Genomic DNA, 55,361 nt, shown 5'->3' on the forward strand with positions numbered 1-55,361 from the left:
TGGTGGTCGGGCGAGGAGCAGCTCTCGCTGATCTGCTTCCGCTCTTATGCGACCTATGTGATGGGCTTGCTGGAGGTCAGCGCCCGGCCGGGGGGCGAGCTGTTCTAATCTGCCCCGCCTGTAAGACACGAAAACGCGTCGGAAAATTTTCGGCGCGTTTTTGTGTCTTTGGGCTATCATGTTGTCAGGTAGGTGTAAGCGAACGGGAATAGAGCATTTTCAATCGGGTTTTACCCGCACTTCAACCTAAGGATAGAACGTCTATGTCAGAGAAATCGGGATATTCGTCATTACAGATTTTATTGCACTGGTCTGTCGCCATTCTGGTCGTGTTCAACTATTTCTATAGCGAAGGCATGGGGAAGGCGGCCCATCAGCATCTTGAGGGCACAACCGGCCCGCTGCCGCTGAACCCGCAGATCCATGTCTGGGTCGGGGTGGCGGTGCTGGTGCTGACCCTGCTGCGCGCTGTTTTGCGCAAGACCCGCGGGGCACCCGATGTGCCGGGCGAGGGGCTTTTCAAGATGGCGGGGCTTTGGGGACATCGCTTGCTCTATCTTCTGTTGTTTGTCGTGCCCTTGCTGGGAATGGCTGTGTGGTTTTTGGGCCTTGATGCGGCGGGGGATATCCATGCGCTGCTGGCCAATGCCTTGCTGATCCTTGCGGGAATTCATGCTGCAATGGGCATTTTCCACCAATATGTGCTGAAAGACGGCCTGCTTGTGCGGATGATGAAACCGGAGCGTTAGATCGCCCGATAGCCAAAGGGCACCCGAACGGGTGCCCTTTTCCTGTCTGCTATGATCTCGAACCGGCGCTTAGGCCAGCTTTTTGATCCATGCGTCGAAGGCTGCCATGATCTTGCCCATGAATTCGCGGGTGCCCTCATTGGACATCTTGCCGTTTTCGTCGAACAGGGTGTGGATGGCCCCGATATAGGCCTCGGGTTGCTGCACCACCGGCATATCAAGGAAGACAAGCGACTGGCGCAGATGGTGGTTGGCCCCAAAGCCCGCAATGCCGCCCATCGAGCCCGAAACGACAAGCGCCGGTTTGCCGGCCCAGACACTCTGGCCATAGGGGCGCGACCCGATATCGAGCGCGTTCTTGATCGAGGCGGGCACCGAGCGGTTATATTCGGGGGTGACAAACATCACGGCATCGGCGGATTTGATATCGGCGCGCAGGCGAGTCCACTGGCTGGGAACGTCGCCCTCGTCGAGATCGGGGTTGTAAAGCGGCAGATCGCCCAGTTCGACAAAGGCGAATTCGTAGCCCTCGGGGGCTTCGTCTACAAGCGTCTGTGCGATCATACGGTTGAAGGACCCTTTGCGCAGCGATCCCACAAGAATGGCAATTTTCTTAGACATTTTCATCTCCAATTCACGGGTCAACCACCCGTTTGACGGAAAGGTAGATCCGGCGGGCGGCTGTCGCAATGCCTCAAATAAGGACAGAACCTGTGCAGCCCTGCACCAGCTTTGTCAGGGGCTGTGGGTCTTGGGGCAAGGTGCTGAAATAGTTGAGGGAAATGCCATATTTTCTGTTGCGGGCACAGAACAGCCCCTTGACCTCGGCCGTTAGCGGGCTTCTATTGAGCGCGAAGACATTCACTATCCGTCAAGAAGGGGTTTACCCATGGCTTTCGAACTTCCCGATCTTCCTTATGCACATGACGCACTTGCCGATCTGGGCATGTCGAAGGAAACGCTGGAATATCACCACGACCTTCACCACAACGCCTATGTCACCACCGGCAACAAGCTGATTGCTGGCACCGAATGGGAAGGCAAATCGGTCGAAGAGATCATCAAAGGCACCTATAATGCTTCGGCAGTGGCGCAAAACGGCATCTTCAACAATGCCTCGCAGCACTGGAACCACACCCAGTTCTGGGAAATGATGGGTCCGGCGGGCAAAACCATGCCGACCGAGCTGGAAAAAGCGATCACCGAGTCCTTCGGTTCGGTCGATAAGTTCAAGGAAGATTTCGCCGCCGCAGGCGCGGGCCAGTTCGGTTCGGGCTGGGCGTGGCTGGTGAAAGACACCGATGGCGCGCTGAAAGTCACCAAAACCGAAAACGGCGTGAACCCGCTGTGCTTTGGTCAGACCGCTCTGCTGGGCTGCGACGTGTGGGAACACTCCTACTACATCGACTTCCGCAACAAGCGTCCGGCCTACCTGTCGAACTTCCTCGACAAGCTGGTCAACTGGGAAAATGTTGCCTCGCGTCTGTGATCCGAGCGACATACCTACGAAAGGCGCCCCGAGGGGCGCCTTTTTTGTTTACCCCACTGGGCTGTGAACGCGCGTGTCGGAACGGGCCTGCGGGGCGGGCGTTTTCTTTCCACTGTTCACGGAAAGAAGGAGGCAGCTATGGCCAAGCTCGATACCAAGAAACTGGATACCGGCACATGGGTGGTGATCGCGGATGGCGAGAAGGCGCTATTTCTGGAAAATATCACCGATGCGAAAGACCCCAATCTGACAGTGCGCCATGTCGCCATGCAGGAGAACCCGCCCGACCGCGCGCAGGGCACCGACCGTCCGGGCCGAATGGCCGATAACGGGCCGGGGCAGAAATCGGCCTTTGACGAGACCGACTGGCACCAGCTGGCCAAGGACCGTTTCGCCGAGGATCTGGCCGAACAGCTTTATAAGTTGGCCCATAGGGGCGCCTATAAGCGTCTCGTGATCGCGGCCAGCCCGAAGGTGCTGGGGGTGCTTCGGCCTGCGCTGCATAAGGAGGTCACCGATAAGCTGGTGGCGGAAATTCCGAAAACCTATACCAATGCGCCGCGCGACCAGATCGAACGCTGGCTCTGCGCCGATCTGGCCGCCTAGGCTTTGCGTTTGGTGCCAAGGCGCGGTGGCGGATAAGGCCCGTGCCTCGGCACCTCGGGCCGCTATCTCCGACGTTTTGTCGCTTTGCGGGGACGTCTCTGCCGATGCCGCACCTTCGGGGGCGGCATTGTGCATTGGGGCAGGGGGCACTGGCATCGGCAGAGGCTTGCTTTTCTGCCGGTCGAGGCGCACACCGCCTGTCTGGCCGCTTTCGGGTCAGGTGATCTGACAGGGCGGGAATGATATGACCGAAGCAGGCAAGGGTGTTGTTGCAATCATCAGTTGCTGCACGATCTGGGGATTGTCGGGGCTGTTCTTCGCGGTCTTGCGCCATGTGCCGGTGATCGAGGTGCTTGCCCACAGGACGCTCTGGTCGGCGGTGCTGTTCATGATCATTCTGGCACTAAAGGGCAAGCTGCCGGCGCTGCGTGTGGCGCTGCGGCCGAAGTCGCTCGGCATCATCACTCTGGCGTCGCTTTGCGTAACGGCGAACTGGTTCACCTATGTCTGGGCGATCCATAACGGGCATCCGGTGGAGGCGAGCTTCGGCTATTATATCTCGCCGCTTCTTTCGGTCATGCTGGGGGTGGTCGTCCTGCGTGAAAAGCTGGGCAGCCTGCAGGTGGTGGCCATTGGGCTGGTCGCTGTGGCGGTGATCTATATGGGCATCGCACAGGGCCATGCGCCGGTCATTCCGCTGATTCTGGCGGTGACGTTCGGGATGTACGGGCTGATCAAGAAACAGCTGAAAACCGAACCGCTGGTCACGGTGACTGTCGAGGTGCTGGTACTGGCTCCGATATCGGCGGTGTATCTGATCGGGCTGGAACTGGGCTGGTTCGGCCCTGCCCATGCCGGACATTTCGGGCGCGATACGACAGAGACGCTGTTTCTGGTGCTCTCGGCCTGCCTGACAGCGGTGCCGCTGATGCTGTTTTCCTACGCGGCCCAACGCCTGCGTCTGGCGACGCTGGGGTTGATACAATATCTCAACCCGACGCTACAGCTGACCGTGGCGGTGCTGCTGCTGGCCGACCCTTTGCAACCGGTGCAGATGATGGTCCTGCCGGTGATCTGGCTGGCCTTGGCGCTTTATTCGCTGTCGGGGTTTCGGGGCGCTGCGCGGAAGGCCCAGCCCTCCGCGTGATTTGGCAGGCAGGGGGTCAGGCGGTGAAGGCGGCGTCCAGTGCGGCTTCAAGCGCGGGCACCGTGTCGGCCCATGTCAGGAAAGTGCCAAGGCTGGGATCGGCAAAGCCCTCGATGATCACCTGCTCGATCAGGCGGCGCAGAGGCTCCCAGTATCCATCGGTATTCAGGATGAAAATCGGCTTTTTGTGCAGGCCGATCTGACGCCATGTGAGAACTTCGAAAATCTCGTCAAGCGAACCGGCCCCGCCCGGTAGCAGGACGATGGCATCCGAATTCATGAACATCACCTTTTTGCGCTCATGCATAGTTTCGGTGACGATATAGCTGGTCAGGTCACGCTTGCCGACCTCGCGCGAGAACAGGTGTTCGGGGATAACGCCGAAGGTCTCCCCCTGTGCCTGTTGTGTGGCGCGGGCAACCGCCCCCATCAGCCCCACATCGCCTGCGCCATAAACCAGCCGCCAGCCACGATGCGCCAGCATCCGGCCCGTCTCGGTCGCGGCCTGTTCGTAGCTTGGTTGCGCACCAAGACGGGAACCGCAGAAGACGCAGACGGAGGGGCGGGGCTGGGTCATGGGAATCTCTTTCTTTTTTGCTCGGAATATCAGCGGGTTTGCAGGGGCCTGCCTTGCATAAACTTGTTGTATGGTCATACGCCCGCCGCTAGGCTCCCGCAAGGGAAGAGCGCGGGGTGCGGGTCCCAAGGAGTTCGCACGCAATGAGCACGGTATCACGACAACACCTGATCCTCGGGGTCGCAATGGCAGCCCTTGTCGGGGGGGCGGGGCTTTGGTGGATGCGCCATCTGCCCGATCCGTCGCCCGCGCCAGACACGGCACCGGATGCCGCGCCGCCCGTGTCTGCGACGGTCCCTGATGCGACGGCCCCTAGTGCTGTAACGGCCACCGGGCGGGCCGGGGCCGGTCTTTCTGTCGCACAAGCGCCCGCGCCAGAGGTCGATCCCGACCACGGGCGCTTCGACAATCTGCATGTCACGCCTGACGGGGCCGTGACGCTGGCCGGTCGTGCCGCGCCCGACGCGCATGTGACGGTGCTGGTGGATGGCGCCGTTATGGCCGAAGTGGTGGCCGATGCCGCCGGCAGTTTCGCCACACAGTTCGAGGTCACGCCGTCGGATGTGCCGCAATCTGTCCGTTTGCGGGTGGCGCGGGCGGGGCAGGCGGCTGTCGAAAGCCCCGAGACATTGCAGATTGCGCCGCTTCTGGCGGTGCCGGTCGCCTCGGAAGCGGTGGCGGATGCGGCCCCCGCGCCCGATACCCCGCCCGCCGCTGCCCCGCGTCCGATCATCACCGATGCGCAGGGCGCGCGTGTGCTCGGGCCGGCGCTGGACCGTCTGGCGATAGACACCCTTTCCTATGACGCGAAAGGCGATGTGGTGATTGCCGGACGGGGCTTGGCCGATGGCGCTCGGCTGGTGGTCTATCTGGACAACCGTCAGGTGGCCCTATCCGCGCCTGCGCGCCGCAACGAGGCGGGGTGGCAGCTTGATCTGCCCGAGATCGCGCCGGGCACCTACCAGCTGCGGGTCGATGCGGTGGCGGCGGATGGTCAGGTGGTGTCGCGGGCCGAAACGCCCTTCCTGCGCGAGACGCCGCAGGTCCTTGCCGATGCGGTGGCCGAAAGCAATGGCGCTGCGACAGAGGCCAAGATCCTGACCGTGCAACCGGGTAATACGCTTTGGGCCATTGCGCATGCGGCCTATGGCGACGGGTTTCTCTATGTCCGCGTATTCGAGGCCAATCGCGACCAGATCCGCAATCCCGATCTGATCTATCCCGGACAGGTCTTCAATCTGCCGCAATAACCGCGGGTTGGCAGAGACGTCCTGTTTGATTAGGTTGCGGCGGGCAGCCCAGCCGAAAGATGCCAGATATGCCGCCCGATACCTCTTTGCCCTCCGATGTCGCCAAGGCCGACCGCAAGCGCGGCTGGACGCTGATCCGCTTTATCCTGCCCTATCTGTGGCCTGCCGAGGCCGCTTGGGTCCGGCGCAGGGTGGTGTGGGCGATGCTGCTGCTGGTGACGGCCAAGGTCATCACGCTGCTGACGCCCTATCTTTACAAGCTCGCCGTCGATACGCTGTCGGGCGATGCCCGCGATCCGGCGCTTCTGCTGCCGCTCGGGGCGGTCGCGCTGACCGTGGCCTATGGGGTGGCACGGTTTCTGTCTTCGGGCGTGAGCGAATTGCGCAATGCGATTTTCGCGCCGGTACAGATGCGCGCGACCAAGGATATCGCGCTCAAGACTTTCCGGCATATGCATATGTTGTCGCTGCGATACCACATCGGGCGCAAGACCGGCGCGATCACGCGGATTATCGAACGGGGGGTGAAGGCCAGCGAGGTCTTCCTGTCATTCCTGCTGTTCAACATTCTGCCGATGGTCATCGAGATGCTCTTCGTGCTGGTGATTTTCGCCGTCGCTTTCGACTGGCGCTATGCGCTGGTGCTGCTGGTGACGATCATGGCCTATGTGGTCTTCACGCTGAAAGTGACCGAATGGCGGGTGCGGGTGCGCCAGCGGATGAACAAGGCCGATCAGGAGGCCAACCAGAAGGCGATCGACAGTTTGCTCAATTACGAGACGGTCAAATATTTCAATGCCGATGCGTGGGAGATGTCGCGATACGATGCCTCTATGGCGGATTATGCGAAGGCCGCGATCCGCACCGATCGCTCGCTGGCCTTTCTGAATGCAGGGCAGGCGCTGATCATCTCGTCCGGACTGTGTGCGGTGATGGTGATGGCGGCAATGGAGACCATGCGCGGGGCGCTGAGCGTGGGCGATTTTGTCATGGTGCAGGCCTATATGATCCAGATCACCACGCCGCTGAATTTCCTTGGCTCGGTCTATCGCAATATCCGGCAGGGTCTGACCGATATGGGCGAGATGCATGACCTGCTGGAGCAGCGCCCCGAGGTGCAGGACAAGCCCGATGCGACGCCCTTGCAGGTGACGGGCGGGCATGTGACCTTCCGCGATGTGCGGTTCCACTATATGCCCGAACGCCCGATCCTGAAGGGCATCAGCCTTGATGTGGCGCCGGGCCAGACGGTGGCTTTGGTCGGGCCTTCGGGGTCGGGGAAATCGACCATCGGCCGGTTGATGTTCCGTTTTTATGATGTGACGGGCGGGGGGGTCGAGATTGACGGGCAGGATCTGCGCGATGTGACGCAATCCTCGCTGCATGCGGCGATCGGTGTCGTGCCGCAGGATACGGTGCTGTTTAACGACAGTGTGGGCTATAATATCGCCTATGCCCGCCCGCAGGCCACGCGCGACGAGGTGATCGCCGCCGCGAAAGCCGCCCGTATCCACGACTTCATCGAAAGCCTCCCCGAGGGCTATGACACGCAGGTGGGCGAGCGCGGGCTGAAGCTTTCGGGCGGCGAGAAGCAGCGCGTGGGGATTGCCCGCACCATTCTGAAGAACCCGCCAATCCTGCTGCTGGACGAGGCGACCTCGGCGCTGGATACCCAGACCGAGCGCGATATTCAGGCCTCGCTGGCCGAGGCGGGGCAGGGGCGCACGGTGATCACCATCGCGCACCGCCTCTCGACCATTGTCGATGCGGATCAGATTGTCGTGATGGAGGCGGGCCAGATCGTCGAACGGGGGCGCCACGAGGCGCTTTTGGCCAAGGGCGGGCGCTACGCCCGTATGTGGGCGCGCCAATCGGCAGAAATTGAACGTGAAGACGGGGCTCAAAGCTAGCCCTGTGCCCGCCTGCCCTTGCCGGAGGGGGAGGCTTGCGTATAAGAAAGGCCGGAACAGGTCGGGCAAGCTTCGCCCGACAGGCGGGATTCTTCTGCGACCCGCTGGCAAGACGAAGGAGTGCGGCCCGTGAGCGAGACCGACAGTTTCATCGACGAAGTCACCGAAGAGGTGCGTCGCGACCGTCTTTACCGCGTGTTCAAACGCTGGGGATGGGTGGGCGTTCTGGCGGTGCTTGCCATTGTGGGCGGGGCGGCATGGAACGAATACCAGACCCAGCAGCGTGATGCTGCGGCGCAAAGCTTTGGCGACGGGGTGATGGCGGCGATGAAAGCCGAAGATCCGCTGGCGGCGCTGAAAGATGTTCCGGCCGAAGGGGCGCGGGCCGGTGTGCTGGATCTGGTGGCAGGGGCCACCGCATTGGAGGACGGCAAGACCGATCAGGCCGTGACCCATTTTCAGGCCGCCGCCGATAATCAGGCCCTGCCGCCCAGCTTGCACGATCTGGCGCGTCTGAAACTGATCCTTGCGCAAGGGGCGCAGATGCCCGCGTCCGAACGCGATGCCATGCTGGCCGATCTGGCCAAGCCCGGAGCGCCCTATTCCGAACTGGCACAGGAACAGCAGATTCTGGTGCTGGTGGCAGATGGCAAAACCGATGAGGCCATCAGCCAGGCGCAATCCATGCTGCAGGAGGCTGATCTGACCTCTGGGGTGCAGCAACGCCTGACGCAGCTTATTGTGGCCCTTGGTGGCGAGATGAAACAGGGCTGAGCCCTTGCGCGGGCAGGCTGCCCGCGTATTTCCGAAGTAACATTGACGGCAGGAGTAGCGCGGTGAAGCTTGTTCACAAAATGGCGGCCCTTGGCATGATGCTGGCGGTTTCCGCCTGCGAAAAGGAAGTTGTCCTTCAGGGCGATCGGCTTGATCCGCGCGATGTGCTCTCCGATACCGCAACCGAGGTGGCTCCTGTCACCTCGACGGCGCTCAGCCTGCCCGCTGTGACCGCCAATGCCGACTGGCCCCAACGTGCCGGCGGTCCGACCCACCACGCGCCGAATGCGGCCATCGGGCAGGGAACGACGCTGGTCTGGCAGGCAGGGATCGGGCAGGGGGATGCCCGCAAATACCGCATTACCTCGGATCCGGTCGTGTTGGGAGGGCGGATCTTTACGCTCGACAGCCATACCGATGTCACCGCCACCTCGACCTCGGGGCAGACATTGTGGCGCGCCAATCTGGTGCCGGCCAATGAAACCCCCGGCTCGGCTTCGGGCGGTGGTCTGGCCGCTTCGGGCAATACGCTGTTTGTGACCACGGGCTATGGCGAGCTGGTGGCGGTGGATACAGCGTCCGGCAATGTGCGCTGGCGTCAGGATTTCGGCGTCTCGATCGGTGGCGCGCCGACCGTGGCGGATGGTCTGGTCTATGTCGTTGCGCGTGACGGTTCGGCATGGGCGATCCGTCCGGCAGATGGCAAAGTGGAATGGCAGATGCAGGGCGGGGCCTCGCCCTCGGCCATGACGGGGGTCTCGGCCCCTGCGGTGGGGGGCAATACGGCTGTCTTCCCCTTCCCCTCGGGGGATCTGATGGCCACGCTGCCCAAAGGCGGTTTCGACATGTGGCAGGCCCGCGTTCCGGGCCGCCGTCTGGGCCGTGCCTTCGGGAGCATCGTTGATCTGACGGGCGATCCCGTCATCGTGGGCGATGTCGTCTATGCAGGCACCTCGGCAGGCCGGTCTGCCGCCTTCGATCTGGCATCGGGCAAGCAGAAATGGGTGGCCAAAACAGGGGCGACCTCGCCGCTGGTCGTGGCGGGCGGTTCGGTCTTCCTGATTTCGGATGAAGCCAAGCTGACCCGTCTTGATGCCGCCACCGGTGCCGAGATCTATGCCGTGGATATGCCCTATTACGTCAAGGAAAAGCCGAAGAAACAACAGGCGATCTATGCGCATTACGGGCCGGTTCTGGCCGGCAACAAGCTGTTTGTCGCCTCGTCCGACAACCGTCTGCGGGTGTTTGATCCGGCCTCGGGCAAGCTTCTGGCGGCGGTCGATCTGCCCGGCGGTGCGGCTTCGGCCCCTGTGGTGGCAGGCGGCACGCTTTATGTCGTTTCGCGCGATGGCAAGCTTCTGGCCTATCGCTGAGGGGTTTGATCGAAGGAAGCCGGGCTTTTGCCCGGTTTTCTTTTAACAGTGTTTGACCCGCGCCCGCGTCCCGTGTAGGAGACGCGTTCGAATCCGCGCATCCCGTACGGGGCTGCGCCGCCCAAGGAGGGCCTTATGAGCTTTACCCTCGCGATCGTTGGTCGCCCTAATGTCGGCAAGTCGACCCTGTTCAACCGTCTGGTCGGCAAGCGTCTGGCGCTTGTCGATGATACGCCCGGTGTGACCCGCGACCTGCGCGAGGGCGACGCGCGCCTCGGCGATCTGCGCTTTATCGTGATCGATAGCGCCGGTCTGGAGCTGGCCGAGGATGACAGCCTTCAGGGCCGTATGCGCCGCCTGACCGAGCGCGCGGTGGAAGAGGCCGATATCTGCCTCTTCGTGGTAGATGCCCGTGTGGGTGTGACCCCCGCCGATGAGATTTTCGCCGATATCCTGCGCCGCAAGAATGCCAATGTGATCTTGGCCGCCAATAAGGCCGAAGGCAATGCCGGTGAGGCAGGCGCCCTGGAGGCCTGGAGCCTCGGTCTGGGCGAGCCGCTGCGGATTTCGGCAGAGCATGGCGAGGGTATGGATGACCTTTACCATGTGCTGCGCCCGCTGGCCGATGATTTCGCCGCCAAGAATGTGGCCGCGATCCCCGAGACCGATGTGGTGATCGAGGATGAGCTGTCCGAAGATGACATCCCCGCCTATATTCCGCCCTCGGCGGCCAAACCGCTGCAGCTTGCCGTGATCGGTCGTCCGAATGCGGGGAAATCGACGCTGATCAACAAGATCCTCAATGAGGACCGCCTGCTGACCGGCCCCGAGGCAGGCATCACCCGCGATGCGATCTCGGTCAAGACCGACTATATGGGCACGCCCATGCGCATCTGGGACACTGCCGGTATGCGCAAGAAGGCCCGTGTGAACGAAAAGCTGGAGAAGCTTTCCGTGGCCGATGGTTTGCGCGCCGTGCGCTTTGCCGAGGTCGTGGTGGTTCTCTTGGATGTGAATATCCCGTTTGAAACGCAGGATCTACGGATTGCCGATTTCGCGGAAACCGAGGGCCGTGCCGTTGTTGTGGCGGCCAATAAATGGGACCTCGAAGACGATAAGCCCGCGAAGCTTCTGGAACTGCGCGAGGCCTTCGAGCGCCTGTTGCCGCAGCTCAAAGGCGCGCCGCTGGTGACCGTTTCGGCGAAAACCGGCAAGGGGCTTGACCGCCTTCATGCCGCGATCCTGAAGGCGCATGAGGTCTGGAACCGCCGTGTGCCCACCGCGAAACTGAACAACTGGCTCTCGGCCATGACCGAGGCGCACCCGCCGCCCGCCCCCGGTGGGCGCCGGATCAAGCTGCGCTATATGACGCAGGCCAAGACGCGCCCGCCAGGATTTGTGGTGAAGGCCACCCATACCGACAAGATCCCCGAAGCCTATGGCCGCTATCTGGTGAACGGGCTGCGTGAGAGCTTTGATATGGGGGGCACGCCGATCCGGATCTATTTCCGCGATCAGGGCAAGGCCAACCCCTATAAGGACAAGAAGAAATCCATCCCTTCGCGTCTTAAAAAACACGTGGATGCCAAGAAACAGGCCGCGTTCAAATCCGCCGCTGCCGAACGTCGCAAGACCAAAGACAAAAGCAAAGACGACTAAGAAAAACCCCGGCCTGTATGCCGGGGTTTCTTTTTGACCTCTCGCCGATAGGGCGGTTAATGGGAATAGCCATGTCGCGGGCTGCGCGGCTGCCAGAAGGTCAGGACCAGCAGGGCCAGCGCGTAGATGCAGGCTGGCAGCATGATAACGTCATGGCCCCAGTTTGCCGCGATCACCCCGATCAAGGCCCAGATCACGCCAAGGGCATAACCACGTGGCGGGCGCAGCCATAAAATCAGTGTCAGGCTGAGCGCCGCCACCAGTGACAGCATCAGAAGGGTGACCACCGTTTCGGAGCCGATATTATAGCCGATCAGCACCACGCCCGTCCCTACGGCAGAGGCAGCGGTCAGCCAGCCTGCGTAAAGCGAGATCGGCCAGGACAGCAGCGCGGGCTCAAGCGTGCGGGGCGCGTGCGCCATTGCCCAGACAGCGGCTGCCCACATGATCCAGATTTGCAGCGTGGCAAGCCAAGGCTGCGATGTGGCAACCACAAGCCAGCTTGCGCCAAGGGCCAGCGACACAAAAAGCGGCCAGCGCGGTTGGTCCCAGCCAGAGACCTCGGCGCGTTTGAACAGCCCCCACGCCGCGTGGATCACCAGCCACAGATAGATCAGCGACCATATCGAGAATGCCCATCCCGCCGGTTGCACGGCGGGTTTGTCCACGGGGTTGGGGAACATGCTGGGATCATACCCTTTGAACGAGGGAGACCAGAGCGGCGAGAGAACGAAAGCCAGTGTCGCGACGAAAAGCAGAATGGCTTTCATGCGGAAGGTTTGGCGGAACATTGCGGACTGTCCTGCAGTTGTTTCCAGCAGGAACGCGCCAAAGTTCCGAAAGTTCCCTTCGGGGTCAAATAAATCCCAGATGATCCAGCGCCGCCTTGGCTGCGCCGGAGGGCGCGCTTTCGGCCTCGTTGAGGGCATGCACGATCTTGGTCAGCTTGCGCTCGTAGCAGAGCTGCGAGACATAGGCCGCAATCGAGACGTCATCCATGTCACAGATCTCGCGGGCGAGGTGTTCCGGATCTTGCAGAAGACGGGTCATGATCGGTTCTCCGTTCCATCGGGTGGCGTAACCTTAATATATAATGAAAAACGCTCCCATGACACAGGTCATAGGAGCGTCCTATAGCGGCCATCCTTAAAAGGCAGCCTTGGCGGAATGCCTCAGACGAGGGCGCCCTCTACCAGTTTGGTCTTGCCGCCCAGATAGGGGTGCAGAGCCTCGGGCAGAACCACCGAGCCATCTTCCTGCTGGCCGTTTTCCAGAACGGCGATCAGGCAGCGCCCCACGGCCAGACCCGAACCGTTCAGCGTGGCAAGGAATTCGGGCTTGCCACCATCGGCGGGCTTGAAGCGCCCGTTCATGCGGCGGGCCTGAAACTGGCCACAGGTGGAGACGGAAGAGATCTCGCGATAGGTGTTCTGCCCCGGTAGCCAGACTTCGAGATCATAGGTTTTCTGCGCGCCAAAGCCGATATCGCCGGTGCATAGGATGATCCGGCGATAGGGCAGGCCCAGACCTTCCAGCACGGCTTCGGCGCAGGTCAACATGCGCTCATGCTCTTCGATGGCTTTTTCGGGATGGCAGATGGTGACCATCTCGACCTTCTCGAACTGGTGCTGGCGTAGCATGCCCGAGGTGTCCTTACCCGCAGAGCCTGCCTCCGAACGGAAGCAGTTGGTATGGGCGACATAGCGGCGGGGTAGGGTGGCTTCGTCCCAGACTTCGCCGCTGGCGAAATTGGTAAGCGTCACCTCGGCGGTGGGGATCAGCCACCAGCCATTGGTCGTCTGATAGCTGTCTTCCGAGAATTTCGGCAGCTGGCCGGTGCCCAGCATCGCTTCGTCACGCACCAGAACGGGCGTGATATTCTCGACCAGCCCATGCGTATCGACATGCAGATCCAGCATGTATTGCGCCAATGCACGGTGGACACGGGCCACACCGCCACGCAGCGCCACAAAGCGCGAGCCGGACAGCTTGGCCGCCACTTCGAAATCCATATTCGCGCCCACGCCGGACAGCTCGTAATGTTCTTTCGGCGCAAAGCTATAGCTCGGAACGTCGCCCCATTTGCGGATTTCCACATTGTCGTCCTCGTCCGCGCCCTGCGGCACCTCGTCGAGCACGATATTGGGGATGGTCATCAGCAGATCGCGCAGCTCCGCATCCTTGGCGCCAGCCTCGGTCTGCATGGCCGCCACTTCGGCTTTCTTGTCCGCAACCAGCGCGCGCAGACGCTCGAATTCGGCGTCATTGCCTGCGGCCTTGGCCGCGCCGACCTGCTTGGAGGCGGCATTCTGTTCGGCCTTGGCTTCCTCGGCGGTCTGGATGGCCTTGCGGCGGGCCTCGTCGATCGAGAGGATCTGCGCCGACATCGGCTCCAGCCCGCGGCGTGCCAGAGCAGCATCGAAGGTTTCGGGATTTTCACGGATCGCGCGAATGTCGTGCATGACGGTCCTCTAACTCGCTGTGATTGCGCCTCTGGCTTTATCCCGATTTGAGTCTCGGGGAAAGGTCGGCAAAACAGCGAATTGCACAAACGTGGCGCGCAGGGCGCAACTTCAGGCGCAGAAGAGCTCGTACATCGTGGTCAGAAGGCGTTTCACACGTTCGTCACGGATCGAATAAAAGATGGTTTTCCCGTCCCGACGGGTTTCGACAAGGCCATCCTGACGCAGCCGCGCCAGTTGCTGGCTTACCGCAGCCTGACGCGCGCCCAGCAGGTTTTCCAGATCGCTCACCGAGCGTTCGCCCTCGGTCAGGTGGCACAGGATCATCAGCCGTCCCTCATGGGACAGGGCTTTCAGCAGCCCCGCTGCCTCTTGTGCCCTTCCGGTCATTTCCTCGGGGGACAGTTTGGCGCCATTCTCTACTTTTTCTGTATCTAAAACCGAGACCATAAGGCGCGATCCTTCTTTCATAGGTATTATAAACGCAATCGCATACCGCGTTCGTTACCAGAAACTTTTTAATTAGATAATACGATGCAAATTAACGTCAAATTCGTTTGATCGCAAATCCTTAGTTCAGCGCTCAAGAATAAGTTTGTCCGCACTCAGTTCGATACGGGCGAATTTGCTGAGATAGGTCATCCCCAGCAGCGAGCCGTCCATCTCGGCGGCGTTGACACTTGCGGGGACGTTGGTGTCGTGGATCGGGCCCAGATCCATTGTGGCAAGCCGGACGGGGGCGGTGCGAATCATGCCATTGGCCGTGCTCGCCCGCCCGATAAAGGCCATATCGCTGGTGTTGATGCCCGCCTTTCGGGCATCCTCGCGGCTGAGGGCGATGGTCGTGGCGCCGGTATCGACGATAAAGCGGATCGGTTTGCCATTGACCTTCGCGGTCAGGTAGAAATGCCCGTCCGGCGCTTTGGGGACCTCGATGCGGTTTTCGGCGACGACTTTCTGGCTGGGCAGGACGGTGCTGCGGATGTCGGCCCACAGCCCGACAGCGGCGAGGACGCCCAGAAAGATCAGCGCCCAGATCGCAAGCTGCTGCAGCCTGCGCGAGAGATTGCGCCTGAAATCGAACATGACATAGCCGCCAACCACTGTCAGCAGCAGAACAAGATAGACAAGCTGGCCAATATCATCTCCGGTCATCGGATATATATGGCGGGCACAGGGCGGAAATGCCAGTGCCTTCTTCTGTCTGGCGCCGGTCTTTTGGTCGGGGGCTTGTGCCTGTAATCGCTTAGAGAATGCCGCTGAGGCCAGCTTTGTGCAGCCCGTCCAGCATGAACTGGATCGCAAGCGCGGCCAGCAGCATCCCCAGCAGCCGTGTCACCACCATCACGCCGGTGCGCCCCAGCAGGCGCTCGACAGGGGCGGCGATGGCGAAAGAGGCCATCACGCACAGCAGCACCGCCAGCATGACGCCCAGAATGGCGATCGTATGCAGCGCCGTGCCATCGCCTTGCCCTGTCAGCAGGATCATCGAGGCCATCGCCCCCGGTCCGGCAATCAGCGGGGTTGCCAGCGGGAAGACCGACGGATCGTCGTGATCGGGGTCTTGCGCATGTTCCTCGCCCTGATCCTGCCGCCGCTTAGTACGCCGCTCGAAGAGCATGTCGAGCGCGGTCAGGAACAGCAGTACCCCACCCGCAATGCGGAAGGCGGGCATCGAGATGCCGATCCCGTCAAGGATATTCTGCCCGAATAACCCGAACAGCGTCAGCAGCACCGCCCCGATGGCCACGGCGCGAAAACCGATCCCGCGCCGCTTCTGGGTGGGCACGCCGCTGGTAAGGGCCATAAAGACCGGTGCAAGGCCGATAGGGTCAATAACCACAAACAGCGTGACAAAAGCGGTAAGATAGTCGGCGACAGCCATAAGACCCCCGGAAAAGATGGATGCCAGAATTCTGGCATGAAGACTGCCTTGCCGGTAGCATGCCGGCAAAGATATGTCACGGGCACTGCTTATAAATCGTGCGAATTTCCACATGTTGCTTAAAATTCACGTCAACGGGAACGATTGGGGCTTTGATTGAGGAACCGGAGGCCATAAACGTGGTGTCCGATTGGCCTGTCCCCGACCTGTGGTGGCTGGCCCTGCGTGTGGAGTAGACTATGCTGAACAATATCGGCCTTCCGGGCCTTCTTCTGATCGCTGTTGTGGTTCTTGTCCTGTTTGGACGCGGCAAGATCTCGTCTTTGATGGGCGAAGTCGGCAAGGGCATTACGGCCTTCAAAAAAGGGGTGAAGGACAGCTCGAACGAGATCGAGGATGCCAGCAACGACCCCTCACGCACCGAGGCGCGTGATGTGACCCCCGAGGACAAGAAAGACAAGGTCTGAGCTGCGAGACAGCGGCTGGAGGCCCTGAATGTTTGATATCGGTTGGAGCGAACTTCTGGTTATCGGCGTGGTCGCCTTGATCGTCGTCGGGCCGAAGGATCTTCCTGTCATGTTCCGGACCCTCGGGCGTCTGACAGGGAAGGCCAAGGCGATGGCCCGCGAGTTCTCGCGGGCGATGGAGGATGCGGCAGATCAGGCCGGTCTTGCCGAAACCTCCAAAGAGCTGAAAGGGCTGACGTCCAAGAAGGCTCTGGGCTTGGATGCGCTGGAACGCGCGACCGAGAAGTTCGAGAAATGGCAGCCCGGCCTGCCCAAAGCGGCCACCAGCCCGCAAGCGGCAGAGCAGGCCACGGCCCCCGTAGCCGAGCCTGATCCCAATCTGGCGGCGCAAATCGACCCGTCCGAGCTTGCGGACGAGCCCGAGATCGCACCGCCGAGCCACCCTGCCGAGGTACCGGCCACCGATGCGCCGGTTGCGGCGCAGGATCGGGGCGCGGAAAGAAAAGAGACGCCATGAGCGCCGAGAACGATATTGAAGACAGCGCAGCGCCGCTGATCGAACACCTTGCTGAATTGCGCACGCGTATCCTGTATTCGCTGGCCGCTTTCATTGTGGCGATGGTGGCCTGCTATGCCGTCTGGAACCCGATCTTCAACTTCCTGACCCATCCGATCTGCCATGCTCTGGCGGATCGCGGCCAGCATTGCGGGCTCTATCTGATCAAGCTGCAGGAAGGCTTCTTCGTCGCGGTGACGATCTCGTTCATGGGCGGGTTTGCCCTGTCTTTCCCGATTATCGCCTACCAGATGTGGCGTTTCGTGGCGCCGGGGCTCTATCGCTCGGAGAAAAACGCGTTTCTGCCGTTCCTGATCGCCTCGCCGATCATGTTCTTTGCCGGCGCGGCTTTTGCCTATTACGTGATCCTGCCGCTTGCGTTCAATTTCTTTCTCGGCTTCCAGCAGGGCGGATTTACTCCCGACGGGGCCGCGGCCAATGATATGGCCGCTATCGGTTTTCAGGGCTCGGTGCAGGAATACCTGTCGCTGACCGTGAAATTCGTGATGGCCTTCGGGATCTGTTTCCAGTTGCCGGTGTTGCTGTCGCTGATGGGCAAGGCGGGGCTGGTCTCTGCGGCTGGTCTGGGCAGCGTGCGCAAATATGCGGTTGTGGCCATCCTGATCGTGGCAGCTATCGCGACCCCGCCTGATGTCATCTCGCAGGTGATCCTGTTCACGGTCGTCTACGGTCTTTACGAGGTGTCGATCTTCCTTGTGCGCCGGATCGAGCGTAACCGCGAAGCGCGGATGCGGGCGGAGGGGACATGGGTCGAAGAGGATGACGAGGACGACGAGGACCCCGAGAACAAATCCTCCTGAACTTTGCACTGACAGATTTATCGCCCCGGAGATGCTTGCCATGTCCGGGGTTCATTTTCGAAGGACGATCCCATGCACCGCAATGACCTGAAATACGAATTGGCGCGCCGTAACCTGACCAACCAGGATCTGGGCACGGCGACGGGGCTGCGCGAGGATATTCTGGTCCAGTTTCTTGATGGCCAGCGCCCGCTGCAAGATGCCGAGGAGGGGCGCATTCTGGACTATCTGTCAAGCGTGACCCCGCAAGGCGGGCAAGACGCCCTGACCCGCATCGCGGAGGCGCTTGAACGCATGTCGCCTGCGCCGATGCCTGCCCCCGACTTTGCCGCCGCGACCGCTTTCGCGTGGCGCACGTCTCCTGACCGGCTGGATCCGGTGGCCGAGGTCAATGGGGTGGATTTCGATCTGCTGCAGGGCATCGACCGGTCCCGCGATATCCTGCTGACGAACACGTTGCAATTCGCGCGCGGGGCGGCGGCCAATAACGCCCTGCTTTGGGGCTCGCGCGGTATGGGCAAGTCGTCCCTGGTGAAGGCGGCCCATGCGCAGGCCGTCAAACAGGGCTTGCCGCTTAAACTGGTGGAGCTGTCGCGCGACGATCTGCCATCTGTCGGGCGTCTGCTGGCGCATCTGCGCGCGGCTCCCGAAATCCGCTTCATCCTGTTTTGTGATGATCTGTCCTTCGATCACGATGACCGGCATTACAAATCGCTGAAGGCCATTCTGGATGGCGGGATCGAAGGGCGCCCGTCAAATGTCATTCTTTACGCAACCTCGAACCGCCGCCATCTGATGCCGCGCGATATGATCGAGAACGAGCGCTCTACCGCGATCAATCCGGGCGAGGCGGTGGAGGAGAAAGTGTCCCTGTCCGACCGGTTCGGTCTGTGGCTGGGCTTCCATCCCTGTTCGCAGGACGATTATCTCAAGATGATCCGCGCCTATTGCGACCGTTACGGTCTTACGATTTCGGATGAGGCGCTTTGGGCGGAGGCAATCGAGTGGCAGGCCACACGCGGGTCACGTTCGGGGCGCGTGGCATGGCAGTTCGTCACCGATCTCGCAGGTCGTCAGGGCGTTGCCCTGTGATCAAAGGGGGTAGGAGCGGATTACTCGATCCGCTCCATCAGCCGCGCCACTCCGACGCAGCCCAGCAAAACCAATGCGACGGCGGGGGCGGGGATCCCTGCCGAAATGGCGAACCACAAGGTTGCTCCGGCTGCGACAAGCACGGCCAGGATGAGCAAGAGGAAGGTTGGTAACGGCATCGGTTTCTCCTTACCTTTCCAATATGGGACGGCAAAAGGTTAAGGAAAAGATGGGTCGCGCCATGATAAGCTCTAAAAATATCACAAAATTGCAATATGCAGTGATTTGGCCCGTGAAACGCCTAGTGCTTGTGCAGTCCGGCGGCGTTTCAAAAGTGTGACAGAATCGGCCTGACGGTGAGTTGGGGCTCTGGGGGCTTGGGGAGCCGTATGCTGCGGGCCTCTGCCGGAAGCGGTCAGCCTCAGGTCCGCAGATCGCGGCGCCGTTATGCGCCGTTCGAAAACCGGCCCAGAGCCTGTGCGATCTGATCCAGCGTTGGACGTGAGGATTTCGGCGTGCGGGCAAGGGCGTCGCGCATGGCTGCCAGATGTGCGCCCTGAGTGCCGCAGCAACCGCCGATGATCCGTGCGCCGCAATCCCGCGCCATCAAGGCATATTCGGCCATTAACTCTGGCGTGCCGGTATAGTGCAGCTCTCCATGATGGAAATGGGGGACGCCGGCATTCGACTTCGCAATCAGCGGGATATCCGTTCCGCTGGCGGCCATTTCCAGAATGCTGCGCAAAAGATCCGATGCCCCCATGCCGCAATTCGCTCCGGCGGCCACGGGTTTATATGCCAGCTTGTCCAGCTTGCGGGTGAACTCGGTGGGGCTGACCCCCATCATGCTGCGTCCGGCAGTGTCGAAATTCATGCTGATGCACCATTCCATCGCGCAGTCGCGTGCGACGATTTCTGCAACATGGACCTCCTCGAGGGAGGAAAGCGTTTCAAACCATAGCAGATCGACCCCACCTTCGCGCAAGGCGCGCGCCTGCTCCGTATAGATCTCGACGGCGCGTTGGCGGGTCATCGTCCCCATCGGGGCAAAAATCTCGCCCGTCGGTCCGATGGACCCTGCCACGATCACAGGGTCGGGGGCCTGATCGGCAATCTTGCGCGCCAGTCGGGCCGCTGCGGTGGCCAGCAGCGGGGCCTGTGCGCCACGTCCGAAACGTTCAAGCTGGCAGCGATTGCCGCCATAGCTGTTGGTGCACAGGATCTGCGCGCCATTTTCCAGCGCCTCCTGATGAAGGGCCGTGACATGCTCCGGATGTTCCACAGACCATAGCTCGGCGGGATGGCCGGCGGGCAGCCCCATATTGAACAGGGTCGTGCCGGTTGCGGCATCCGCGAGCAGAGTATCGTTCTCTGCAAGGAGCTGCTGTAATCGCTTGGTCATGGTACCACTCGTCCGTCGGATGCGCAGGGCAGCCGGAGGCCATCAGGGACCCGCGCTGCGTGCTCCACTTGCCACGCAAGGGCGCCGAGTTCAATTCACTCCCTGTGGATAGATGTCTGCGGCAGGGGCGGTGGCTTGCGGATGATCCGCGCGATATCGGCCGCCGCAAGGGCAAGGGCCGATCGCGAGGGGGCGGCAATATAAAGTGTGCTCAACTGGGGGGCAAACCCCATTTTGAACTGGCGCAACCCGACGGCTCCCCGTCCTTTTTCCGCGCGCCGCCAGATCATCGCCGCAGGTCCTTCGATCTGATCCGGGCGGGGAGGGAGCGCGGCGAGAGACAGGCGCGGGCAGTTTTCCGCCCGTGCCGCCTCTATCGCTGTGACGATCAGTTGGTGCATGGTGCCATCCGGCGCGTCATCGGTCGTGCGCATCAGGTCCAGAGCCCATTCGTGGCTGTTGCTATGGAAACTGGCAAACCCCACCAATCGCCCTGCATGCCAGGCCAGAATGACCTCATGGCCGCTGACATATCCGGCGTCAAAGCGCCCCATGGAAAACCCCCTTTCGCCGCCGCGGGCGAGGGCCCATTCTGCCGCGACCTCCGTCATCTGCGCGAGCGGCATCTCGTCAATACAGTGAAGGCATTCCACCCCCGCTTTTTTGGCTTTGCGCAACTTGCGCCTCAGGCCTGATAGGGCGGGACCATCAAGGGAAAACCGGTCTGGACGCAGCCAGCATTCCTGCGCGACAGGCGTCACCGCCCAGCCCGCCCTGCGGGCCTCTAGTGCCGTGCGCGCATTGATCTTGTAAAGGCAGGCCAATCGTCCCTGATCGCGGGCCTCGATCCTGAGGCTGCGCAACATTTCCGGCAGGGAGTGCGCCCCGACCGGATCGCGCAGCCCCACCAAGGCCTGCTGTGTCTGGCCGATCATCCAGCCCGAGCGCATGTTCTCGCCCAGCAGAACGAAATGTTCGCCCTGACGGAGAATGCCGAATTCGGCATGGGGGCTTTGCGCTGCCAGAGCGGCGATGCGGGGGGTGAATTCACGGGCGGCAGGCACCAGGCGCCCGCGCGGCGGCAGATGCCTTACCGGCGCGCCAAGTGCCAGCATGCCGAGGGCCAAGGCTGCGGGCGCACCGTAATACACAACGCGCCACGCCACGATCGCGGCCAGAAGCGGGGCCTGCTCGGCTCCGGGCAGCAGCATCAGAAGCGTCACCTCGAACGGCCCGACCCCGCCCGGCGTGCCGGAAATGAAGCCCGCACCCAATGCCAGCAGAAAGGCCGGATAGAGCGCCACCAGAGGGTGCACGGTTTCAGCGGGCAACAAAACCCAGAGCGCAAGCGCGGCAAAAGCGGTGTCGAGGACGGTCAGCCACAGAATCCGCCCCATGATCGGCAGGCTGGGCAGGCGCGGCTGCCATTTTCCGATCTTGACGACAGGGTTCCACAGCGCAAGTGCGGCCACACCGCCACCCAGAAACAGCCCCAGAAGGGCAAAACCCTGTAGGGCAAAAACGGGCAGGCCCGGCAGCTGCACGGGCGTGATGATGACCACGATCGCCGTGACGACCGCCCAGCCTGCCAGAAAGGTCGCAGCGACCATGGCCGTCATCTTAGAGGCTTCGATCATCGAGAAGCCGGGCAGCATCCGCCAGCGCACAAGCGCGCCGGAAATCAGACCGAAGCCCACGGTCTGCGAGATCGCGATCGATACCCAGCCCGCGCGTCTGGCCTGCTGGTCGTGCTGGCCGGTCTCCATGATCTTGTGGATCAGCGCGTCATAATTGGCCAGTGCCGCAAAGGAGAGACATGTCGCAAGCATCGCGCCCATCCATTGCAAGGCGGAGACCTGCGTGAGCGACGAGAGAATCGCCGTATAATCGAGCCCGGTTACACGGTCGCGCAGAACCCATGCAAAAGCCGCCAGCATCACAATCGCGGCCAGTTGCCGCCGCACCGCTTTGCCCCATGCCAGAGACTGCGTCTTGGCCGGAATCTCTGCCGGATCCGCCAGTGCCTCGGCGGGGCCATCCGCCTCTAGAAGACGTGCGGTTTCGGCCATGATCATCGCCTCCGGATGGCGTTCGGCATAGGACGGATCGGAGAGATCGGGGGCGGGCAGTGCGATGTCATGGCTTCGGGCATCCAGAACGGTCCTGTCCAGCCATGCTTTTGCTTCTGATGCCTGTTGTCCGGCAATTTTTCCGTAATGACGCATCACTCGTCCTCCGTTTCGCGAGAGCGAGACTAGGGCGAAGGCCCTTACACGAGCTTAACGTTCATAACACACTGCTACGGGTTGTGCTGTTTTTGCGCGTCGCGCGTCACAAAGCGCCGGAAATGCCAAGTGCGGAACCTTTGGTTTGCGTTGCAGGCTTGCGGCGAAAGAGGGCTTGGCCTATAGGGGCGAGAAAGGGCATAGGTTTGCCCGCATGTCCGATTGGCGCGCATGGGGCGCGTCCGGGTCATTATCCGAGTGGAGAGCACATGGCACCCCGGCGCAAAAAGATTTACGAAGGCAAAGCGAAGATCCTGTTCGAAGGCCCGGAACCGGGAACACTGGTCCAGTATTTCAAGGATGATGCGACGGCCTTTAACGCTCAGAAGAAGGACGTGATCGACGGGAAAGGGGTTCTGAACAACCGCCTGTCGGAGTTCTTCATGAACGGTCTGACCAATGTCGGCATCCCGAACCACTTCATCCGCCGCCTCAATATGCGCGAGCAACTGATCCGTCAGGTCGAGGTCGTGCCGCTGGAAGTGATCGTGCGCAATTTTGCCGCCGGTTCGATTGCCAAGCGTCTGGGTCTGGAAGAAGGCACGCCGCTGCCGCGCCCGATCGTGGAATATAGCTACAAGAACGACGCACTTGGCGACCCGCTGGTGCCGGAGGAATATATCGTGGCGTTCGGCTGGGCCAATCAGCAGGATCTCGACGATATCGTGGCGCTGGCGCTGCGGGTGAATGACTTCCTGTCGGGCATCTTCTTTGGGGTCGGCATCAAGCTGATCGACTTCAAGATCGAGATCGGTCGTATCTGGGAAGGCGATTTCATGCGTCTGATCGTGGCCGACGAGATCAGCCCCGACAGCTGCCGCCTGTGGGATGTCAAAACCGGCGCGCATCTTGATAAGGATGTGTTCCGCCGCGATCTGGGCAGCCTGACCGATGCCTATAGCGAAGTCGCCCGTCGTCTGGGCGTGCTGCCCGAGCAGGGCAATGGCTCCAAGCCCACGCTGATTAATTGACCACACCGCGGTCTGCATCTGATTGGTGGGACCGACACAGACTGAATGGGGACCGGCATGCCGGTCTCCGATGACCAAAGGCAGCACGCTGCCCTAAGACTTGCAGAGGATGACACCGATGAAAGCCCGCGTTCACGTGATGCTGAAGGATGGGGTTCTGGACCCGCAGGGTGAGGCCGTTCGCCACGCGCTTGGTGCGCTTGGTTTTGCCGGCGTGGAAGGCGTGCGCCAAGGCAAAGTGATCGAGCTTGACCTGAAGGCCGCCGACAAGGCTGCCGCAGAAGCCGAAGTGCAGTCCATGTGCGAGAAGCTTCTGGCCAATACCGTGATCGAGAAATACACGGTCGAAATCGTCTGAGAAGACAGTCGGGGAGGGCGCGGCGCGTCCCCCCTTTGCAACTCTAGCGCAGCTGTAAGACAGGAGCGTCGCCATGAAGGCAGCCGTCATCACCTTTCCCGGATCGAATTGTGACCGCGATCTGATCGTCGGTTTCGAGAAAGCCGGAGCCGAGGTTGTTCGTGTTTGGCACAAAGAAACCGAATTGCCGGCAGGGGTGGATGTCGTGGGCGTGCCCGGCGGCTTCTCCTATGGCGATTACCTGCGCTGTGGCGCGATTGCGGCCCAGTCGCCCATCGGGCGCGCGCTGGTCGAATTCGCGCATAAGGGCGGTTACGTGATCGGGGTCTGCAACGGCTTTCAGGTGCTGACCGAGATGCGCCTTCTGCCGGGGGCGCTGATGCGCAATGGCGGGCTGAAATATATCTCGAAGCCGGTGCCGCTGACCGTTGCCACCCAAGACAGCGTGTTCACCGCAGGCTATTCCAAAGGCCAAGAGATCCTGATCCCGATTGCCCACCACGATGGCAATTACCAGATTGATGCCGAAGGGTTGAAGGCGCTGCAGGGCGAGGACCGTGTGGCCTTCCGCTATGGCGACAACCCCAATGGTTCGGTGGATGATATCGCCGGTGTCCTTTCGGAAAACCGTCGGGTTCTGGGCATGATGCCCCACCCCGAGCGCGCGGTGGATGCAAATCATGGCGGTACGGACGGGGCGGCGCTTTTCCGCTCCTTGCTGGACGGGCTTGTCTCGGCCTGAAGCTTTGAGACTTGTTGCGCCTGAGGCCTTCGCCTAGATTTGGCGCATGTCGCATACCTTGACCATCGAGACAAAGACTGTGCCCCGCGATCGGACCCGACGCGGGCGCATTCTTGTGCGTCTGGCGGTTTTTGGCATCCTGTGCCTTGCCGCTGGCGCGATGTGGTTTACCAATGCGTGGCTGACCCAGCGATTTACCGAAACCACCCGTGTGCGCACGGAATTGCGTCTGGCGCTGTACACGGGCAACCTGATTTCGGAATTGCAGCGGATGTCGATCGTGCCGCTCCTGCTGGCCCGCGATCCGGCCCTGACGCGATCTCTGTCCAGCGGTGATTTCTCCGAGACATCGGCCGCGCTTATTTCGGCCCGCGATGATGTGTCCGCAGCGTCGATCCGTTTGCTGGACCTGTCGGGCCGCGTGGTCGCGGCGACCAATCGCAACCTGATCGGCACCAGCTATGCCTCCGCGCCGTTTTTCGTGGAGGCCCAGCGGTCGCGTGATACGGTCTTCACCACCGATGCGATGGAAGGGCCGGGCACAGAGTTCAACTATTCACGGCTGCTCAGCAGTGGCGGCACCCCCTTGGGGGTGATCGTGGTCGAGGCCGATCTGGCGAAATTCGAACGGGCCTGGGCGGGGATTTCCGATGCCGTGGCGGTGACCAATAGCGAAGGCAAGATCATCCTGACCACCGAGCCGCGCTGGCGCGGGCTGACAATGGCCGAGGCGCTGGCCGCACGGGATGCCCCGACCGCGATCCAGCGGGCCCTTCAGGCGACGGCCGATCTGGCCAACGAGCCGCCCGACGCCTATCTCGGTGGTGCCGGTGTGATGCAGACCGAAACCCGCATTCCTTTCCGTGGCTGGAAGATGACTGCCTTCACCTCCTATGATTCCGTGCGCGAGCGGGTGAATGCCGTCTTGGCACTGGAGATCATGGGCTTTGCGATTTTTCTTGCGCTGGCCTTCTACTGGCTGTCGCGCAGGGCGCGGATGCAATCGGTGGCATTGCGGCAGGAATCAAAAGAGCTGCGCGCATTGAACACCCGCCTGACCCGTGAGATTGCCGAGCGCGAGAAGGCCCAGAAAGAGCTGGCCGTGGCCGAGCAGACGCTGGCGCAAAGTTCGAAACTGGCGGCTTTGGGCGAGATGTCGGCCTCGGTCAGCCATGAATTGAACCAGCCTCTGGCCGCGATGAAGACCTATCTGGCTGGTGCGCGTCTGTTGCTGCAACGCAAGCGCGGCGACGAGGCGCTGACGAGCTTCCAGCGGATCGACGATCTGATCGACCGGATGGGCGCGATCACCCGCCAGCTTAAATCCTATGCGCGTAAGGGGGGCACCGCCTTCGAGCCTGTGGACCTGCGCGATGCGGTGTCTTCGGCGCTGTCGATGATGGAGCCGCAGTTGAAATCGCGCACGGTGCAGATCGTGCGGAGCCTGCCGCGTAATCCGGTCATGGTGATGGCCGATCGCATCCGGCTGGAACAGGTGATTATCAACCTTTTGCGCAATGCGCTTGATGCCACCAAAGCCACGACCGAGCCGCAGATCGACATCCTGCTCTCGGACGGGGCGCAGGCGGTGCTTTCGGTGCGTGATAACGGGCCGGGCATCGCGGATCTTGAAAAACTATTCGAACCCTTTTGGACAACAAAAAAGCCCGGAGAGGGAACCGGATTGGGTTTGGCGATTTCTTCCTCGATCGCCAGTGACCTCGGGGGCCGGTTGACGGCCCGAAATGCCGAAGCAGGCGGGGCGGTGTTCGAACTGCGTCTGCCCTTGCTGTCGGACGAAACAAAAACAGATGAAGAGCGTGCTTGACGTAACGCGCCACGGAGAACGAAATGTCGCGAATGATGAAGATTGCAATTGTCGATGATGAAGAAGACATGCGTCAATCCGTCAGCCAATGGCTTGCCCTGTCGGGCTTTGACACGGAAACTTACGATTGTGCCGAGGCGGCGCTGAAAGAGATCGGTGCCGATTGGCCCGGTGTCGTGATTTCCGATATCCGCATGCCCGGCATGGACGGGATGGAATTTCTTAAACGGCTGATGGGCATTGATAGTGGCTTGCCGGTTATCATGATCACCGGTCATGGCGATGTGCCGATGGCGGTGGAAGCGATGCGTCTGGGGGCGATGGATTTCCTTGAAAAGCCCTTCGATCCCGACCGGATGAACGAACTGGCCAAACGCGCGACCCAAGCCCGCCGTCAGACATTGGAAAACCGTGCGATCCGCAAGGATCTGGCCAATGGCGAACAGATGATGGGCAAGTTGATCGGCACGTCCGAACCGATGGAGCGGTTGCGCGAGGATATTCTCGACCTCAGTCAGGCTGATGGCCATGTGCTGATCGATGGCGAGACCGGCACCGGCAAGACGCTGGTGGCCCATGCGCTGCATGCGACGGGCTCGCGGGCGGGCAAGGCGATGGTGACCGTTTCTTGCGCGGCCTATTCCGAGGAGGATCTGGCGACCAAGCTCTTCGGCCCTGTCGAAAGCGGTCTGCCGCTGGTAGAGAAAGCGCGGGGCGGCACGCTCTGCCTTGAGGATATCGAGGCGCTCTCGCAATCCTTGCAGGCCCGTCTGCTGACCTTCATCTCCGAGCAGGGCGTGCCTGCGGAGACGCGGATCGTGGCGATCTGCAACCAGCATGGTGAGGGAACGACGCTGGAAGATGTGCTGCGCCCCGATCTCTATTTCCGGCTGGCGGCCCTGAAAATCACCCTGCCGCCCCTGCGCAACCGTGGGGAGGATGTGCTGACGATCTTCGCGCGGATGGCCGAGCAGTTTGCGGATGAATATGGCTGTGACACCCCCGAGCTGACCGCGCAAGAGGCTGCACAGCTGCTGCAGGCCCCTTGGCCGGGCAATGTGCGCCAGTTGATCAATGTTGCCGAGCGGGCCGTTTTGCAGGCGCGTCGCGGCTCGGGTTCGATTGCCTCGCTGTTGATGACGGATGACAATGACAGCACTATTCCGGCGATCACCACCGAGGGCAAGCCGCTCAAGGAATATGTCGAGAATTTCGAGAAGATGCTGATCGACAATACCATGCGCCGCCATAAAGGCTCGATTGCCAGCGTGATGGAAGAACTCTGTCTGCCGCGCCGGACCCTGAACGAGAAAATGGCCAAATACGGTCTGGCCCGTCAGGATTATCTCTGAGCGCAGGCCTTTGGCGGGGCAGCCAATCTGTGCCGTGCCCTGCCGCATTGTTTTTCCGCCTCCGCCTCCCCATCTTGACGGGGGGCGGTTTGCCCGCAAATCTCTGAAGGGGTTTATCGTGCGAGGAAAAATGACAGATATCAAAACGGCTTTGGACGATCTTCTGAACCGTCAGGACCTGCCGCTTGACGCAGTTCTGGACCGTCATTTCAGCCCGAACTATCGCCAGCGCACCAATGGGGTCTGGGACGACCGGGAGGGATTCCGTCTCCATGTCCAGAAGCTTCGCGAGCTTGTCGCCTCGGCGGAAATCGAGGTTCTGGACGAGGTGAGTGATGGCCTGAACTATGCCGACCGCCATATCGTCTCCGCCACCAAGCGCGACGGGCATCAGGTGGTGCAGGAGGTCTATCTGTTTGCAACGCGCGATCCCGAAGGACGGTTTGAGCGCGTGGAAGAGATGACGCATATGCTTGATGGGGCGGCAGAGGATCGCGGGCTCGGGGCCGTCAAATAGGTTTTTGCGACGGCGGTCTGCAATGCCGCCGAGGGGGCTGTCGCAGCCCCGCATTCTGGACCGTTGCTGGCCGGCATGGCGCACTTGGCTGCCATAGAAAAAGGGCCTGAAGCAGGGATGCTTCAGGCCCTTTGGCAGTCTTTGGGGGCTTAGTTGCCGACGTTCCACCAGCCCCGGCGTTTGGGCGCATTATCCGCTTCCGCCTGAGCGGCTTCGGGTTCGGCTGTGCTTTCCTTCGCGCGTTCTGCGACCGGTGCCTGTGCCGTGATGACCTCGCCAACCGCTGCCTCGGCAACCGGTGCCTCTGCGGCGGGGGCTTCGGCAACCGGTGCCGCAGGGGAGGCGATTTCTGCCAGACCTGCATCGGCTTCCGGAACAGAGGCTACCGCCTCCGCGGCGGGGGCCGTGTCTACAACAGTCCCGGAAGCCGGAGCTGCAACAGCCTCAACCTCAGCCTCGACAGCGAGCGTCTCGTCCTTTTTCGAACGACGCGCGCGGGACCGGCTGCGCTTGGGCTTGGGCGCATCCTCTGCTTCCGCGGTGGCCTCGGGCGCAGCTTCGGCTTCGGCAGTCGTGTCTGCCGCATTGTCACCCGCTTCGGCGTTGGTCTCAGCCTCAGCTTTGGGCTTGCGGCGCGACCGTGACCGGCTGCGTTTGGGCTTGGGGGCCTCTTCTGCAGCTTCCGGTGCCGTGGCCTCGCCTTCGGCGTCTTCTGCGGCGACGTCCGGCTCTGCCTCAGCCGCAGGGGCGCTGTCCTCTTCGTCAGATTCGGTCTCAGCCTCATCATTGAGCTGATCCGCACCCGATTTCCGACGGCGACGACGGCGGCGCTTCTTCTTCTTCGGGCCTTCATCGGTCGACGTTTCCGTGGCAGCCTCGGGCGCCTCGTCTTCGTCTTCCTCGACGATCTCCGCATCCAAGGCCGCATCCAGCTCTTCAAGCTCGCTCATGAACTCTGCACTGGCATGAACCACATTGGACACCGCTTCGGGCACCACACGGGTTGCGGTTTTGAATTTCTCGATCACGTAATCGGGCGAGACCAGCGTCGGATCGGCCTCGATACGGACAGAAAGCCCGTAGCGCGACTCGATCAGGGCGATATGTTCGCGCTTCTGGTTGATCAGGAAGTTGGCCACGGCAACAGGCACGCGCACCAGAACCTCGCGGGCGCGCTTGCGGGTGGCTTCTTCCTCGATCGCACGCAGGACCTGCAGCGCCATGCTGTCATCCGAGCGGATGAGGCCGGTGCCGTGGCAATGCGGGCAGGGCTGCGTGGTAGATTCGATCATCCCCGGACGCAGACGCTGGCGCGACATTTCCATCAGACCGAAGCCCGAGATGCGGCCGACCTGAATGCGGGCACGGTCGGTCTTGAGCTTGTCCTTCATCCGTTTCTCAACGGCGGTGTTGTTCTTGCGCTCGTCCATATCGATGAAGTCGATGACGATGAGGCCAGCAAGGTCGCGCAGGCGTACCTGACGGGCCACCTCGTCGGCGGCCTCGAGGTTGGTTTTCAGCGCGGTCTCCTCGATGGAGCCCTCTTTGGTCGCACGGCCGGAGTTCACGTCGATTGCCACCAGTGCCTCGGTCACGCCGATCACCAGATAGCCTCCGGATTTCAGCTGCACCACGGGGTTGAACATCGAGGCCAGATAGCCCTCGACCTGATAGCGCGCGAAAAGCGGCAGCGCCTCGGCATAATGCTGCACGTTCTTTGCATGGGACGGCATGATCATCCGCATGAAGTCTTTGGCCGCACGATAGCCGCGCTCGCCTTCAACCAGCACCTCGTCGATATCCTTCGAGTAGAGGTCACGGATCGAGCGCTTGATCAGATCGCCTTCCTCATAGATCGGGGCAGGGGCGACCGACTTCATCGTGAGTTCGCGGATCTGCTGCCACATACGGATAAGATATTCGTAATCGCGGCGGATCTCGGTCTTGGTGCGTTGCGAGCCTGCCGTGCGGATGATCAGACCCGCGCCCTGCGGAACGGAGAGTTCCGAGGCGATATCCTTCAGCTTCTTACGGTCGGCGGCATTGGTGATCTTGCGCGAGATGCCGCCACCGCGGGCGGTATTGGGCATCAGCACGCAGTAGCGGCCAGCAAGCGACAGATAGGTGGTCAGTGCCGCCCCCTTGTTGCCGCGCTCTTCCTTCACCACCTGCACCAGCATGATCTGGCGGACCTTGATGACCTCTTGGATCTTGAAGCGGCGCGCGCGGGGCTTGCGCGGGCGGCGGATCTCTTCGCTCACATCCTCTTCGGCGACGGATTCGATGTCGTCATCGTCATGATCGCTTTCCGAGCCGTGGTCGTCTTCCTGCTCGTCGGCCGCATCATGGGGGGCGTCGTCGGATTGGGGGGTGTCGTGATCCTCGATATGGAGGTTGTCCTCTGACGGATCGGCCACGCCCATGCCGGGAATATCTTCCGAACGCAGGGTCTCGTCTGCTGCGGTCGCCTCGGCCTGTGCAGGCTGCGTTTCCGCAGCATCGCTGCGCGACGAACGACGACGACGACGCGTGCGCGCCGGTTTTTCTTCTTCGTCCTCGTCGGATTGCGCAAGGGCGCGCTCTTCCGCCAGAAGCGCTTCGCGATCTGCCGTGGGGATCTGGTAATAATCAGGGTGGATCTCGGCGAAAGCCAAGAACCCGTGACGGTTTCCACCGTAATCCACAAAGGCGGCCTGTAGCGAAGGCTCGACCCGCGTCACTTTTGCCAGATAGATATTTCCGGCAAGCTGGCGCTTGTTTATCGTCTCAAAATCGAACTCTTCGACTTTATTCCCGTCCACAACCACCACGCGGGTTTCTTCCGCGTGTGTGGCATCGATGAGCATTTTCTTTGCCATTTATCCTGCTTTCCCGCAAAGAACGGCGCGCCGTGGCAAGGCCAGGCGACTGTGCTTTGTGGTCTGTTTCTGTGGCGAGAGCGCACGTCGCCAGAGGGAAGGCGGCGGCGTAGAGCCTGCCCGACATCTTCCTTGGTCCATCCGGTCGCGTCATCGCGTTTCATCCTAAAGGCGGGGTAGGACTTGTGGTCCGCGCCCAAACTGATGCCGTTCTTCCCTGAGGGGGTTGCCCGGCGTGGCGTGCGGCCTTGCGGCCAATCGGTTGATCCTGGACGGGGTCGCGCGAGTGACGCGCGGACCTTACCGGCCGGAATTCAGCGAAATCCGTGGGTGGGATCACGTGACGTGACAGAACACCAACATAAAAACAACAATAGACGGTGCCTTGTGGAAAACACAATCTGTTTTTCGTCAACGAATGGTTAACAAGGGCTTACCCGGTTGTGAGAAAGTATCGGCAATGCCGCTAAAGGCGATAAATCGGGCAGTTTCTCGCGGTGGGAGTGTCGCAATAGAAAAGGGCCCGCACGATGGCAGGCCCTTTCCGGAATTGGATATTCGCGAAGATTAGCGCTTCGAGAACTGGAACGAACGGCGTGCTTTGCGCTTACCGAATTTCTTACGTTCAACAACACGCGAGTCGCGGGTCAGGAAGCCGGCAGCTTTCAGAGCCGGACGCAGTGCCGGTTCGTAGACTTGCAGAGCTTTCGAGATACCGTGCTTCACGGCACCTGCTTGGCCCGACAGACCACCGCCAACAACGGTCGCGTAAACGTCGAATTCGCCTTCAACGCCAGCAACACCGAAGGGCTGGTTCACGATCAGCTGCAGAACGGGGCGAGCGAAGTAAGCCTTCATCTCTTTGCCGTTCACGGTGATCTTGCCGGTGCCCGGCTTGACCCACACGCGGGCAACTGCGTCTTTACGCTTACCGGTCGCGTAGGAGCGGCCTTGTGCGTCACGGACGGGCTCGCGGTTGATCGAAACGGTGGTTTCGCCAGCAGCTTCAACGCCCGATACGGCCGACTTCAGATCGTCGAGGGATTTGAGTTCTTCAGCCATGATTAGCTCCGGGTGTTCTTTTTGTTCAGCGACTTGACGTCGAGAACTTCGGGCGACTGTGCTTCATGCGGGTGCTCGGCACCGGCATAGACGCGCAGGTTCGACATCTGGGCGCGGCCCAGACGGTTACGCGAGATCATACGCTCTACGGCTTTGATCACGACGCGCTCGGGGTGGTTGCCCTCGAGGATCTGACGCGCGGTGCGCGATTTGATCCCGCCCGGGTGGTTCGTGTGCCAGTAGTAGGTTTTGTCATCGCGCTTCTTGCCAGTCATCTGCACCTTGTCGGCGTTGATGATGATGACATTGTCGCCCATGTCCATGTGCGGCGTGAAGGTGGCTTTGTGCTTGCCACGCAGACGCATTGCGACGATCGAAGCAAGACGGCCCAGAACGACGCCTTCAGCGTCGATCAGGATCCACTTCTTTTCGATCTCCGCCGGTTTTGCGGTATAGGTGTTCATAAGATCGTCCCTTGACGGGTTGTGAATTCAGATTGGGGGCTTTTCCACGATCTTCAAATCAAAATCAAGCCTCTTTATCTTGATAAAATTAATATATTACAATGACTTGCAATTTAGGTATTTAAATACCCCATAAATTCCAAGGCTTTTGGTGGTCTTGGGCAGAATCCGTGGCGCAGAAAAGGGCCGGGCCATCAAAAAAGGCGCGGGGGGGGGGGCGCGCCTTGTTCTTTCAGCCGATCGCCGCGAGGCCGGGGAAAGTGTCCAGAAGCCAGTAGCTGAAATCGGTGAACTGTCCGGTCAGCATCATCAGCCCGACCGTCCATAGCAACAGGCCCGAGATTTTTTCGATCCGGCCCATGTGGCGCTTCATCCAGCGCATGACGCCTTGCAGGCTCGGGAAAAAGGCGGCCACCAGCAGGAAGGGAATGCCAAGGCCTATGGCATAGGCTGCCAGAAGTCCGACGCCGCGCCCGATATCATTGCCCGAGGCGGCAACGCTGAGGATGGCTCCGAGGATCGGGCCGAGGCAGGGGGTCCAGCCGAAGGCGAAGGCCAGCCCCAGCACATAGGCCCCCAAAGCCGATCCGCCGGTATCGCCGGTATTGAAGCGCGCCTCGCGGTCCATGAAGCCGATCCGGAAGATACCGATGAAATGGGCGCCGAAGATCATGATGATCACCGCAGCCGCCTTTGTGAGCCAGTCCTGATAGGGGCCAAGCGCGCGTCCGAGCGCCGAGGCGGAAATCCCCATCAGCAAGAACACAGTAGACAGCCCGAGCACGAAGAAGACCGCCGCCAGCACCACCTTGCCACGTGCTTTCGAGGTGCCGCCCTGCATGTCCGACACCGAGACCCCGCCCATGAAGGCCAGATAGGGGGGGACGATCGGCAATACGCAGGGGCTGAGGAAAGACAATATTCCGGCGAGCACCGCAATCAGCAGGGCAGGGAGGAAGGCGGCATCGAGGACAAGCTGTGCATCTAACATGGTTTGGCCATACTATAGAAATCGGCGCGGGTCACTTCCCGTTTTCGCGCGGTATGCGGCGCGGATGATGTTTTGTCCTCGCCTGTTCTCTTCCGAGTGGACAAGGGGGCCAAGCTTGCGCATTGTGCCGCCCATGAAAGACGATACCACATGGATAGATGCCAAGGGCTTGTTGTGCCCCTTGCCGGTTCTGCGCTTGCGCAAGGTGCTTGAAGGGTTGCCTTCGGGGGCGGTGGCGCTGTTGGAGGCGACTGATCGTGCCTCTTGGGTCGATGTGCCGCATTTCTGCGCACAGACCGGTCACGAGATGATCTCGGCGGAAGAGCGCGACGGGGTTCTGACCTATCTGGTGCGGCGCAAATAACCGCTCTCGCGCGGATATGATCTGTGGTTTGCCGAACCATATTGACTTATATCCTGGCTGGCATAAAGCGCGATTGCGGAGCTGTGACTCCGTCTATAGAGCGATTTTTCCGACATGATACCGCTTGTAATGACGTCGGGCGATCTTCTGGCAGATCGCCGCGCAGATTATGCCGAATCCTACCTGCCGTCCGATCCTGCCGCCGCCGCAGAGCTTTACCAGCAGGCGCTGGAACGGGCGCCCCGCTGGGCTGCAGGCTGGTTCCGTCTGGGGGAAATCCGCGCCGATGCGGGCCTTGATCTGGCCGAGGCCGCTTTCGAGAAGGTGCTGGAGCTGGATCCGGAAGACCGTCTTGGGGCAAGCCTCAGGCTGGATCTGCTGCATCCGCGTTCGCTTTCCGATGCCATGCCGACAGCCTTTGTCGAGGCATTGTTCGATCAATATGCCTCCGGCTTCGAGGAGTCGCTGCTGAGCAAGCTCGACTATCGCGCGCCCGCCCTTTTGGCCCGCGACCTGCAAGGCCAGTACGAGCGGGTGCTGGATCTGGGATGTGGCACAGGGCTGATGGGGCGTGAACTGGCTGCGAAAAGCGGCTGGCTCGAAGGCTGGGATATCTCCTCCGAAATGCTGCGCGAGGCCGGGGCCAAGGCCTGTTACCACGCGCTCGAAAAGCGCGACCTTTCCGCCCTTATGCCCGAAGAGAGCCGCTGGGATCTGATCACCGCCGCCGATGTCTTTGCCTATATCGGGGCGCTGGAACAGATTATCGGCTGGGTGTCGGCCGCGATTCGTCCGGGCGGGCGGTTTGCCTTTACGGTTGAGCTGCATGACGGCCCCGAGGCCTATATCCTGCGCCCGTCGCGCCGCTACGCACATTCGCGCCATCATCTGGCGGAGTTGCTGGATCTGGCAGGTTTCGAGGCGGCGATCACCACGGACTGGTTGCGGATGGATCGGGGGGCACCTATCGAAGGCCTGATCGTGCAGGCGCAGCGTCGTGCCGATACATCTCCGCAGCAGGAAACGGATATGCGCGCCCTATGTCTGTAACTGTGTCTCCGGATGCCCCGTCGCCGCGACCGAAAGTGGTGTAGGGTGCGCAACGACGCGGTGGCGCTGTTCTTGGCCGTTCAGGGCTCTGCTCGTTCGCCGGATCGGAGACTGGGCGATCCGGCCCCCGTGTGATAGGTTGCATGATACGGTTTGCAAATTCGCCCGGATTTTCCTAGCTGTCGGAAAAACACAAGAAAGGGCCATCATGTCCGTCTCCATGCTTTCTACCTTTATCAAGCCGATGCACCGCGAGGGGCGCAAATTCGTTGCGATCTTCGCGGCTGTGACTGTGGTCCTTTTCCTGATCTGCGAGCCTCTGGGCTGGATCGGGGTCGGGCTGACGGTCTGGTGCTACTATTTCTTCCGCGACCCCGAGCGTGTGACGCCGGTGCGCGACGGGCTGATGGTATCGCCCGCCGACGGGATCGTTTCTCTGCTGGAGCCGGCTGTGCCGCCGGTCGAGCTGGGGCTTGGTGATCTGCCGCTCACGCGGATTTCCGTCTTCATGAGCGTCTTCAACTGCCATGTGAACCGCTTGCCGCACGAGGGCAAGATTACCCGTATCGCCTATCACCCGGGCAAGTTCCTGAATGCCTCGCTCGACAAGGCGAGTTCGGAGAACGAGCGCAACGGCCTTGCGGTGCAGATGCCCGACGGTCGGTCTTACGGTGTGGTGCAGATCGCGGGGCTCGTGGCACGCCGTATCCTGTGTGAAGTCAAGGAAGGGCAGGCGCTGCTGACCGGCGAGCGCTTCGGCCTGATCCGGTTCGGGTCGCGCCTCGATATCTACCTGCCCGAAGGTGTCTCGCCGCAGGTTGTGATCGGTCAGACGATGATTGCGGGCGAAACCGTGCTAGCTGATCTGGCATCCGCAGAAGAGCCGCGTCTGGGCGGCCAGCGTTAAGGAGAGACTGATGGCCGAACGTGAAGACAGGTTGCCCTTCCTGCAGCTCATCCCCAATCTGGTGACGATTTCGGGGATGTGCCTCGGGCTGACCTCGATCCGGTTTACCATGACGGGCAAGTTCGAGACGGCCGTGATCCTGATCGTGCTTTCGGCCGTAATCGACGGAATGGATGGTCTGCTGGCACGCCGGCTGCGCGCCACGTCCGAATTCGGGGCCGAGCTCGACAGCCTGTCCGATTTCCTGTGCTTTGGCGTGGCGCCTGCGCTGCTGGTCTATCAATTCGCTCTGGGCGAGACCAATTCGCTGGGCTGGGTCTTCGTGCTGGCCTTCGCGGGGGCAGGGTGTCTGCGCCTTGCACGGTTCAATGTCATGCGCTCGGAGCCGGATTCCATGCGCCATTTCACCGGCGTACCTGCGCCGGCGGGGGCGGGGCTCTGCCTTATGCCGGTCTTTATTACGCTTTCCGGTATCGCGGATGCGCGTCAGGCCCCGATCATGGTGGCAATCTGGGTCGGCATCGTTGGCTTGTTGATGATCTCGCGGATCAAGACGATTTCTCCGAAGGCGATGCGCATCCCTAAAGGGCTGACGATCTTCCTCTTCATGGCGATGGTTGTGATGATGGGGATGATTTTCACACGCTTCTGGCTGCTGATGGTCATTTGCGGCTGTATTTATGTGGCGCTTCTGGTGCCGCCGATCTTCCGCGAAAAGGGACGTCTGTTCTAGAAGCGCCCTCTCCGTGCCCCATGCAAAAGACAGGCCCGCCATATATTGGCGGGCCTGTCGTGTTTTGGAGGGGCAGAAAGGGAAGGGAGCACGCCTGACTCGGCCTGGATTCGGCGGATTTCAGGCCTGTTCTTCGGAAAATGGTAGGGCTGGCGATGTCGGGCTAAAAAACGGGCATAAAACTGTTCGAAATATATACTTTAATTTCAGTTGGTTAGTTGATTTTTTTGGTTTTTGGTATGTTTTTGTGAAAAAAGGGGTTGCGGGTTGTGGGTGTTCTCCGTAAATACCGCTTCACCGCAGCGGCAGACGACGCAGCGGGGCGCTTGAGCCGCGGCAGACAGGATCGAAAGAGACGGTTTGGAGTGGTTGAGGCGGAAGGAAATTCGGAAGATTAGGTTGGCGGTTAGCACCTGAGGATTGGGTGCTGCTGGTAATTTTTGTCTTCGGCTCTTTGACATTGATGGTTTTACTGAAGAGATATGCGGGCGGTTTGGTCGATGATCGACTAAATGATCGTTTGCATATCGGCTCACTAGGGCGTCTAGCCCGATGATGTGAGTGTCAGCTTCACTGTTTGTCGGTTTCACGCAAGTGAGAACGGTAAGCAGAAAGCGTTTATCCAATTGGATAGACGATGTGCGAAGGTTCATGCGTCAAGGTTAGCGATGTAAATCGCTTTCAACTTGAGAGTTTGATCCTGGCTCAGAACGAACGCTGGCGGCAGGCCTAACACATGCAAGTCGAGCGAGATCTTCGGATCTAGCGGCGGACGGGTTAGTAACGCGTGGGAACGTACCCTTTGCTACGGAATAGTCCCGGGAAACTGGGTTTAATACCGTATGTGCCCTTCGGGGGAAAGATTTATCGGCAAAGGATCGGCCCGCGTTGGATTAGGTAGTTGGTGGGGTAATGGCCTACCAAGCCTACGATCCATAGCTGGTTTGAGAGGATGATCAGCAACACTGGGACTGAGACACGGCCCAGACTCCTACGGGAGGCAGCAGTGGGGAATCTTAGACAATGGGCGCAAGCCTGATCTAGCCATGCCGCGTGAGCGATGAAGGCCTTAGGGTTGTAAAGCTCTTTCAGCTGGGAAGATAATGACGGTACCAGCAGAAGAAGCCCCGGCTAACTCCGTGCCAGCAGCCGCGGTAATACGGAGGGGGCTAGCGTTGTTCGGAATTACTGGGCGTAAAGCGCACGTAGGCGGATTAGTAAGTTAGAGGTGAAATCCCAGGGCTCAACCTTGGAACTGCCTTTAATACTGCTAGTCTTGAGTTCGAGAGAGGTGAGTGGAATTCCGAGTGTAGAGGTGAAATTCGTAGATATTCGGAGGAACACCAGTGGCGAAGGCGGCTCACTGGCTCGATACTGACGCTGAGGTGCGAAAGTGTGGGGAGCAAACAGGATTAGATACCCTGGTAGTCCACACCGTAAACGATGAATGCCAGTCGTCGGCAAGCATGCTTGTCGGTGACACACCTAACGGATTAAGCATTCCGCCTGGGGAGTACGGTCGCAAGATTAAAACTCAAAGGAATTGACGGGGGCCCGCACAAGCGGTGGAGCATGTGGTTTAATTCGAAGCAACGCGCAGAACCTTACCAACCCTTGACATCCTGATCGCGGTTAGTGGAGACACTTTCCTTCAGTTCGGCTGGATCAGTGACAGGTGCTGCATGGCTGTCGTCAGCTCGTGTCGTGAGATGTTCGGTTAAGTCCGGCAACGAGCGCAACCCACGTCCTTAGTTGCCAGCAGTTCGGCTGGGCACTCTAGGGAAACTGCCGATGATAAGTCGGAGGAAGGTGTGGATGACGTCAAGTCCTCATGGCCCTTACGGGTTGGGCTACACACGTGCTACAATGGCGATGACAATGGGCTAATCCCAAAAAGTCGTCTCAGTTCGGATTGGGGTCTGCAACTCGACCCCATGAAGTCGGAATCGCTAGTAATCGCGTAACAGCATGACGCGGTGAATACGTTCCCGGGCCTTGTACACACCGCCCGTCACACCATGGGAGTTGGGTCTACCCGACGGCCGTGCGCCAACCAGCAATGGAGGCAGCGGACCACGGTAGGCTCAGCGACTGGGGTGAAGTCGTAACAAGGTAGCCGTAGGGGAACCTGCGGCTGGATCACCTCCTTTCTAAGGATGTTTCTAGTAGCTTGGCTTGCCTTGCTCGTGAAACACTTAGCATGAGGCTCAGTCAGAGCCTCAAACATATACGGCCAGGCCGTCCTCATATCTCTTCAGTAGTCGGAAAAATGCCAAGGGCTTCGGTCCAGGAATGGGTCGGTAGCTCAGGTGGTTAGAGCGCACGCCTGATAAGCGTGAGGTCGGAGGTTCAAGTCCTCCTCGACCCACCACTTTCCACAGTTTATGGGGCCTTAGCTCAGCTGGGAGAGCGCCTGATTTGCATTCAGGAGGTCAGGAGTTCGATCCTCCTAGGCTCCACCATAACTTCTGACAGTAAAACCAAAGATGACTAGATCCAATCAGATCAGCAAGACGTTCAAGTGATGAACGGTTTGCTCGTCCGATTGGACGGTTTGATATCGTATATAGAGATGAAATTAAACATCAGCATCGCGGGTCGCCCAAGTACGGGTGACAGCAGTTCGATCTGCAAGCAGCGATGTTGTTCAAGTCAAGTACACTAACCAATGTTGATGATCTTAGATCATCAGCGGGAATAGTATGCATGCTTTTGATACAGGAAGAAGTCTATCTTCTTCTGGATCAAATCAAGCGCGAGAAGGGCGTTTGGTGGATGCCTTGGCAGTAAGAGGCGATGAAGGACGTGATACTCTGCGATAAGCCATGGGGAGCTGAGAATAAGCTTTGATCCATGGATCTCCGAATGGGGAAACCCACCTGAATGTTTGTTGTAATTACCTTGGTAATTTACAACGGGCATAACCAGGGACTTATTACCTGAATACATAGGGTTTTAAGAGCGAACCCGGGGAACTGAAACATCTAAGTACCCGGAGGAAAGGAAATCAATATGATACTCCGCTAGTAGTGGCGAGCGAACGCGGACCAGCCGAGCCTTGAGAGTGAGTAGAATGGTCTGGAATGTCCAGCAATATGGGTGATAGCCCCGTATACGAAGCTCAACGGGACGTATTAAGTAGGGCGGGACACGTGAAATCCTGTCTGAAGATCGGAGGACCACCTTCGAAGGCTAAGTACTCCTTACTGACCGATAGCGAACCAGTACCGTGAGGGAAAGGTGAAAAGCACCCCGACGAGGGGAGTGAAACAGTTTCTGAAACCGGACGCCTACAAGCAGTCGGAGGAGCCTCGAGCTCTGACGGCGTACCTTTTGTATAATGGGTCAACGACTTGGTCTTACGAGCAAGCTTAAGCCGATAGGTGTAGGCGCAGCGAAAGCGAGTCTTAAAAGGGCGACGAGTTCGTGGGATCAGACCCGAAACCGAGTGATCTAGCCATGTGCAGGATGAAGGTTGGGTAACACCAACTGGAGGTCCGAACCGACACCCGTTGAAAAGGGTCCGGATGACGTGTGGCTAGGGGTGAAAGGCCAATCAAACTCGGAGATAGCTGGTTCTCCGCGAAAGCTATTTAGGTAGCGCGTCGATTGTATTCTCCCGGGGGTAGAGCACTGCATGGATGATGGGGGCCCACAGCCTTACTGAGTCTAAGCAAACTCCGAATACCGGGAAGAACTGATCGGCAGACACACGGCGGGTGCTAACGTCCGTCGTGGAGAGGGAAACAACCCTGACCAACAGCTAAGGCCCCCAATTCGTGGCTAAGTGGGAAAGCATGTGGGACTTCCAAAACAACCAGGAGGTTGGCTTAGAAGCAGCCATCCTTTAAAGATAGCGTAACAGCTCACTGGTCTAGTCAAGAGGTCCTGCGGCGAAGATGTAACGGGGCTCAAGCCACGAGCCGAAGCTTTGGATGCACTGTGAAGTGCGTGGTAGCGGAGCGTTCTGTGATATAGAACGCTGCCTCCTTAGTATCCTCGGATACATTGGAGGCAATGTTCTGACTGTGAAGCCGGGCTGTAAGGCATCCGGTGGAGTGATCAGAAGTGAGAATGTTGACATGAGTAGCGACAAACAGGGTGAGAGACCCTGTCGCCGAAAGTCCAAGGGTTCCTGCTTAAAGCTAATCTGAGCAGGGTAAGCCGGCCCCTAAGGCGAGGCCGAAAGGCGTAGTCGATGGGAACCAGGTTAATATTCCTGGGCCGTGAGATGGTGACGGATCTGAACCGTTGTTCACACTTATCGGATTGTGTGGGCAGCCTACAGGTCCCTGGAAATAGCCTCTCTATAAGACCGTACCCGAAACCGACACAGGTGGACTGGTAGAGAATACCAAGGCGCTTGAGAGAACCACGTTTAAGGAACTCGGCAAAATGCCTCCGTAAGTTCGCGAGAAGGAGGCCCCATCGCTAGGCAACTGGTGGTGGGGGGCACAAACTAGGGGGTGGCGACTGTTTACTTAAAACACAGGGCTGTGCGAAGCCGTAAGGCGACGTATACAGTCTGACGCCTGCCCGGTGCCGGAAGGTTAAAAGGAGGGGTGCAAGCTCTGAATTGAAGCCCCGGTAAACGGCGGCCGTAACTATAACGGTCCTAAGGTAGCGAAATTCCTTGTCGGGTAAGTTCCGACCTGCACGAATGGCGTAACGATCTCCCCGCTGTCTCAAACGTGGACTCAGCGAAATTGAACTGTGTGTCAAGATGCACACTACCCGCGGTTAGACGGAAAGACCCCATGAACCTTTACTACAGCTTCACACTGGCATCAGGATTGTGATGTGCAGGATAGGTGGTAGCCTTTGAAACCAGAACGCCAGTTCCGGTGGAGGCATCCTTGAGATACCACCCTTCGCACTCTTGATGTCTAACCGCGGTCCGTTATCCGGATCCGGGACCCTGTGTGGCGGGTAGTTTGACTGGGGCGGTCGCCTCCCAAAGAGTAACGGAGGCGCGCGAAGGTGGGCTCAGACCGGTCGGAAATCGGTCGTTGAGTGCAATGGCAAAAGCCTGCCTGACTGCGAGACTGACAAGTCGAGCAGAGACGAAAGTCGGCCATAGTGATCCGGTGGTCCCAAGTGGGAGGGCCATCGCTCAACGGATAAAAGGTACTCTGGGGATAACAGGCTGATGGTGCCCAAGAGTCCATATCGACGGCACCGTTTGGCACCTCGATGTCGGCTCATCTCATCCTGGGGCTGGAGCAGGTCCCAAGGGTACGGCTGTTCGCCGTTTAAAGAGGTACGTGAGCTGGGTTTAGAACGTCGTGAGACAGTTCGGTCCCTATCTGCCGTGGGTGTAGGATACTTGAGAAGAGTTGCCCCTAGTACGAGAGGACCGGGGTGAACGGACCACTGGTGGACCAGTTATCGTGCCAACGGTAGTGCTGGGTAGCTATGTCCGGACAGGATAACCGCTGAAAGCATCTAAGCGGGAAGCCCCCTTCAAAACTAGGTATCCCTTGAGGGCCGTGGAAGACCACCACGTCGATAGGCTGGAGATGTAAGTGCAGCAATGCATTCAGTTGACCAGTACTAATTGCCCGATTGGCTTGATTTGATCCAGTAGTAGACAGACACTCCTACAGATCAAAATCATGCATACAACTTGACTTGCACGCTCTTTATTCGGTTTGGTGGTCATAGCGCTGGCTATACACCCGGTCCCATTCCGAACCCGGCCGTTAAGGGCCAACACGCCAATGGTACTGCGTCTCAAGACGTGGGAGAGTAGGTCACCGCCAAACCTAATAAAGAGCGTCATTCATCTCTATAACGATAACACCCCCCCAAATCAGACACAAAATAACGCGGGATGGAGCAGCCCGGTAGCTCGTCAGGCTCATAACCTGAAGGTCGTAGGTTCAAATCCTACTCCCGCAACCAGCTTTAGCGAACGAGAGTTCGATACATAGCCCGCCTCTTCGGCGGGCTTTGCTTTTTAAGCATCTCCAACAGCTTGCCCTCTATCTCGAGTGTGGCCCCAAGGGCCGCGTCGTGGCGGATCGTGATCCCCTCGATCAGTTCACCAAGGATCTCGGAGGCGCGGTGGCGGGCGTTCCGGCGGTCAGTCTCGGGATTTTTCTTGTAGCGCAACCGGTTCCAGACCCGTTGCCCGATGTAGAGTTCGTTGTTCAGGATGCCGGTGCCCTTGCCAGCGTTTCCGTAGATCGTGTTGACCTTCCAGCCGCCGCCGCGCGGCGCGGGAACACCTTCTTCGTTCAGTTGGTGCGCAATCGCCCGTGGGCTGGTACCGTCGGCGAATGCCTGGAAAATTCGGCGGATGATTAATGCCTGATCTTCGTCGATCACCAACTCTCCGACCTTGCGCAGGCCGGTAAGGGGATCGACGGGGATGACGTAGCCGAAGCTCAATCCGCCTGCGGATTTACCATCTTTAATGGCGCCGACTTGGCCGCGGTGCGTCAGATTCGGGTTGCTCAGGAGCGTGGCTCTCAGGCGCAGGAAGAGTTTGATCATTGGAAATGGCTTTCGGGAAAAGGGGTAGGGCGCGCCGGTAGGGACAAGCAGCAAGCGGAGCATGGTGGCTCTGGCCATATCGCGATCAGCCTGAATGCGGGCACGAACGTGCAGTAGGCGCTCCGCGGGTTGACCCGATAAGCGGCCGAGGACGGGGGAGCAGGTCTTGCGGAAGCTGTCGAAGGACGGATTGTCGAGAGCGACCATGATCGTTCTTTTGCCAATGAAGCGGGTCGGACGATCGAGCCCGAAGCGTGTGTAATCTTCGGGCTGGAGGGCATGCACTTCGTAGCCCGAATTTGCTTTGCGGGGCGAACTCGTGCCGTATGCGAGAAGGGCGAACTGTTTGCCTGCCCATTCTTCGACTTCGATGACCAGACATGGTCGCGGCTTCGGCTGTTCGCCATCGGTAGCTTTCCGGATCGGGAAGCGGAAAGTTACGATGTCGCCGGGCGAAATGTGGTCCTGCCAGGCAGACGTCATTCACCGGCACCGCTTCGAGAGCATCCAGCACGCGACCCGCGTCATCGGCGACTGGATCAGCTTTTATAACAACCGCCGCCCTCATCAGGCCCTTGCAATGCGCACGCCTGTCGAGGCATTCAGATCAGCGGCTTAATCTGAGCAGATTCAGCTGGGTCAATACAGACGTGCCAATAGGAAATGCAAAAATAATCGTGCTCGGGCCTTCTGCTCAACAGCTTAGAACTAGGTACTGAAGAATATCATCACGTTAGATTTCATTTTTCCGATCGAAATTGGCAGCCAGTGTCGGATTATCCCACCTAAAATAGCAATGAGATTGCATACTTATAGTATTCCCAATGTTTTGGTATTGCTTGGAGTTGTTCGTCTTTTGCTACACATATCATCACTGATATGACTTTAGCGCTTGGCCGAGAGCATGTTCACAATCGGCCCTTTTGTATGTACCGGCTGCTGTTCGCAAATGATTTCTGGCATGATCTCGGAAGTCGCTCATATGTATCCGGCCTGTTGATCGACACGCGGGTCGTGGCCTTTTTGGGGTTACGCACGCGCCGTGATCTAATTAGCGGAAAGGTCCTCAAGGACCGTTAGGGCCGTCAGATTCTGGGGGCGTAATTGTTCCGTTCCATGCTTTCGATCTGTCGCGAACTCCTTTGGGTCGCCCCGGCTAAATACCGGCAGTGACCTCGTCTCTCGGTGCGTCAAACGCGGTTCTGTGTCTGAGGATACTCCAGGCCATGCGCGCCAGTTTGTTGGCCAGCGCCACGGCCAGCTTGTTTCTGTTCATCCTCTCCGATGCGCGGATCAACCAATCGCCAAAGCTGAAGTCAGGCCATCGATTGGCACGCATCAGAATGACCTTGGCGGCCTGAACGAAGAGCATCCTCAGGTATCGACTGCCACGTTTGGAAATGCGGCCGAGCACCGTTCGGCCACCCGTGCTGTATTGTCTGGGAACCAAGCCGACCCATGCCGCAAAATCCCGTCCGCGCCCGAATGCCTCTCCCGTGCCAATCGCGGCAACCATCGCCGTCGAAATCATCGGTCCGATACCAGGAATGGTCATGACGTTGACGCAGTTCTCCTCGGTGCGGCTGATCTGCTCGATCTCTTTTGAGACCGCGTCGATCCGGTCATCCAGCCAGAGCCAGTCGCCGTATAGACCGATCAGGATGGCCCGCATGCGCGGCGATATCTCGTCTTTGCGTTCCTCGAGGATGGCCTCGAAGGAGTTCTTCAAAGCCCGAAGCCCTTTGCGCACCGTGATGCCTTGCTCGATCAGGAAGGCGCGGATCTGGTTGATAGTCGCGGTCCGGCGCGACACCAGACGCGAGCGCACCCGGTGAAGGGCCTGCAGGTCGAGCTGGTCCTGGCTCTTCTCCGGCACGATTGGTAAGTTCGGGCGCAGCGCCGCTTCCGCGATGGCCTCGGCATCATTGTAGTCGTTCTTCTGCCCCTTGACGAAAGGCTTCACATAAATCGCGGGGATGATGCGCGGCTCGAAACCAAGCTGGCGTAGGGTCCGACTGACGAAATGAGCACTCAGGCAAGCCTCCATGCCGACGATGCATCGCGGCAGCTTCTCGAATGTCGTGACGAGTGCCAATCGCTTGATCTGCTTACGCAACACCAACTGACCATCTCGGTCAAACCCGACGAGGTGGAACGTGTCCTTGCCAATGTCGACTCCGATGGACATCAGCTGATCGAACGTCTTCTTATCCATGCTACTTCTCCAACTTACAGACATAGGCTCAGCCTAACCTGCTGGGTGAAGCAGCCGGTACATCCCATTAGCCGACCTTCGGAGCTGCGACCGACGCTGCAGTGCGAATAGGTGAAGTCTTCTTTCTTTCAGGCAGGAAACACCGACAAGGCGTCGGCAGAGAAGTCGAGGCCGATTTTTTGTCCTATGGGAACCGCACCAATCTCGCGGCCGGTTCTGACGCGCAGGGTGTCGCCGCCGGACGCGATGATCCATTCTGTTTGCGGTCCGAGATCCCGGGCGAATTCGACGGTGCCGGTCAGGACGCCGCCGGTTTCCGGACGTAGAGTGATGTCTTCGGATCTCAGTGCAACCCGCACCTTGCTGCCACGCAGGAAGGGCGCGGGAACGGCCAGATCACGCCCCATCAGGCGCAAGACGCCGTCTCCGAGGACCTGACCGTCGAGAATATTGGCCGAGCCCAGAAAATCCGCGACGAACGGATCAGCCGGTCGCCGATAGACTTTGCTCGGATTTCCGGATTGGCGGATGACGCCATCTTTCATCACCACCAAGTTGTCCGCCAGCATCATGGCCTCGGTCTGATCATGTGTTACAAGGATCGTGGTGACCCCGAACTGACGCTGGAGTTGGCGCAGCTCCACCTGCATCGCATCGCGTAGCTTGGCATCAAGCGCGGAAAGCGGCTCGTCGAGCAGGAACAGTTTGGGCCGCACGGCCAGTGCCCGCGCGATGGCGACACGCTGGCGCTGCCCGCCCGAAAGCGCCGAGACGGGACGGTCGGCGATATGGGGCAGCTGGATCACGTTCAGCAATTCCTCCACCCGTGACCGGCGTTCGGCCCGGCTCGCTTTGCGCAGCTTCAGGCCATAGGCGATGTTGTCGGCCACGCTCATATGTGGGAACAGTGCCAGCGACTGGAAGACCATGCCGAAGCCGCGCTTGTCGGGGCTGAGCGCCGAGATGTCGGTTCCGTCCAGCTGCAGGCTGCCGGATGACGCGCCCTCGAACCCGGCGATGATGCGCAACAGTGTCGTCTTGCCACAGCCCGAGGGGCCAAGCAGACAGACAAATTCGCCCCGCGCGACTTTCAGGTCGATATCGGTCAATGCCTGTGTCTGGCCAAAGAACTTGTTGACCCCGTTGATATGAAGATGGGTATCGGACATCAGGGTTCCTTTCAGAACAGGCTGGCCTTGCCGGCCACGATCTTGTCGGTCAGGATGATCAGCGCGCTATCGGCAAGGATAATAAAGACGGAAAGTGCCAGTACCGACGGGTCAAGCGACGACACGGTGCGGCTGTACATCCAGATCGGCAACGTATTGACGTCTATCGTGTACATGAAGAAGGTGATGGTGAATTCGTTGAACGAGATAATCAGCGCAAAGATCAGTCCGGCGAGGATGCCGGGGCGCATCATCGGCACGACCACATTGAGAAATCCGCGCCAGGGGGGGGCCCCAAGCGAACGTGCCGCTTCTTCGACCTCTGGGTCGATGCCCGCCATTGCGCTTTGACAGTTGCGCATCACGAAGGGCAGAACCAGCGTCACATGCGGAATGATCAGCCGCCACAGACCCAGATCCAGCTTCATGCCTTCGGCCATGAGCAAAAATGCGATCCCCAGCATCACCAGCGGAAACACCAGCGGCAGCGTGAACAGGATTTCGAGCGTTTGACGCAGACGCGCCGGACCACGGGCCATCGCATACGAAAGAGGCACGCAGACGGCGGCCGAAATGACCATCACCGCGAAGGCGACGAGCAGGCTGGTTTGCAACGCCCGGGCGACCGATTGTCCGCCATTCGCATCCGCTGTCGTCAGCATGTGCAGCACGTCGCCATACCAGCGCAGCGAGTAAGAGCTGGGGGGGAAGCTTGGCCGGTTGGATCCGGCAAAAGACATGATGACCACAATCACCACAGGCAGGGCCGCGATCAGCAGGCCCAGACAGGACAGCGCCAGCATCGCCAGACGGTAGGTGCCGCCCTTTTCATCCGGAATTAGCCCCACGCGCATCATCGCACCTCCTTTTTGGCGGATCGGTTGGTCGCCCAGCTTGCCAGAACCAGCGCCAGAGTGGTGATCGCGATCAGGACAACGCCCGCCGCCGCCGCCGAGGACCAGTTGAACATCGGCGAGATCATGTCTCGGATCACAACGCCAAGCATCTGCACCCGACGACCGCCCAGCAGCAGCGGGATCGCAAAGGCCGACGCGTTGAAGGCGAAGACGATGGAGGCGGCACCGATAAGGCCGGGGCGTAGCACCGGCAGGGTGATATCGAACAATGTCCGCCAATGTCCGGCCCCAAGTGATGCGGCCGCTTCCAGACATTCGCGCGAAACCGCACGGGTCGCGCTTAGGATCGGAAAGACCGCCAAGGGCAGGGCCGTTTGCACCAGCCCGATCAGCACACCTGTTTCATTGAACAGCAGGAAAAGCGGACGTGTGATGAGCCCCGTGGACCGGAGCACGGTATTGAGAACACCGGTAGGCCCCAGCAGGATGATCCACCCATAGGCCTGGATCAGCAGGTTCAGGATCATCGGCAGCAGGATCGCCACTGTCAGCATCCGGCGCAGAAAGGGGCTGCGGGTGGTCGCCAGCAGAAATGCCAGCGGCACGGCAAGAACCAGAACCAGAACGGTGCTGAACACGGCCAGTTTCAGGGTCAGCCCCAGCGCCGACAGGAAATACGTATCGGCCAGCGCCTGATAGGAGCTGACCGAAAACCCGGCGATGGACGATTCGTCGGCCGAGAACGAGAAGCGCAGGACGTAGAGGCAGGCCGCCAGAAACGGCATGATCGCCACCAAGGCAGGTGTGCTCAGCAGCACCGCAGGCTTGTAGTCCAGTCGTGAAGTCATAGTGCCGTCACCTGTCCCGAAGCGTCACGCCAACGCCCGTGTGTAGTTCTTGATCCAGTCCTCACGCACTTGCGCCATGAAGTTCTTGTCCTCGACCACGGCATTCTGGCCCAGCTGTTCGGGCTTGATGATGAAGGGACTGGCCTTGGCCGCTTCCGACATCACAGCCTTGGTGTTGACCGGACCGTTCAGAACGGCTTCGGCCAGTTGGCCCTGCACATTGGGGTCCAACGTGAAGTTAAGGAAGGCGTGCACGACCTCGTCATCGCCCGGTTTCACCTTGGGCATGATCGTGTACATCAGATCGGCATAGAACCCTTCGTCCAGGTCATAGGTCGCGCCCATATTGGAACTGGCGGGGTCTTTCAGTTCATTCGCGAAGAAGGCAGGGGCGTAGACACCGCCAAGATCCAGCGCATCGGCATAGAACAGTTCCGAGATTTGCGTCGGGTTCTCGCCGAAGGTCAGCAGATTGGGGCGCAGATCCGAGAGCTTCTTGAAGGCCGCGTCGGCATGGGCGACATCGGCGATCTTGGCTCCGAGCATCTTTTCGGTCGCGACGATCGTGTCGAGCGCGTCGGTCCAGGTCGATGGCGGCAGGAAAACACGTCCGGCGTGGGATGCTTCCCACATCTCGGCATAGCTCTTCGGGGGGGACTTGAAGGTCTTGGTGTTATAGATCAGCCCGCCGGTCCACAGCAGATAGCCGATCCCGTGACCATCGGCGCCGGTGCGGAAGCGCGGATCGACATCCTGCAGGTTGGGCAGCTTGTTGAGGTCCGGCTTTGCCAGCAGCCCGTCATCGGCCAGCGTGATCGCGCCGACCCCGGCCAGTGTAATGACGTCATAGACCGGTTTTGATCCGGTGGCGCGCAGTTTGGCCACCATTTCCGAGGTGCTGCCCGTCCGGTCCGCGATGACCTTGGCGCCCGTCATCTCTTCGAACGGTTTCGCAATCAGGTCGAGCACGGCCAGTCCGGTATTGTCAGACCATGTCAGCAGATTGAGCGTCTTGCCGGTGAAATTCTGGCTCCCTGCCGCACGCACGATGGCGGGTGCGGCAAGCGTCGTGGCAATACCGGCACCGGCAAGCAAGAGCTTACGGCGGTTGAGTTTGTAGGTCATTGCGATCTCCTAATCATGTCCAAGGGGAGCGGCATACGCACGAAGCGGCCTTGACAGGACCATGAACTAGAGAGGGAACGAGTTTAATAAAACCGCACCTTTTCAAACAAAAGTTTCCTCATGATGCAACAATTAAACACGCTGCCTGCTTTCGCCGCAACATGCGAAAAATTGCGCCTGTGTGGTGGGCGAAGTTTGAATAAACAGAAGGATTTCAATGTGCCGGTTTGGGGTGGTGTGTGATTTTTCCTAATTATATCATTATTTTAGTATGAAATTTTTGCAGGGTGGCGGATTTGTGGGCGCCAATCAGCGCAAACACGAAAAAAATGCGCCTTTCATTTGGGACACTGTTGCTCGCGACCGGACAGTCCGGCGTCCCGATATTCACAGAGCCCGAAATCCGGCTCTGTCTGCCCCACGCTTTGCCACAGGGGAGGCGCGCGGGGCAGACGGTTGGCGGTCTGTCAGCAGGGCGCTGTTAAGGGAGGGGGGGCGGAAGGACGGTCCTCTTGCGACCAATGAACGCGCGGTATCGGAGAGCGTCAGGGATAGAGCAGGCGTCGGCCAGCAAGGCGACCGGCGAGGCCGCAGGCAAGGATGGCAGCGGTATACCAGAGAAGGTAGAATGCGGGCCCGTCATCATCGCAATGGATCGCGTAGACCGATGCCGCCAAAGCGCCCGCCAGCAGCCCTGCGACAAAGCCGCTGCGGGTGCTGTCATATTCGATCCGGTGCCGGAGCCCCGCAAAAAGGACCCCGCCGATCGGCAGTGCCAGAGCAGGGATCGACAACAGGCATTGCCACCATGTGCGCCCCCAGAGATTGCCTCCTTCATAGAGCGCGATGCCCCACAGGCCCGCGCAGAGGCTCAGCAAAAGCACAGCACCGGCAAGCGGGCGACGGCGCGCTTCCAGTGGTTTGGTCAAAGACCAGAGCAGCACCCCCGACAATCCCAGTGGCAGCAGTTGTTTCAGCGCGACCTCCGGTGCAAGGATCGCCTCGGACCAGCCCGAACGCGGCCCCCAGAATATCGCCATCAAAAGCCCCGAGGCCATCACCCCGAGAAACAGGCGTCGCCAGAGATGTGGGGTCACTGGCGCGGTCGCATCGGCGGCCAGAGCTTTGATCAGGTTCTCGGTTTCCATTCCTCTTCCTTTCTTGCGGCCTCGGCCAGCCGTTGCAAGGCCCGATGCAGGGCCACACGCATGGCACCGGGGCTCAGGCCGAATTTCTGCGCGATGCTTTCGGGCTCTTCCGAACCGAACGCGTGATCGCGCAAGAGCGAGGCGTCGCGATGGGGCAGCCGTTCCAGCGCCTGTTCCAGATGCAGCGCTTCCAGCGGATCGGCGGTCTGGCCCTGCAGGTTCTCGTGGTCTTCGATTGGTTCGTGGCTGGCCCTTGGCCGGCTGCGCAACATATCGATTGCCTTGCGTTTGACGATGATGCGCACCCAAGGGAGCAGTGCGCGTGTCTGGTCCCAGCTGCCGCGTTTGAGATGGAGCGCCAGCAGCGCTTCCTGAACGACATCTTCCGCCATATGACGTAGGGCAGGGGGAAGATCCGTATGTGCCATGGCCCGCATGCGCGGAACAAGTTTTGACAGGCAGGCAGAATAGGCCTTGCGATCTCCTGCAAGCCCCTGCCGCATCAATGTCTCGATTTCGAAATCCGCGTTGGTCATGATCTGTATACGGGCACTCCGGACGCGATGTTACAGGCAGATTCGTAAAAAAACATCTTTTCGGTTTTCGGTTGGGGATCACGCTGCCGGACCATGTGGGGATGTTTCCGGCAACCCGATCACAGAAACGCGAGCCTGCGGGATCCGTGTAACATTCTGCCTCCGGCGCACGAAGACCCTGATGCAGACACCGTGATCTGCCCAACCCATTCAGGAGTTTTCAGATGTCGCAATCCAAACCCGCCTTTGCTCTGGCCTCTATTCTGACCGCAAGCCTTGCCAGCCTTGCGCTTCCGGCCCATGCCGCAGGGCAGGAGAAATGCTACGGCGTGGCAATGGCCGGTGAAAATGGCTGTGCCGCAGGGCCGGGCACCACCTGTGCCGGCACCTCGAAGGTGGATTATCAGGGCAATGCGTGGTCGCTGGTGCCCGCAGGAACCTGCATGAAGGTCGATTTGCCCGCTATGGCAGATGGCACCGCGCGTATGGGCTCGCTGACCCCGCTCGAGCGCGATCTGCCCAAGATGTAACGGCCCTCTGGCGCGCGATCACCGGTCGCGCGCCGGTTTTTCTGACTGGCAGAGGTGTCCTATGACGGTTTCCGGAGTTTCAACGCTTCCCGCAGCAGCAGGGATCGGTTTCAAATCGCAACATTACGCTGCACTTGACAGGCCGGGGGCCGTGCGCTGGCTTGAGGTGCATGCCGAGAACTATATGGTCGAGGGCGGTCCGCGCCGTGCGATGCTGGCGGATCTGGCAACGCGGTTTCCGCTTTCCCTGCACGGGGTCGGCTTGTCGATCGGTGGGGAAGACCCGCTGGACCGGACCCATCTGGCGCGGTTGCGCGCATTGATCGACTGGGTGCGGCCTGCACAGTTTTCCGAGCATCTTGCGTGGTCCACACATCAGGGGGCCTATCTGAGCGATCTGCTGCCCTTGCCCTATACGGAGACCAGCCTTGAGCGGATCTGTGCCCATATCGATCAGGTCCAGCAAAGCCTTGGTCGGCGGATGCTGCTGGAAAATCCGTCCAGCTATCTGAGCCTTGCCGAAAGCCGCATGCGCGAGACGGATTTCTTGCGGGCGATTGCCGAGCGTACCGGCTGCGGCATGCTTCTGGATGTGAATAACGTGTTTGTTTCCTGCGTGAATCTGGGGCTATCGATTGACGCCTATATCGATAGCTATCCGCTGGAATGCGTGGGGGAAATCCATCTGGCCGGTCATGAGGCCGATCCCTCGGAGGGCGCCCCGCTATTGATCGACACGCATGGCAGGCCGGTCGCAGAGCCGGTCTGGGCTTTGTATGAGCGGGTGATCACACGTATCGGGCCATGCCCGACCCTGATCGAATGGGATAATCATGTGCCCGATTTCCCGACCCTCGAGGCCGAGGCGGCACGGGCGGCGGCGATTTTGGACATGCCGCAGGTGCTGACATGAGCTTTCAGGCGGATTTCGCGCATGCGGCACTGTCCGCAGGGGGGGTACTGGCCGCAGGGCCGAACAGCCGTCACACACCGCAAGAGGCGCTGCGCCGTATGGCCGTATATCGCAATAACGTCACCGTTGCGTTGACAGAGGCCCTGCGTGCGGGGTTTCCGGTGATAGACCGGTTGTTGGGCACGCGGTTCTTTCTGGCGATGGCGCGGGAATTTGTTGTTCTGCATCCGCCGGATACGCCGGTTCTTGCAGGGTATGGGCTGGCCTTTCCCGATTGGCTTGCAGGGTTCGGGCCGGTTGCCCATTTGCCCTATCTGCCCGAGGTGGCGCGTATCGAACTGGCCTTGCGTCACGTGGCCCATGCCGCAGATGCGTCGCCGCTGGATCTGGCAGAACTCCGGCGTCGCCCCGAGGCCGCTTTGGCAGGGCTGGGCCTGCATCCGGCGGTCGCGCTGGTCAAGACGCGGTTTCCGGCCCTTGCGATCTGGGCCCAGAACAGCGACAGGCCCGATCTGGCCCATGCGCCTGCCGGAGAGGTGCTTGTCACGCGGCCCAGCGAAGCCGTGCGGATCTGTGCCGCAGCCGAAGGCACCGCGCAATGTGTGGCGGCTTTGCGGGCAGGGGCGACACCGGAGCAGGCTTTGGCGGCCCTTTCCGCACCGCAGGAGGTGCTGTCGGGACTATTGGAAATGGGGGCGCTGCTTTGGTCCGGAAAGGAAGCTGTGCGATGACGAAACCGAATACGTCCGAACGTCTTCTGGCCCTATCCGGCCTTTCGGGCCGGGTGGTCTTTGCCGCCGCGCTGGCAGGATATTTCTGGTCTTCCGCCCTGACCAAATTCGACGGGCTGGGTGTGTCTGCGGGGGCTTTCGTGCAGATCTTCCCCCGCCAGATGGAGGCTGTGGGCTATGATAGTGCGGCCCTGCCATTCTATGCCCTGCCAGTGGTGCTTGCGGGAAGTGTGGCAGAGCTTGTGCTTCCCGCGCTGCTGTTGGCGGGGCTGGCCACACGCCTTTCGGCGCTGGCCATGATCGGCTTCATTCTGGTGATGACGCTGACCGATATCTTCGGCCACGGTGTCACGGCCGATACGCTGGGCACATGGTTCGACCGTTTTTCGGATGGGGTGCTTGATCACCGCGCCCTCTGGGTAGGGCTTCTGGCGGGGCTTGTGCTCTCGGGTGGGGGATATCTGTCGCTGGACCGCTGGATATCGCGCGCCAGGGTCCGGCAAGCAAGGGCCGAGACTTCGGCTGCGTGCACCACATCACGTCCGAGACGTCGCAACAGGCCAGCCATGCCGGAGCCAATGGATCACAGGAAGGGAAGGGGGGATTGGAGCGGGTGAAGGGAATCGAACCCTCGTATGCAGCTTGGGAAGCTGCCGTTCTACCATTGAACTACACCCGCGAAGATGTGGGCGCACAGATACTTGCTCCGGTCTGGCGCGTCAAGCGCACAAAGCACCTGACGCACCGATTTTCGTTACGACAGCGTCGCGAGGTCTTTGGCATCAAAGCCCTTCAGATCGTCCATGCGGCCTTGCTTGACCTTGGTCACCCATTGCGGGTCCGACAACAGGGCGCGGCCCACCGCAATCAGGTCGAACTCGTCTTTGGACATGCGTTCCAGCAGATTGTCGAGTGACGTGACATGCGATCCCTCGCCCCCGAAGGCGGCAAGAAATTCGCCCGACAGCCCGACCGAACCGACAGAGATCGTCGGGGCACCGGTGATTTTCTTGGCCCAACCGGCAAAGTTCAGACCCTGCGCGCCATCGATTTCGGGGAATTCCGGTTCCCAGAAACGGCGCTGCGAGCAGTGGAAGATATCGACGCCCGCCTCCTTGAGTGGCATTAACCATGCCTCCATCTCGGCAGGCGTTTTGGCCAGTTTGGCGGCGTAATCCTGTTGCTTCCACTGGCTCAGGCGCAAGATCACCGGAAAATCGGGGCCGACCGCGGCACGGACAGCCTTGACCACCTCGACCGCAAAGCGGGACCGTTCCGGCAGGGTCGCGCCCCCCCAAGCATCGGTCCGCTTATTCGTAGCGGCCCAGAAGAACTGGTCGATCAGGTAGCCATGCGCGCCGTGGATCTCGACGGTGTCGAACCCGTTGGCCTTGGCATCCCCTGCAGCCTTGCCGAAGGCGTCGATGGTGGCCCAAATATCGGCCTCGGACATTGCCACCCCGCGCGGATCATCGGGGCCCACCAGCGCCGAAGGGCTTTCGACCTCGGCCTCCGGTGCCCAATCGCCGCTGCGGGTCGAGCCGGTATGCCAGATCTGCGGTGCGATCCTGCCGCCGTTTTCATGCACGGCATCGGCCACCGCTTTCCAGCCTGCAAGGGCCTCCTTGCCGTGAAAGAACGGGATATCGGGGAGATTGCGCGATGCGGGGCGGTCGATCACCGTGCCTTCGGTCAGGATCAGCCCGACATCATGGGCGGCGCGGCGCGCGTAATAGGCCGCGTTATCGGCATTAGGCACGCCAGCGGGGGCCATATTCCGTGTCATCGGAGCCATCACGATGCGGTTTTTCAGCGTGAGCCCCTTGATGGAGAAAGGGCGGAAAAGAACGTCGGTACTGGTCATTGGGTCACTCCTCGGTCGGCGCGTATCAGGCCGTTTGCTGCGGTCTGTTGGGCAGATATGAACGAAGCACTGGCAGACAAGATTGTGCGGCTGCACATATCGCGGCGTCCCTGCGCGATGCTGCACGTGCAAAGTGGCCTGAAGGAAAACCTAGCGGAAGAATAGCTCCGCCTGTATCGCTCCGCCGACCCAGCCGATGACCGAGCCGAAGAGAAAGGCGGTTGCC

General features: G+C 60.2%; 53 protein-coding genes, 4 tRNA genes and 3 rRNA genes (2 of these 60 running past the window's edge). 34 read left to right on the forward strand and 26 right to left on the reverse strand.

The window, feature by feature from the left end:
* Positions 1 to 108, forward strand: partial view of a sarcosine oxidase subunit gamma family protein gene (locus WDB88_RS06860; protein WP_339106944.1) — the final stretch only. Its footprint begins 453 nt before the window's first position; the window shows 108 of its 561 coding nt (coding positions 454-561); its start codon lies beyond the left edge, outside the window; it ends in the stop codon at positions 106 to 108.
* A 155-nt stretch (positions 109 to 263) separates the two neighbouring features.
* A complete protein-coding gene (locus tag WDB88_RS06865; protein ID WP_339106945.1) occupies positions 264 to 749 on the forward strand; it encodes a cytochrome b/b6 domain-containing protein in 486 nt (161 codons plus the stop codon).
* 69 nt (positions 750 to 818) lie between these two features.
* Here WDB88_RS06865 and WDB88_RS06870 read toward each other — a convergent pair whose 3' ends face one another.
* The gene (locus WDB88_RS06870) at positions 819 to 1,370 is read right to left on the reverse strand and encodes an NADPH-dependent FMN reductase (RefSeq protein ID WP_339106946.1); all 552 of its coding nucleotides are present in this window, start codon (positions 1,368 to 1,370) and stop codon (positions 819 to 821) included.
* A gap of 268 nt (positions 1,371 to 1,638) precedes the next feature.
* Between WDB88_RS06870 and WDB88_RS06875 the strand changes: the two genes are divergently transcribed.
* The 3 genes from WDB88_RS06875 (at position 1,639) to rarD (ending at position 3,991) form a co-directional block, all read left to right on the forward strand.
* On the forward strand, positions 1,639 to 2,238 hold the full coding sequence (locus tag WDB88_RS06875) for a superoxide dismutase (RefSeq protein ID WP_339106947.1): 600 nt from the start codon (positions 1,639 to 1,641) through the stop codon (positions 2,236 to 2,238).
* A gap of 138 nt (positions 2,239 to 2,376) precedes the next feature.
* Entirely contained in the window at positions 2,377 to 2,844 is a 468-nt protein-coding gene (locus WDB88_RS06880) for a host attachment family protein (RefSeq protein ID WP_339106948.1), read from the forward strand.
* A 244-nt stretch (positions 2,845 to 3,088) separates the two neighbouring features.
* On the forward strand, positions 3,089 to 3,991 hold the full coding sequence (gene rarD / locus WDB88_RS06885) for an EamA family transporter RarD (protein ID WP_339106949.1): 903 nt from the start codon (positions 3,089 to 3,091) through the stop codon (positions 3,989 to 3,991).
* A 16-nt stretch (positions 3,992 to 4,007) separates the two neighbouring features.
* Here rarD and WDB88_RS06890 read toward each other — a convergent pair whose 3' ends face one another.
* Positions 4,008 to 4,568: a TIGR00730 family Rossman fold protein gene (locus tag WDB88_RS06890; protein WP_339106950.1), complete on the reverse strand. Its 561-nt coding sequence runs from the start codon at positions 4,566 to 4,568 to the stop codon at positions 4,008 to 4,010.
* Positions 4,569 to 4,711: 143 nt separating this feature from the next.
* Between WDB88_RS06890 and WDB88_RS06895 the strand changes: the two genes are divergently transcribed.
* From WDB88_RS06895 to der, 5 genes are all read left to right on the forward strand, one after another.
* Entirely contained in the window at positions 4,712 to 5,818 is a 1,107-nt protein-coding gene (locus WDB88_RS06895; RefSeq protein ID WP_339106951.1) for a LysM peptidoglycan-binding domain-containing protein, read from the forward strand.
* Between the two features lie 68 nt (positions 5,819 to 5,886).
* Positions 5,887 to 7,728: an ABC transporter ATP-binding protein/permease gene (locus WDB88_RS06900; RefSeq protein WP_339106952.1), complete on the forward strand. Its 1,842-nt coding sequence runs from the start codon at positions 5,887 to 5,889 to the stop codon at positions 7,726 to 7,728.
* Between the two features lie 129 nt (positions 7,729 to 7,857).
* Positions 7,858 to 8,502 carry a tetratricopeptide repeat protein gene (locus WDB88_RS06905; RefSeq protein WP_339106953.1) on the forward strand — a complete coding sequence of 215 codons (645 nt, stop codon included), beginning with the start codon at positions 7,858 to 7,860 and terminating at the stop codon, positions 8,500 to 8,502.
* A 62-nt stretch (positions 8,503 to 8,564) separates the two neighbouring features.
* Positions 8,565 to 9,875, forward strand: a complete 1,311-nt coding sequence (locus WDB88_RS06910) for a PQQ-binding-like beta-propeller repeat protein (protein ID WP_339106954.1) — start codon at positions 8,565 to 8,567, stop codon at positions 9,873 to 9,875.
* Between the two features lie 135 nt (positions 9,876 to 10,010).
* A complete protein-coding gene (der, locus tag WDB88_RS06915) occupies positions 10,011 to 11,534 on the forward strand; it encodes a ribosome biogenesis GTPase Der (protein ID WP_339106955.1) in 1,524 nt (507 codons plus the stop codon).
* A 56-nt stretch (positions 11,535 to 11,590) separates the two neighbouring features.
* Here the strand turns inward: der and WDB88_RS06920 are convergent, their stop codons facing one another.
* The 6 genes from WDB88_RS06920 to WDB88_RS06945 all read right to left on the reverse strand — a co-directional run bounded on the left by WDB88_RS06920 (position 11,591) and on the right by WDB88_RS06945 (position 15,881).
* A complete protein-coding gene (locus WDB88_RS06920) occupies positions 11,591 to 12,325 on the reverse strand; it encodes a hypothetical protein (RefSeq protein ID WP_339106956.1) in 735 nt (244 codons plus the stop codon).
* Positions 12,326 to 12,389: 64 nt separating this feature from the next.
* The gene (locus WDB88_RS06925; protein WP_339106957.1) at positions 12,390 to 12,584 is read right to left on the reverse strand and encodes a hypothetical protein; all 195 of its coding nucleotides are present in this window, start codon (positions 12,582 to 12,584) and stop codon (positions 12,390 to 12,392) included.
* A gap of 122 nt (positions 12,585 to 12,706) precedes the next feature.
* On the reverse strand, positions 12,707 to 13,996 hold the full coding sequence (gene serS, locus WDB88_RS06930; RefSeq protein WP_339106958.1) for a serine--tRNA ligase: 1,290 nt from the start codon (positions 13,994 to 13,996) through the stop codon (positions 12,707 to 12,709).
* A gap of 111 nt (positions 13,997 to 14,107) precedes the next feature.
* On the reverse strand, positions 14,108 to 14,446 hold the full coding sequence (locus tag WDB88_RS06935; protein ID WP_339106959.1) for a metalloregulator ArsR/SmtB family transcription factor: 339 nt from the start codon (positions 14,444 to 14,446) through the stop codon (positions 14,108 to 14,110).
* Between the two features lie 126 nt (positions 14,447 to 14,572).
* Positions 14,573 to 15,151 (reverse strand): TIGR02281 family clan AA aspartic protease, encoded by a 579-nt coding sequence (locus WDB88_RS06940; RefSeq protein WP_339106960.1) that lies wholly within the window; start codon positions 15,149 to 15,151, stop codon positions 14,573 to 14,575.
* Between the two features lie 91 nt (positions 15,152 to 15,242).
* The gene (locus tag WDB88_RS06945; RefSeq protein ID WP_339106961.1) at positions 15,243 to 15,881 is read right to left on the reverse strand and encodes a MarC family protein; all 639 of its coding nucleotides are present in this window, start codon (positions 15,879 to 15,881) and stop codon (positions 15,243 to 15,245) included.
* A gap of 239 nt (positions 15,882 to 16,120) precedes the next feature.
* Here WDB88_RS06945 and tatA point away from each other — a divergent pair, with 239 nt between their 5' ends.
* The 4 genes from tatA (at position 16,121) to WDB88_RS06965 (ending at position 18,817) form a co-directional block, all read left to right on the forward strand.
* Positions 16,121 to 16,348, forward strand: coding sequence for a twin-arginine translocase TatA/TatE family subunit (gene tatA / locus WDB88_RS06950; RefSeq protein WP_339106962.1), 228 nt, complete (start codon positions 16,121 to 16,123; stop codon positions 16,346 to 16,348).
* Positions 16,349 to 16,376: 28 nt separating this feature from the next.
* On the forward strand, positions 16,377 to 16,865 hold the full coding sequence (tatB, locus tag WDB88_RS06955) for a Sec-independent protein translocase protein TatB (protein WP_339106963.1): 489 nt from the start codon (positions 16,377 to 16,379) through the stop codon (positions 16,863 to 16,865).
* Positions 16,862 to 17,725: a twin-arginine translocase subunit TatC gene (tatC, locus tag WDB88_RS06960; protein ID WP_339106964.1), complete on the forward strand. Its 864-nt coding sequence runs from the start codon at positions 16,862 to 16,864 to the stop codon at positions 17,723 to 17,725. The genes tatB and tatC overlap by 4 nt, the downstream gene beginning before the upstream one ends.
* 294 nt (positions 17,726 to 18,019) lie before the next feature.
* The gene (locus tag WDB88_RS06965) at positions 18,020 to 18,817 is read left to right on the forward strand and encodes an ATP-binding protein (RefSeq protein WP_339109492.1); all 798 of its coding nucleotides are present in this window, start codon (positions 18,020 to 18,022) and stop codon (positions 18,815 to 18,817) included.
* A gap of 20 nt (positions 18,818 to 18,837) precedes the next feature.
* Here WDB88_RS06965 and WDB88_RS06970 read toward each other — a convergent pair whose 3' ends face one another.
* From WDB88_RS06970 to WDB88_RS06980, 3 genes are all read right to left on the reverse strand, one after another.
* Positions 18,838 to 18,996: a hypothetical protein gene (locus tag WDB88_RS06970; RefSeq protein WP_339106965.1), complete on the reverse strand. Its 159-nt coding sequence runs from the start codon at positions 18,994 to 18,996 to the stop codon at positions 18,838 to 18,840.
* Between the two features lie 266 nt (positions 18,997 to 19,262).
* A complete protein-coding gene (bmt, locus tag WDB88_RS06975; RefSeq protein ID WP_339106966.1) occupies positions 19,263 to 20,219 on the reverse strand; it encodes a betaine--homocysteine S-methyltransferase in 957 nt (318 codons plus the stop codon).
* A gap of 95 nt (positions 20,220 to 20,314) precedes the next feature.
* The gene (locus tag WDB88_RS06980) at positions 20,315 to 22,444 is read right to left on the reverse strand and encodes a phosphatidylglycerol lysyltransferase domain-containing protein (protein ID WP_339106967.1); all 2,130 of its coding nucleotides are present in this window, start codon (positions 22,442 to 22,444) and stop codon (positions 20,315 to 20,317) included.
* Positions 22,445 to 22,713: 269 nt separating this feature from the next.
* Between WDB88_RS06980 and purC the strand changes: the two genes are divergently transcribed.
* From purC to WDB88_RS07010, 6 genes are all read left to right on the forward strand, one after another.
* The gene (gene purC / locus WDB88_RS06985; RefSeq protein WP_339106968.1) at positions 22,714 to 23,475 is read left to right on the forward strand and encodes a phosphoribosylaminoimidazolesuccinocarboxamide synthase; all 762 of its coding nucleotides are present in this window, start codon (positions 22,714 to 22,716) and stop codon (positions 23,473 to 23,475) included.
* Positions 23,476 to 23,593: 118 nt separating this feature from the next.
* Complete coding sequence (gene purS / locus WDB88_RS06990; RefSeq protein WP_339106969.1) at positions 23,594 to 23,833, forward strand: phosphoribosylformylglycinamidine synthase subunit PurS; 240 nt, start codon at positions 23,594 to 23,596, stop codon at positions 23,831 to 23,833.
* Positions 23,834 to 23,906: 73 nt separating this feature from the next.
* Positions 23,907 to 24,575: a phosphoribosylformylglycinamidine synthase subunit PurQ gene (gene purQ, locus WDB88_RS06995; protein ID WP_339106970.1), complete on the forward strand. Its 669-nt coding sequence runs from the start codon at positions 23,907 to 23,909 to the stop codon at positions 24,573 to 24,575.
* Between the two features lie 160 nt (positions 24,576 to 24,735).
* A complete protein-coding gene (locus tag WDB88_RS07000) occupies positions 24,736 to 26,403 on the forward strand; it encodes an ATP-binding protein (protein ID WP_339109493.1) in 1,668 nt (555 codons plus the stop codon).
* A 23-nt stretch (positions 26,404 to 26,426) separates the two neighbouring features.
* Positions 26,427 to 27,755, forward strand: a complete 1,329-nt coding sequence (locus WDB88_RS07005) for a sigma-54 dependent transcriptional regulator (protein ID WP_339106971.1) — start codon at positions 26,427 to 26,429, stop codon at positions 27,753 to 27,755.
* A gap of 130 nt (positions 27,756 to 27,885) precedes the next feature.
* Entirely contained in the window at positions 27,886 to 28,272 is a 387-nt protein-coding gene (locus WDB88_RS07010) for a hypothetical protein (RefSeq protein ID WP_339106972.1), read from the forward strand.
* 149 nt (positions 28,273 to 28,421) lie between these two features.
* Here the strand turns inward: WDB88_RS07010 and WDB88_RS07015 are convergent, their stop codons facing one another.
* The 4 genes from WDB88_RS07015 to WDB88_RS07030 all read right to left on the reverse strand — a co-directional run bounded on the left by WDB88_RS07015 (position 28,422) and on the right by WDB88_RS07030 (position 33,647).
* Positions 28,422 to 31,130 carry an Rne/Rng family ribonuclease gene (locus tag WDB88_RS07015; protein WP_339106973.1) on the reverse strand — a complete coding sequence of 903 codons (2,709 nt, stop codon included), beginning with the start codon at positions 31,128 to 31,130 and terminating at the stop codon, positions 28,422 to 28,424.
* 567 nt (positions 31,131 to 31,697) lie between these two features.
* The gene (gene rpsI / locus WDB88_RS07020; RefSeq protein WP_339106974.1) at positions 31,698 to 32,192 is read right to left on the reverse strand and encodes a 30S ribosomal protein S9; all 495 of its coding nucleotides are present in this window, start codon (positions 32,190 to 32,192) and stop codon (positions 31,698 to 31,700) included.
* Between the two features lie 2 nt (positions 32,193 to 32,194).
* Positions 32,195 to 32,656, reverse strand: a complete 462-nt coding sequence (gene rplM, locus WDB88_RS07025) for a 50S ribosomal protein L13 (RefSeq protein WP_339106975.1) — start codon at positions 32,654 to 32,656, stop codon at positions 32,195 to 32,197.
* 232 nt (positions 32,657 to 32,888) lie between these two features.
* On the reverse strand, positions 32,889 to 33,647 hold the full coding sequence (locus WDB88_RS07030; protein WP_339106976.1) for a cytochrome c biogenesis protein CcdA: 759 nt from the start codon (positions 33,645 to 33,647) through the stop codon (positions 32,889 to 32,891).
* A 133-nt stretch (positions 33,648 to 33,780) separates the two neighbouring features.
* On the opposite strand from WDB88_RS07030, the gene WDB88_RS07035 reads away from it, so the two are divergent.
* From WDB88_RS07035 to WDB88_RS07080, 10 genes are all read left to right on the forward strand, one after another.
* A complete protein-coding gene (locus WDB88_RS07035; RefSeq protein WP_339106977.1) occupies positions 33,781 to 34,011 on the forward strand; it encodes a sulfurtransferase TusA family protein in 231 nt (76 codons plus the stop codon).
* 114 nt (positions 34,012 to 34,125) lie between these two features.
* Entirely contained in the window at positions 34,126 to 35,061 is a 936-nt protein-coding gene (locus WDB88_RS07040) for a methyltransferase domain-containing protein (protein WP_339106978.1), read from the forward strand.
* Positions 35,062 to 35,269: 208 nt separating this feature from the next.
* Positions 35,270 to 35,968: a phosphatidylserine decarboxylase gene (locus tag WDB88_RS07045; RefSeq protein ID WP_339106979.1), complete on the forward strand. Its 699-nt coding sequence runs from the start codon at positions 35,270 to 35,272 to the stop codon at positions 35,966 to 35,968.
* A 10-nt stretch (positions 35,969 to 35,978) separates the two neighbouring features.
* Positions 35,979 to 36,701 (forward strand): CDP-diacylglycerol--serine O-phosphatidyltransferase, encoded by a 723-nt coding sequence (gene pssA, locus WDB88_RS07050; protein ID WP_339106980.1) that lies wholly within the window; start codon positions 35,979 to 35,981, stop codon positions 36,699 to 36,701.
* Between the two features lie 682 nt (positions 36,702 to 37,383).
* Positions 37,384 to 38,851 (forward strand): 16S ribosomal RNA (locus WDB88_RS07055).
* Positions 38,852 to 38,995: 144 nt separating this feature from the next.
* Positions 38,996 to 39,072 (forward strand) — tRNA-Ile (locus WDB88_RS07060).
* Positions 39,073 to 39,087: 15 nt separating this feature from the next.
* Positions 39,088 to 39,163, forward strand: a tRNA-Ala gene (locus WDB88_RS07065).
* Between the two features lie 285 nt (positions 39,164 to 39,448).
* Positions 39,449 to 42,279: ribosomal RNA gene (locus WDB88_RS07070) — 23S ribosomal RNA — on the forward strand.
* A gap of 72 nt (positions 42,280 to 42,351) precedes the next feature.
* Positions 42,352 to 42,466, forward strand: a 5S ribosomal RNA gene (gene rrf / locus WDB88_RS07075).
* The 16S, 23S and 5S rRNA genes sit together here with 3 tRNA genes alongside, the layout of an rRNA operon.
* Positions 42,467 to 42,528: 62 nt before the next feature.
* A tRNA-Met gene (locus tag WDB88_RS07080) sits at positions 42,529 to 42,605 on the forward strand.
* A gap of 3 nt (positions 42,606 to 42,608) precedes the next feature.
* Here WDB88_RS07080 and WDB88_RS07085 read toward each other — a convergent pair.
* The 8 genes from WDB88_RS07085 to WDB88_RS07120 all read right to left on the reverse strand — a co-directional run bounded on the left by WDB88_RS07085 (position 42,609) and on the right by WDB88_RS07120 (position 51,097).
* The gene (locus WDB88_RS07085) at positions 42,609 to 43,682 is read right to left on the reverse strand and encodes a recombinase family protein (RefSeq protein WP_339106981.1); all 1,074 of its coding nucleotides are present in this window, start codon (positions 43,680 to 43,682) and stop codon (positions 42,609 to 42,611) included.
* A 673-nt stretch (positions 43,683 to 44,355) separates the two neighbouring features.
* Positions 44,356 to 45,414 (reverse strand): IS110 family transposase, encoded by a 1,059-nt coding sequence (locus WDB88_RS07090; RefSeq protein ID WP_339106982.1) that lies wholly within the window; start codon positions 45,412 to 45,414, stop codon positions 44,356 to 44,358.
* A gap of 128 nt (positions 45,415 to 45,542) precedes the next feature.
* A complete protein-coding gene (locus WDB88_RS07095) occupies positions 45,543 to 46,583 on the reverse strand; it encodes an ABC transporter ATP-binding protein (protein ID WP_339106983.1) in 1,041 nt (346 codons plus the stop codon).
* Positions 46,584 to 46,594: 11 nt separating this feature from the next.
* A complete protein-coding gene (locus WDB88_RS07100) occupies positions 46,595 to 47,440 on the reverse strand; it encodes an ABC transporter permease (protein WP_339106984.1) in 846 nt (281 codons plus the stop codon).
* On the reverse strand, positions 47,437 to 48,288 hold the full coding sequence (locus WDB88_RS07105) for an ABC transporter permease (protein ID WP_339106985.1): 852 nt from the start codon (positions 48,286 to 48,288) through the stop codon (positions 47,437 to 47,439). The genes WDB88_RS07100 and WDB88_RS07105 overlap by 4 nt, the downstream gene beginning before the upstream one ends.
* Positions 48,289 to 48,312: 24 nt before the next feature.
* A complete protein-coding gene (locus WDB88_RS07110; RefSeq protein ID WP_339106986.1) occupies positions 48,313 to 49,413 on the reverse strand; it encodes an extracellular solute-binding protein in 1,101 nt (366 codons plus the stop codon).
* Between the two features lie 545 nt (positions 49,414 to 49,958).
* Entirely contained in the window at positions 49,959 to 50,561 is a 603-nt protein-coding gene (locus tag WDB88_RS07115; protein ID WP_339106987.1) for a DUF1109 domain-containing protein, read from the reverse strand.
* Positions 50,543 to 51,097 carry a sigma-70 family RNA polymerase sigma factor gene (locus WDB88_RS07120; protein ID WP_339106988.1) on the reverse strand — a complete coding sequence of 185 codons (555 nt, stop codon included), beginning with the start codon at positions 51,095 to 51,097 and terminating at the stop codon, positions 50,543 to 50,545. Before WDB88_RS07120 ends, WDB88_RS07115 begins: the two co-directional genes overlap by 19 nt.
* Positions 51,098 to 51,321: 224 nt before the next feature.
* Here WDB88_RS07120 and WDB88_RS07125 point away from each other — a divergent pair, with 224 nt between their 5' ends.
* From WDB88_RS07125 to WDB88_RS07140, 4 genes are all read left to right on the forward strand, one after another.
* Positions 51,322 to 51,627 carry a DUF2282 domain-containing protein gene (locus tag WDB88_RS07125; protein ID WP_339106989.1) on the forward strand — a complete coding sequence of 102 codons (306 nt, stop codon included), beginning with the start codon at positions 51,322 to 51,324 and terminating at the stop codon, positions 51,625 to 51,627.
* A gap of 61 nt (positions 51,628 to 51,688) precedes the next feature.
* Positions 51,689 to 52,540, forward strand: a complete 852-nt coding sequence (locus WDB88_RS07130) for a DUF692 domain-containing protein (protein WP_339106990.1) — start codon at positions 51,689 to 51,691, stop codon at positions 52,538 to 52,540.
* Entirely contained in the window at positions 52,537 to 53,271 is a 735-nt protein-coding gene (locus WDB88_RS07135) for a putative DNA-binding domain-containing protein (protein ID WP_339106991.1), read from the forward strand. Before WDB88_RS07130 ends, WDB88_RS07135 begins: the two co-directional genes overlap by 4 nt.
* On the forward strand, positions 53,268 to 53,888 hold the full coding sequence (locus WDB88_RS07140; protein ID WP_339106992.1) for a DoxX family membrane protein: 621 nt from the start codon (positions 53,268 to 53,270) through the stop codon (positions 53,886 to 53,888). The genes WDB88_RS07135 and WDB88_RS07140 overlap by 4 nt, the downstream gene beginning before the upstream one ends.
* Here WDB88_RS07140 and WDB88_RS07145 read toward each other — a convergent pair.
* The 3 genes from WDB88_RS07145 to WDB88_RS07155 all read right to left on the reverse strand — a co-directional run.
* A tRNA-Gly gene (locus WDB88_RS07145) sits at positions 53,877 to 53,950 on the reverse strand. The genes WDB88_RS07140 and WDB88_RS07145 overlap by 12 nt on opposite strands.
* Positions 53,951 to 54,025: 75 nt before the next feature.
* A complete protein-coding gene (locus tag WDB88_RS07150; protein ID WP_339106993.1) occupies positions 54,026 to 55,135 on the reverse strand; it encodes an NADH:flavin oxidoreductase in 1,110 nt (369 codons plus the stop codon).
* A gap of 150 nt (positions 55,136 to 55,285) precedes the next feature.
* Positions 55,286 to 55,361 carry the final stretch of a hypothetical protein gene (locus WDB88_RS07155; RefSeq protein ID WP_339106994.1) on the reverse strand. 443 nt of this gene lie beyond the right edge of the window, so 76 of the gene's 519 nt are visible here — the last part of the coding sequence; its start codon lies off the right edge, out of view; the stop codon is at positions 55,286 to 55,288.

It is taken from the genome of Thioclava sp. GXIMD4216 (assembly GCF_037949285.1).
Classification (GTDB): Bacteria; Pseudomonadota; Alphaproteobacteria; order Rhodobacterales; family Rhodobacteraceae; genus Thioclava; species Thioclava litoralis.

Excerpts from the sequence above, each read along its gene's own strand:
- WDB88_RS07095 (WP_339106983.1), bottom strand. The coding sequence starts at position 46,583 with ATGTCCGATACCCATCTTCATATCAACGGGGTCAACAAGTTCTTTGGC.
- tatA (WP_339106962.1), top strand. The coding sequence starts at position 16,121 with ATGCTGAACAATATCGGCCTTCCGGGCCTTCTTCTGATCGCTGTTGTG.
- WDB88_RS06865 (WP_339106945.1), top strand. The coding sequence starts at position 264 with ATGTCAGAGAAATCGGGATATTCGTCATTACAGATTTTATTGCACTGG.
- WDB88_RS07045 (WP_339106979.1), top strand. The coding sequence starts at position 35,270 with ATGTCCGTCTCCATGCTTTCTACCTTTATCAAGCCGATGCACCGCGAG.
- WDB88_RS06970 (WP_339106965.1), bottom strand. The coding sequence starts at position 18,996 with ATGCCGTTACCAACCTTCCTCTTGCTCATCCTGGCCGTGCTTGTCGCA.
- WDB88_RS06895 (WP_339106951.1), top strand. The coding sequence starts at position 4,712 with ATGAGCACGGTATCACGACAACACCTGATCCTCGGGGTCGCAATGGCA.
- WDB88_RS07140 (WP_339106992.1), top strand. The coding sequence starts at position 53,268 with ATGACGAAACCGAATACGTCCGAACGTCTTCTGGCCCTATCCGGCCTT.
- bmt (WP_339106966.1), bottom strand. The coding sequence starts at position 20,219 with ATGACCAAGCGATTACAGCAGCTCCTTGCAGAGAACGATACTCTGCTC.
- WDB88_RS07085 (WP_339106981.1), bottom strand. The coding sequence starts at position 43,682 with ATGACGTCTGCCTGGCAGGACCACATTTCGCCCGGCGACATCGTAACT.
- WDB88_RS07120 (WP_339106988.1), bottom strand. The coding sequence starts at position 51,097 with ATGACCAACGCGGATTTCGAAATCGAGACATTGATGCGGCAGGGGCTT.
- WDB88_RS06900 (WP_339106952.1), top strand. The coding sequence starts at position 5,887 with ATGCCGCCCGATACCTCTTTGCCCTCCGATGTCGCCAAGGCCGACCGC.
- WDB88_RS06890 (WP_339106950.1), bottom strand. The coding sequence starts at position 4,568 with ATGACCCAGCCCCGCCCCTCCGTCTGCGTCTTCTGCGGTTCCCGTCTT.
- tatC (WP_339106964.1), top strand. The coding sequence starts at position 16,862 with ATGAGCGCCGAGAACGATATTGAAGACAGCGCAGCGCCGCTGATCGAA.
- purC (WP_339106968.1), top strand. The coding sequence starts at position 22,714 with ATGGCACCCCGGCGCAAAAAGATTTACGAAGGCAAAGCGAAGATCCTG.
- WDB88_RS07010 (WP_339106972.1), top strand. The coding sequence starts at position 27,886 with ATGACAGATATCAAAACGGCTTTGGACGATCTTCTGAACCGTCAGGAC.
- WDB88_RS07030 (WP_339106976.1), bottom strand. The coding sequence starts at position 33,647 with ATGTTAGATGCACAGCTTGTCCTCGATGCCGCCTTCCTCCCTGCCCTG.
- WDB88_RS07090 (WP_339106982.1), bottom strand. The coding sequence starts at position 45,414 with ATGGATAAGAAGACGTTCGATCAGCTGATGTCCATCGGAGTCGACATT.
- rarD (WP_339106949.1), top strand. The coding sequence starts at position 3,089 with ATGACCGAAGCAGGCAAGGGTGTTGTTGCAATCATCAGTTGCTGCACG.
- WDB88_RS07150 (WP_339106993.1), bottom strand. The coding sequence starts at position 55,135 with ATGACCAGTACCGACGTTCTTTTCCGCCCTTTCTCCATCAAGGGGCTC.
- der (WP_339106955.1), top strand. The coding sequence starts at position 10,011 with ATGAGCTTTACCCTCGCGATCGTTGGTCGCCCTAATGTCGGCAAGTCG.
- WDB88_RS07110 (WP_339106986.1), bottom strand. The coding sequence starts at position 49,413 with ATGACCTACAAACTCAACCGCCGTAAGCTCTTGCTTGCCGGTGCCGGT.
- WDB88_RS07035 (WP_339106977.1), top strand. The coding sequence starts at position 33,781 with ATGAAAGACGATACCACATGGATAGATGCCAAGGGCTTGTTGTGCCCC.
- WDB88_RS06965 (WP_339109492.1), top strand. The coding sequence starts at position 18,020 with ATGTCGCCTGCGCCGATGCCTGCCCCCGACTTTGCCGCCGCGACCGCT.
- purQ (WP_339106970.1), top strand. The coding sequence starts at position 23,907 with ATGAAGGCAGCCGTCATCACCTTTCCCGGATCGAATTGTGACCGCGAT.
- WDB88_RS06875 (WP_339106947.1), top strand. The coding sequence starts at position 1,639 with ATGGCTTTCGAACTTCCCGATCTTCCTTATGCACATGACGCACTTGCC.
- WDB88_RS06920 (WP_339106956.1), bottom strand. The coding sequence starts at position 12,325 with ATGTTCCGCCAAACCTTCCGCATGAAAGCCATTCTGCTTTTCGTCGCG.
- WDB88_RS07105 (WP_339106985.1), bottom strand. The coding sequence starts at position 48,288 with ATGACTTCACGACTGGACTACAAGCCTGCGGTGCTGCTGAGCACACCT.
- purS (WP_339106969.1), top strand. The coding sequence starts at position 23,594 with ATGAAAGCCCGCGTTCACGTGATGCTGAAGGATGGGGTTCTGGACCCG.
- rplM (WP_339106975.1), bottom strand. The coding sequence starts at position 32,656 with ATGAACACCTATACCGCAAAACCGGCGGAGATCGAAAAGAAGTGGATC.
- WDB88_RS07135 (WP_339106991.1), top strand. The coding sequence starts at position 52,537 with ATGAGCTTTCAGGCGGATTTCGCGCATGCGGCACTGTCCGCAGGGGGG.
- WDB88_RS06880 (WP_339106948.1), top strand. The coding sequence starts at position 2,377 with ATGGCCAAGCTCGATACCAAGAAACTGGATACCGGCACATGGGTGGTG.
- WDB88_RS07015 (WP_339106973.1), bottom strand. The coding sequence starts at position 31,130 with ATGGCAAAGAAAATGCTCATCGATGCCACACACGCGGAAGAAACCCGC.
- tatB (WP_339106963.1), top strand. The coding sequence starts at position 16,377 with ATGTTTGATATCGGTTGGAGCGAACTTCTGGTTATCGGCGTGGTCGCC.
- WDB88_RS06945 (WP_339106961.1), bottom strand. The coding sequence starts at position 15,881 with ATGGCTGTCGCCGACTATCTTACCGCTTTTGTCACGCTGTTTGTGGTT.
- WDB88_RS06925 (WP_339106957.1), bottom strand. The coding sequence starts at position 12,584 with ATGACCCGTCTTCTGCAAGATCCGGAACACCTCGCCCGCGAGATCTGT.
- WDB88_RS06980 (WP_339106967.1), bottom strand. The coding sequence starts at position 22,444 with ATGCGTCATTACGGAAAAATTGCCGGACAACAGGCATCAGAAGCAAAA.
- WDB88_RS07100 (WP_339106984.1), bottom strand. The coding sequence starts at position 47,440 with ATGATGCGCGTGGGGCTAATTCCGGATGAAAAGGGCGGCACCTACCGT.
- WDB88_RS07130 (WP_339106990.1), top strand. The coding sequence starts at position 51,689 with ATGACGGTTTCCGGAGTTTCAACGCTTCCCGCAGCAGCAGGGATCGGT.
- WDB88_RS06870 (WP_339106946.1), bottom strand. The coding sequence starts at position 1,370 with ATGTCTAAGAAAATTGCCATTCTTGTGGGATCGCTGCGCAAAGGGTCC.
- WDB88_RS07040 (WP_339106978.1), top strand. The coding sequence starts at position 34,126 with ATGATACCGCTTGTAATGACGTCGGGCGATCTTCTGGCAGATCGCCGC.
- pssA (WP_339106980.1), top strand. The coding sequence starts at position 35,979 with ATGGCCGAACGTGAAGACAGGTTGCCCTTCCTGCAGCTCATCCCCAAT.
- WDB88_RS07115 (WP_339106987.1), bottom strand. The coding sequence starts at position 50,561 with ATGGAAACCGAGAACCTGATCAAAGCTCTGGCCGCCGATGCGACCGCG.
- WDB88_RS07005 (WP_339106971.1), top strand. The coding sequence starts at position 26,427 with ATGTCGCGAATGATGAAGATTGCAATTGTCGATGATGAAGAAGACATG.
- WDB88_RS07000 (WP_339109493.1), top strand. The coding sequence starts at position 24,736 with ATGTGGTTTACCAATGCGTGGCTGACCCAGCGATTTACCGAAACCACC.
- WDB88_RS06935 (WP_339106959.1), bottom strand. The coding sequence starts at position 14,446 with ATGGTCTCGGTTTTAGATACAGAAAAAGTAGAGAATGGCGCCAAACTG.
- rpsI (WP_339106974.1), bottom strand. The coding sequence starts at position 32,192 with ATGGCTGAAGAACTCAAATCCCTCGACGATCTGAAGTCGGCCGTATCG.
- WDB88_RS06940 (WP_339106960.1), bottom strand. The coding sequence starts at position 15,151 with ATGACCGGAGATGATATTGGCCAGCTTGTCTATCTTGTTCTGCTGCTG.
- WDB88_RS07125 (WP_339106989.1), top strand. The coding sequence starts at position 51,322 with ATGTCGCAATCCAAACCCGCCTTTGCTCTGGCCTCTATTCTGACCGCA.
- serS (WP_339106958.1), bottom strand. The coding sequence starts at position 13,996 with ATGCACGACATTCGCGCGATCCGTGAAAATCCCGAAACCTTCGATGCT.